This is a genomic window from Streptomyces cinerochromogenes, assembly GCF_014648635.1.
GTDB lineage: Bacteria > Actinomycetota > Actinomycetes > Streptomycetales > Streptomycetaceae > Streptomyces > Streptomyces cinerochromogenes.
The window spans coordinates 1-55,399 of the sequence record NZ_BMRM01000032.1; the positions used below are offsets into that span (position 1 = coordinate 1).

The 55,399-nt window shown below is 72.1% G+C and carries 57 protein-coding genes, 1 rRNA gene and 1 riboswitch (1 of these 59 cut by a window edge); of the genes, 36 read left to right on the forward strand and 22 right to left on the reverse strand.

The features are described 5' to 3' along the window. The 11 genes from rrf to IEZ20_RS37485 all read left to right on the forward strand — a co-directional run. A 5S ribosomal RNA gene (gene rrf / locus IEZ20_RS40925) occupies positions 1–68 on the forward strand; the annotation flags it as partial. 107 nt (positions 69–175) lie between these two features. Further along, positions 176–784: a cardiolipin synthase ClsA gene (clsA, locus tag IEZ20_RS37440; RefSeq protein ID WP_189307245.1), complete on the forward strand. Its 609-nt coding sequence runs from the start codon at positions 176–178 to the stop codon at positions 782–784. Positions 785–897: 113 nt separating this feature from the next. Further along, positions 898–3,393: a mannose-1-phosphate guanyltransferase gene (locus IEZ20_RS37445; RefSeq protein WP_189307247.1), complete on the forward strand. Its 2,496-nt coding sequence runs from the start codon at positions 898–900 to the stop codon at positions 3,391–3,393. A 129-nt stretch (positions 3,394–3,522) separates the two neighbouring features. Further along, positions 3,523–4,431: a DUF881 domain-containing protein gene (locus IEZ20_RS37450; RefSeq protein WP_229896459.1), complete on the forward strand. Its 909-nt coding sequence runs from the start codon at positions 3,523–3,525 to the stop codon at positions 4,429–4,431. Further along, positions 4,428–4,760 (forward strand): small basic family protein, encoded by a 333-nt coding sequence (locus IEZ20_RS37455; RefSeq protein WP_003988855.1) that lies wholly within the window; start codon positions 4,428–4,430, stop codon positions 4,758–4,760. Before IEZ20_RS37450 ends, IEZ20_RS37455 begins: the two co-directional genes overlap by 4 nt. A gap of 5 nt (positions 4,761–4,765) precedes the next feature. Further along, positions 4,766–5,695 (forward strand): DUF881 domain-containing protein, encoded by a 930-nt coding sequence (locus tag IEZ20_RS37460; protein WP_229896460.1) that lies wholly within the window; start codon positions 4,766–4,768, stop codon positions 5,693–5,695. Positions 5,696–5,885: 190 nt separating this feature from the next. Continuing rightward, the gene (locus tag IEZ20_RS37465; RefSeq protein ID WP_189307249.1) at positions 5,886–6,716 is read left to right on the forward strand and encodes an FHA domain-containing protein; all 831 of its coding nucleotides are present in this window, start codon (positions 5,886–5,888) and stop codon (positions 6,714–6,716) included. Between the two features lie 44 nt (positions 6,717–6,760). After that, on the forward strand, positions 6,761–7,498 hold the full coding sequence (gene ftsR / locus IEZ20_RS37470; protein ID WP_189307251.1) for a transcriptional regulator FtsR: 738 nt from the start codon (positions 6,761–6,763) through the stop codon (positions 7,496–7,498). An 86-nt stretch (positions 7,499–7,584) separates the two neighbouring features. Then, positions 7,585–8,058: a bifunctional nuclease family protein gene (locus IEZ20_RS37475; RefSeq protein ID WP_026253112.1), complete on the forward strand. Its 474-nt coding sequence runs from the start codon at positions 7,585–7,587 to the stop codon at positions 8,056–8,058. 259 nt (positions 8,059–8,317) lie between these two features. Next, positions 8,318–9,001 carry a MerR family transcriptional regulator gene (locus tag IEZ20_RS37480; protein WP_189307253.1) on the forward strand — a complete coding sequence of 228 codons (684 nt, stop codon included), beginning with the start codon at positions 8,318–8,320 and terminating at the stop codon, positions 8,999–9,001. 67 nt (positions 9,002–9,068) lie between these two features. After that, positions 9,069–10,484: a DNA polymerase IV gene (locus IEZ20_RS37485; RefSeq protein WP_189307255.1), complete on the forward strand. Its 1,416-nt coding sequence runs from the start codon at positions 9,069–9,071 to the stop codon at positions 10,482–10,484. Here IEZ20_RS37485 and IEZ20_RS37490 read toward each other — a convergent pair. Then, the gene (locus IEZ20_RS37490; protein ID WP_189307257.1) at positions 10,406–10,777 is read right to left on the reverse strand and encodes a PRC-barrel domain-containing protein; all 372 of its coding nucleotides are present in this window, start codon (positions 10,775–10,777) and stop codon (positions 10,406–10,408) included. The genes IEZ20_RS37485 and IEZ20_RS37490 overlap by 79 nt on opposite strands. 119 nt (positions 10,778–10,896) lie before the next feature. After that, positions 10,897–10,991: riboswitch (glycine riboswitch) on the forward strand. Positions 10,992–11,167: 176 nt separating this feature from the next. Here IEZ20_RS37490 and gcvP point away from each other — a divergent pair. Next, complete coding sequence (gene gcvP / locus IEZ20_RS37495; protein WP_189307259.1) at positions 11,168–14,053, forward strand: aminomethyl-transferring glycine dehydrogenase; 2,886 nt, start codon at positions 11,168–11,170, stop codon at positions 14,051–14,053. Between the two features lie 70 nt (positions 14,054–14,123). Here the strand turns inward: gcvP and IEZ20_RS37500 are convergent, their stop codons facing one another. The 10 genes from IEZ20_RS37500 to IEZ20_RS37545 all read right to left on the reverse strand — a co-directional run bounded on the left by IEZ20_RS37500 (position 14,124) and on the right by IEZ20_RS37545 (position 23,027). Beyond that, entirely contained in the window at positions 14,124–14,543 is a 420-nt protein-coding gene (locus IEZ20_RS37500; protein WP_189307261.1) for a TOBE domain-containing protein, read from the reverse strand. A gap of 28 nt (positions 14,544–14,571) precedes the next feature. Next, on the reverse strand, positions 14,572–15,693 hold the full coding sequence (locus IEZ20_RS37505; protein ID WP_189307263.1) for an ABC transporter ATP-binding protein: 1,122 nt from the start codon (positions 15,691–15,693) through the stop codon (positions 14,572–14,574). Then, positions 15,690–16,553 (reverse strand): molybdate ABC transporter permease subunit, encoded by an 864-nt coding sequence (modB, locus tag IEZ20_RS37510; RefSeq protein WP_189307265.1) that lies wholly within the window; start codon positions 16,551–16,553, stop codon positions 15,690–15,692. Before modB ends, IEZ20_RS37505 begins: the two co-directional genes overlap by 4 nt. Then, positions 16,550–17,368 (reverse strand): molybdate ABC transporter substrate-binding protein, encoded by an 819-nt coding sequence (gene modA / locus IEZ20_RS37515; RefSeq protein WP_189307267.1) that lies wholly within the window; start codon positions 17,366–17,368, stop codon positions 16,550–16,552. The genes modB and modA overlap by 4 nt, the downstream gene beginning before the upstream one ends. 332 nt (positions 17,369–17,700) lie before the next feature. Beyond that, positions 17,701–18,096, reverse strand: a complete 396-nt coding sequence (locus IEZ20_RS37520) for a TOBE domain-containing protein (RefSeq protein ID WP_189307268.1) — start codon at positions 18,094–18,096, stop codon at positions 17,701–17,703. A 55-nt stretch (positions 18,097–18,151) separates the two neighbouring features. Then, complete coding sequence (locus IEZ20_RS37525; protein ID WP_189307270.1) at positions 18,152–20,110, reverse strand: APC family permease; 1,959 nt, start codon at positions 20,108–20,110, stop codon at positions 18,152–18,154. Between the two features lie 250 nt (positions 20,111–20,360). Beyond that, on the reverse strand, positions 20,361–20,924 hold the full coding sequence (locus IEZ20_RS37530) for a hypothetical protein (RefSeq protein WP_189307272.1): 564 nt from the start codon (positions 20,922–20,924) through the stop codon (positions 20,361–20,363). Between the two features lie 110 nt (positions 20,925–21,034). Further along, positions 21,035–21,565, reverse strand: a complete 531-nt coding sequence (locus IEZ20_RS37535) for a universal stress protein (RefSeq protein ID WP_189307274.1) — start codon at positions 21,563–21,565, stop codon at positions 21,035–21,037. A 314-nt stretch (positions 21,566–21,879) separates the two neighbouring features. Further along, a complete protein-coding gene (locus IEZ20_RS37540) occupies positions 21,880–22,086 on the reverse strand; it encodes a DUF5999 family protein (protein WP_189307276.1) in 207 nt (68 codons plus the stop codon). 341 nt (positions 22,087–22,427) lie between these two features. Further along, on the reverse strand, positions 22,428–23,027 hold the full coding sequence (locus IEZ20_RS37545; protein WP_189307278.1) for a hypothetical protein: 600 nt from the start codon (positions 23,025–23,027) through the stop codon (positions 22,428–22,430). Positions 23,028–23,597: 570 nt separating this feature from the next. On the opposite strand from IEZ20_RS37545, the gene IEZ20_RS37550 reads away from it, so the two are divergent. Both IEZ20_RS37550 and IEZ20_RS37555 read left to right on the forward strand, forming a co-directional pair. Beyond that, a complete protein-coding gene (locus IEZ20_RS37550) occupies positions 23,598–25,115 on the forward strand; it encodes a glutamate-cysteine ligase family protein (RefSeq protein WP_189307280.1) in 1,518 nt (505 codons plus the stop codon). A gap of 400 nt (positions 25,116–25,515) precedes the next feature. Then, entirely contained in the window at positions 25,516–26,313 is a 798-nt protein-coding gene (locus tag IEZ20_RS37555) for a CPBP family intramembrane glutamic endopeptidase (RefSeq protein ID WP_189307386.1), read from the forward strand. Positions 26,314–26,321: 8 nt separating this feature from the next. On the opposite strand, the gene IEZ20_RS37560 is transcribed toward IEZ20_RS37555, so the two are convergent. Next, positions 26,322–27,134: a PhzF family phenazine biosynthesis protein gene (locus IEZ20_RS37560; RefSeq protein ID WP_189307282.1), complete on the reverse strand. Its 813-nt coding sequence runs from the start codon at positions 27,132–27,134 to the stop codon at positions 26,322–26,324. A 64-nt stretch (positions 27,135–27,198) separates the two neighbouring features. After that, positions 27,199–27,636, reverse strand: a complete 438-nt coding sequence (locus IEZ20_RS37565) for a hypothetical protein (protein WP_189307284.1) — start codon at positions 27,634–27,636, stop codon at positions 27,199–27,201. A gap of 91 nt (positions 27,637–27,727) precedes the next feature. Here IEZ20_RS37565 and IEZ20_RS37570 point away from each other — a divergent pair, with 91 nt between their 5' ends. Next, positions 27,728–28,093, forward strand: a complete 366-nt coding sequence (locus IEZ20_RS37570; protein WP_189307286.1) for a MerR family transcriptional regulator — start codon at positions 27,728–27,730, stop codon at positions 28,091–28,093. A gap of 165 nt (positions 28,094–28,258) precedes the next feature. After that, on the forward strand, positions 28,259–28,894 hold the full coding sequence (locus tag IEZ20_RS37575; protein ID WP_189307288.1) for a PadR family transcriptional regulator: 636 nt from the start codon (positions 28,259–28,261) through the stop codon (positions 28,892–28,894). A 92-nt stretch (positions 28,895–28,986) separates the two neighbouring features. Here the strand turns inward: IEZ20_RS37575 and IEZ20_RS37580 are convergent, their stop codons facing one another. Beyond that, the gene (locus IEZ20_RS37580; RefSeq protein ID WP_189307290.1) at positions 28,987–29,415 is read right to left on the reverse strand and encodes a type II toxin-antitoxin system Rv0910 family toxin; all 429 of its coding nucleotides are present in this window, start codon (positions 29,413–29,415) and stop codon (positions 28,987–28,989) included. A 334-nt stretch (positions 29,416–29,749) separates the two neighbouring features. On the opposite strand from IEZ20_RS37580, the gene IEZ20_RS37585 reads away from it, so the two are divergent. The 3 genes from IEZ20_RS37585 (at position 29,750) to IEZ20_RS37595 (ending at position 32,529) form a co-directional block, all read left to right on the forward strand. Continuing rightward, positions 29,750–30,241, forward strand: a complete 492-nt coding sequence (locus IEZ20_RS37585) for a Clp protease N-terminal domain-containing protein (protein WP_373304045.1) — start codon at positions 29,750–29,752, stop codon at positions 30,239–30,241. Positions 30,242–30,318: 77 nt separating this feature from the next. Continuing rightward, positions 30,319–31,323: an EamA family transporter gene (locus IEZ20_RS37590; RefSeq protein ID WP_189307294.1), complete on the forward strand. Its 1,005-nt coding sequence runs from the start codon at positions 30,319–30,321 to the stop codon at positions 31,321–31,323. A gap of 192 nt (positions 31,324–31,515) precedes the next feature. Then, a complete protein-coding gene (locus IEZ20_RS37595; RefSeq protein WP_189307296.1) occupies positions 31,516–32,529 on the forward strand; it encodes a DMT family transporter in 1,014 nt (337 codons plus the stop codon). Between the two features lie 18 nt (positions 32,530–32,547). Here IEZ20_RS37595 and IEZ20_RS37600 read toward each other — a convergent pair whose 3' ends face one another. Further along, complete coding sequence (locus IEZ20_RS37600) at positions 32,548–33,228, reverse strand: pyridoxamine 5'-phosphate oxidase family protein (protein WP_189307298.1); 681 nt, start codon at positions 33,226–33,228, stop codon at positions 32,548–32,550. Positions 33,229–33,290: 62 nt separating this feature from the next. Between IEZ20_RS37600 and IEZ20_RS37605 the strand changes: the two genes are divergently transcribed. Then, positions 33,291–34,622: an aminotransferase class I/II-fold pyridoxal phosphate-dependent enzyme gene (locus IEZ20_RS37605; protein ID WP_189307300.1), complete on the forward strand. Its 1,332-nt coding sequence runs from the start codon at positions 33,291–33,293 to the stop codon at positions 34,620–34,622. A gap of 153 nt (positions 34,623–34,775) precedes the next feature. Here the strand turns inward: IEZ20_RS37605 and IEZ20_RS37610 are convergent, their stop codons facing one another. Continuing rightward, positions 34,776–35,717 carry a DMT family transporter gene (locus tag IEZ20_RS37610; protein WP_189307302.1) on the reverse strand — a complete coding sequence of 314 codons (942 nt, stop codon included), beginning with the start codon at positions 35,715–35,717 and terminating at the stop codon, positions 34,776–34,778. Positions 35,718–35,791: 74 nt separating this feature from the next. Between IEZ20_RS37610 and IEZ20_RS37615 the strand changes: the two genes are divergently transcribed. Beyond that, the gene (locus IEZ20_RS37615) at positions 35,792–36,694 is read left to right on the forward strand and encodes a LysR family transcriptional regulator (RefSeq protein WP_189307305.1); all 903 of its coding nucleotides are present in this window, start codon (positions 35,792–35,794) and stop codon (positions 36,692–36,694) included. 6 nt (positions 36,695–36,700) lie between these two features. Here the strand turns inward: IEZ20_RS37615 and IEZ20_RS37620 are convergent, their stop codons facing one another. Further along, positions 36,701–37,171 (reverse strand): pyridoxamine 5'-phosphate oxidase family protein, encoded by a 471-nt coding sequence (locus IEZ20_RS37620; protein ID WP_189307307.1) that lies wholly within the window; start codon positions 37,169–37,171, stop codon positions 36,701–36,703. 98 nt (positions 37,172–37,269) lie between these two features. Between IEZ20_RS37620 and IEZ20_RS37625 the strand changes: the two genes are divergently transcribed. After that, a complete protein-coding gene (locus IEZ20_RS37625) occupies positions 37,270–37,935 on the forward strand; it encodes a cysteine hydrolase family protein (RefSeq protein WP_189307309.1) in 666 nt (221 codons plus the stop codon). On the opposite strand, the gene IEZ20_RS37630 is transcribed toward IEZ20_RS37625, so the two are convergent. Continuing rightward, complete coding sequence (locus IEZ20_RS37630; protein ID WP_189307311.1) at positions 37,922–38,407, reverse strand: Rieske (2Fe-2S) protein; 486 nt, start codon at positions 38,405–38,407, stop codon at positions 37,922–37,924. The two genes, IEZ20_RS37625 and IEZ20_RS37630, sit on opposite strands and share 14 nt — an antisense overlap. A 479-nt stretch (positions 38,408–38,886) precedes the next feature. On the opposite strand from IEZ20_RS37630, the gene IEZ20_RS37635 reads away from it, so the two are divergent. After that, positions 38,887–39,588 carry a LuxR C-terminal-related transcriptional regulator gene (locus IEZ20_RS37635; protein ID WP_189307313.1) on the forward strand — a complete coding sequence of 234 codons (702 nt, stop codon included), beginning with the start codon at positions 38,887–38,889 and terminating at the stop codon, positions 39,586–39,588. 84 nt (positions 39,589–39,672) lie between these two features. On the opposite strand, the gene IEZ20_RS37640 is transcribed toward IEZ20_RS37635, so the two are convergent. Continuing rightward, entirely contained in the window at positions 39,673–41,043 is a 1,371-nt protein-coding gene (locus IEZ20_RS37640) for a TrpB-like pyridoxal phosphate-dependent enzyme (RefSeq protein WP_189307316.1), read from the reverse strand. 139 nt (positions 41,044–41,182) lie between these two features. Further along, positions 41,183–42,133: a DMT family transporter gene (locus tag IEZ20_RS37645; RefSeq protein WP_189307317.1), complete on the reverse strand. Its 951-nt coding sequence runs from the start codon at positions 42,131–42,133 to the stop codon at positions 41,183–41,185. A 243-nt stretch (positions 42,134–42,376) separates the two neighbouring features. Between IEZ20_RS37645 and IEZ20_RS37650 the strand changes: the two genes are divergently transcribed. The 12 genes from IEZ20_RS37650 (at position 42,377) to IEZ20_RS37705 (ending at position 52,936) form a co-directional block, all read left to right on the forward strand. Further along, positions 42,377–43,543, forward strand: a complete 1,167-nt coding sequence (locus IEZ20_RS37650; protein WP_189307319.1) for an aminotransferase class I/II-fold pyridoxal phosphate-dependent enzyme — start codon at positions 42,377–42,379, stop codon at positions 43,541–43,543. Further along, the gene (locus IEZ20_RS37655; RefSeq protein WP_189307321.1) at positions 43,533–44,114 is read left to right on the forward strand and encodes a DUF6190 family protein; all 582 of its coding nucleotides are present in this window, start codon (positions 43,533–43,535) and stop codon (positions 44,112–44,114) included. The genes IEZ20_RS37650 and IEZ20_RS37655 overlap by 11 nt, the downstream gene beginning before the upstream one ends. Next, positions 44,111–45,049, forward strand: a complete 939-nt coding sequence (locus IEZ20_RS37660; protein WP_189307323.1) for a dihydrodipicolinate synthase family protein — start codon at positions 44,111–44,113, stop codon at positions 45,047–45,049. The genes IEZ20_RS37655 and IEZ20_RS37660 overlap by 4 nt, the downstream gene beginning before the upstream one ends. Further along, on the forward strand, positions 45,046–45,909 hold the full coding sequence (locus IEZ20_RS37665) for an iron-containing redox enzyme family protein (RefSeq protein WP_229896462.1): 864 nt from the start codon (positions 45,046–45,048) through the stop codon (positions 45,907–45,909). The genes IEZ20_RS37660 and IEZ20_RS37665 overlap by 4 nt, the downstream gene beginning before the upstream one ends. Then, positions 45,906–46,184 (forward strand): Rieske 2Fe-2S domain-containing protein, encoded by a 279-nt coding sequence (locus IEZ20_RS37670; protein WP_229896463.1) that lies wholly within the window; start codon positions 45,906–45,908, stop codon positions 46,182–46,184. The genes IEZ20_RS37665 and IEZ20_RS37670 overlap by 4 nt, the downstream gene beginning before the upstream one ends. A 697-nt stretch (positions 46,185–46,881) precedes the next feature. Continuing rightward, complete coding sequence (locus IEZ20_RS37675; RefSeq protein WP_189307325.1) at positions 46,882–47,658, forward strand: HipA family kinase; 777 nt, start codon at positions 46,882–46,884, stop codon at positions 47,656–47,658. Then, positions 47,655–48,104, forward strand: coding sequence for a DUF3037 domain-containing protein (locus IEZ20_RS37680; protein WP_189307327.1), 450 nt, complete (start codon positions 47,655–47,657; stop codon positions 48,102–48,104). Before IEZ20_RS37675 ends, IEZ20_RS37680 begins: the two co-directional genes overlap by 4 nt. A 159-nt stretch (positions 48,105–48,263) precedes the next feature. Beyond that, positions 48,264–49,025 carry a 3-oxoacyl-ACP reductase FabG gene (gene fabG, locus IEZ20_RS37685; RefSeq protein WP_189307329.1) on the forward strand — a complete coding sequence of 254 codons (762 nt, stop codon included), beginning with the start codon at positions 48,264–48,266 and terminating at the stop codon, positions 49,023–49,025. 22 nt (positions 49,026–49,047) lie between these two features. Further along, positions 49,048–49,809, forward strand: coding sequence for an SDR family oxidoreductase (locus IEZ20_RS37690; protein ID WP_189307330.1), 762 nt, complete (start codon positions 49,048–49,050; stop codon positions 49,807–49,809). 194 nt (positions 49,810–50,003) lie between these two features. Continuing rightward, positions 50,004–51,581, forward strand: coding sequence for an ABC transporter substrate-binding protein (locus tag IEZ20_RS37695; protein WP_189307332.1), 1,578 nt, complete (start codon positions 50,004–50,006; stop codon positions 51,579–51,581). A gap of 98 nt (positions 51,582–51,679) precedes the next feature. Then, positions 51,680–52,363, forward strand: coding sequence for a uracil-DNA glycosylase (ung, locus tag IEZ20_RS37700; RefSeq protein WP_189307335.1), 684 nt, complete (start codon positions 51,680–51,682; stop codon positions 52,361–52,363). A gap of 99 nt (positions 52,364–52,462) precedes the next feature. Continuing rightward, positions 52,463–52,936: a hypothetical protein gene (locus tag IEZ20_RS37705; RefSeq protein ID WP_189307337.1), complete on the forward strand. Its 474-nt coding sequence runs from the start codon at positions 52,463–52,465 to the stop codon at positions 52,934–52,936. Positions 52,937–52,969: 33 nt separating this feature from the next. On the opposite strand, the gene IEZ20_RS37710 is transcribed toward IEZ20_RS37705, so the two are convergent. Beyond that, on the reverse strand, positions 52,970–53,425 hold the full coding sequence (locus IEZ20_RS37710; RefSeq protein ID WP_229896464.1) for a hypothetical protein: 456 nt from the start codon (positions 53,423–53,425) through the stop codon (positions 52,970–52,972). 114 nt (positions 53,426–53,539) lie between these two features. Beyond that, positions 53,540–54,172: a TetR/AcrR family transcriptional regulator gene (locus IEZ20_RS37715; protein ID WP_189307341.1), complete on the reverse strand. Its 633-nt coding sequence runs from the start codon at positions 54,170–54,172 to the stop codon at positions 53,540–53,542. 75 nt (positions 54,173–54,247) lie between these two features. On the opposite strand from IEZ20_RS37715, the gene IEZ20_RS37720 reads away from it, so the two are divergent. Next, a protein-coding gene (locus IEZ20_RS37720; RefSeq protein ID WP_189307343.1) for an FAD-dependent monooxygenase crosses the window boundary here: on the forward strand, positions 54,248–55,399 show its 5' portion. 24 nt of this gene lie beyond the right edge of the window; 1,152 of the gene's 1,176 nt are visible here — the first part of the coding sequence; it begins with the start codon at positions 54,248–54,250; its stop codon lies off the right edge, out of view.

Below are 55,399 nucleotides of genomic sequence, written 5' to 3' on the forward strand. Positions count from 1 at the left end.
AAGCTAAGCCTCACAGCGCCGATGGTACTGCAGGGGGGACCCTGTGGGAGAGTAGGACACCGCCGAACTCCTTTTGAAGCTCCGGCTCTTGGGCACTGCCCAGGGGCCGGAGCTTTTTTGCGTTGAGGTAAGGTCAGGGGGCATCGTTGGCTCATTTCGCACAGGAGGCCCCCGGGTGGAGGTCCAGGAGACCCGCGTCCAGACAGACCGGGTCCTCACCATCCCCAACATCCTCAGCATGGCGCGGCTCGTCGGCGTACCCCTCTTCCTGTGGTTGATCCTCAGGCCGGAGTTCGGCGGCCCCAAGAGCGATGGCTGGGCCCTCCTGGTGCTCGCGTTCAGCGGGGTCAGCGACTATCTGGACGGCAAGCTCGCCCGGCGCTGGAACCAGATCAGCAGCCTCGGCCGGCTGCTCGACCCCGCGGCCGACCGGCTCTACGTCCTGTCCACGCTGCTCGGGCTGACCTGGCGGGAAATCCTCCCGCTCTGGCTCACCGCCCTCCTGCTGGCCCGGGAGCTGGTTCTCCTGGTCATGGTGGGCATCCTCCGCCGGCACGGCTATCCGCCGCCGCAGGTGAACTTCCTCGGGAAGGCCGCCACGTTCAACCTCATGTACGCCTTCCCGCTCCTGCTCCTCAGCGACGGAAACGGATGGTTCGCGTCACTCGCCGCAGTTTTCGGGTGGGCGTTCGCAGGATGGGGTACAACCCTCTATTGGTGGGCAGGAGTGCTGTACGTAGTACAAGTCCGCCGTCTGGTGCGTGCGGACGCCGTGGCCGATTGAGCCCGTCTCTTGTCTGGACAAAGTCGTCCGATGGCCGCCCGCCGTGAAATGCGGGACACTTTGGACGGGTGAAGTCGGCTAGACAGTCATCTCTTTAGGAGGACGCTTCCGACATGAAGGCCGTCGTGATGGCCGGCGGCGAAGGCACGCGCCTTCGCCCAATGACCTCCAGCATGCCCAAGCCGCTCCTGCCCGTGGCGAATCGCCCGATCATGGAGCATGTGCTGCGACTGCTCAAAAAGCACGGGCTCAACGAGACCGTGGTCACCGTGCAGTTCCTGGCGTCCCTCGTAAAGAACTACTTCGGTGACGGCGAAGAGCTCGGCATGGAGCTCACGTACGCCAACGAGGAGAAGCCACTCGGTACCGCCGGAAGCGTCAAGAACGCCGAGGAGGCGTTGAAGGACGATGCCTTCCTCGTCATCTCCGGTGATGCCCTGACCGACTTCGACCTCACCGATCTGATCAATTTCCACAAGGAGAAGGGTGCGCTGGTCACGGTCTGCCTGACCCGCGTGCCCAATCCGCTGGAGTTCGGCATCACCATCGTGGACGAGGAAGGCAAGGTCGAGCGCTTCCTGGAGAAGCCGACCTGGGGGCAGGTCTTCTCCGACACGGTGAACACGGGCATCTACGTCATGGAGCCCGAGGTCTTCAACTACGTCGAAGCCGATGTGCCCGTCGACTGGTCCGGCGATGTCTTCCCGCAGCTGATGAAGGAAGGCAAGCCGATCTACGGCTATGTCGCCGAGGGCTACTGGGAGGACGTCGGTACCCACGAGAGCTACGTGAAGGCCCAGGCGGACGTCCTCGAGGGCAAGGTCAACGTCGACATCGACGGCTTCGAGATCTCTCCGGGCGTCTGGGTGGCCGAAGGGGCCGAGGTGCACCCCGACGCCGTGCTGCGCGGGCCGCTGTACATCGGCGACTACGCGAAGGTCGAGGCCGGCGCGGAGATCCGGGAGCACACCGTCGTCGGCTCCAACGTCGTCGTCAAGAGCGGTGCCTTCCTGCACAAGGCCGTCGTGCACGACAACGTGTACATCGGGCAGCACAGCAACCTGCGCGGCTGCGTCGTCGGCAAGAACACCGACATCATGCGTGCCGCCCGGATCGAGGACGGCGCGGTCATCGGTGACGAGTGCCTGATCGGTGAGGAATCGATCGTTCAGGGCAACGTCCGCGTGTACCCGTTCAAGACCATCGAGGCCGGAGCCTTCGTCAACACCTCGGTGATCTGGGAGTCCCGGGGACAGGCGCACCTGTTCGGCGCCCGGGGTGTCTCGGGCATCCTGAACGTGGAGATCACGCCGGAGCTGGCCGTACGGCTCGCCGGCGCCTACGCGACGACCCTGAAGAAGGGCTCCACGGTCACCACGGCCCGCGACCACTCCCGGGGTGCCCGGGCGCTCAAGCGGGCGGTGATCTCCGCGCTCCAGGCCAGCGCCATCGACGTACGCGACCTGGAGAACGTGCCGCTGCCCGTGGCCCGGCAGCAGACCGCGCGGGGCAGCGCCGGCGGCATCATGATCCGGACCTCGCCGGGTGTCCCGGACTCGGTCGACATCATGTTCTTCGACGGACAGGGCGCGGACCTCTCGCAGGGCAGCCAGCGCAAGCTGGACCGGGTGTTCGCGCGCCAGGAGTACCGGCGGGCGTTCCCCGGGGAGATCGGTGACCTGTACTTCCCGGCCAGCGTCTTCGACTCGTACACCGGATCGCTGCTGCGGAACGTCGACACGACCGGGATAGCCGAGTCGGGTCTCAAGGTGGTCGTGGACGCCTCGAACGGCAGTGCCGGGCTCGTGCTGCCCAGCCTGCTCGGCAAGCTCGGTGTGGACTCGCTGACCATCAACCCCGGTCTGGACGAGTCCCGGCCCACGGAGACGGCCGAGATGCGGCGGAAGGGGCTGGTGCGGCTCGGGGAGATCGTGGCGTCCTCGGGTGCCGCGTTCGGCGTGCGGTTCGACCCGGTCGGCGAGCGGCTGTCGCTCGTCGACGAGAAGGGCCGGATCATCGAGGACGACCGTGCGCTGCTGGTCATGCTGGACCTGGTGGCCGCCGAGCGGCGCAGCGGGCGGGTGGCGCTGCCGGTCACCACGACCCGGATCGCCGAGCAGGTGGCCGCCTACCACGGTACCCAGGTCGAGTGGACCACCACCTCGCCCGACGACCTCACGCGCGTGGGGCGCGAGGAAGGCACCATCTTCGGCGGCGACGGCAAGGGCGGGTTCATCGTGCCCGAGTTCAGCGGCGTCTACGACGGCACGGCCGCCTTCGTACGCCTCATCGGGCTGGTGGCGCGGACGCAGCTCACGCTGAGCCAGATCGACGCCCGGATCCCGCGGGCGCACGTCCTCAAGCGCGACCTGGCGACGCCGTGGGCCGTCAAGGGACTGGTGATGCGGCGGGTGGTCGAGGCCGCAGGGGACCGCTTTGTCGACACGACCGACGGTGTGCGGGTCGTGGAGACCGACGGGCGCTGGGTGATGGTGCTGCCCGACCCGGCCGAGGCGGTCACGCATCTGTGGGCCGAGGGGCCCGACGACGCCTCCGCACAGGCGCTGCTGGACGAGTGGTCGGCGGTCGTGGACAGCGCCGGCCGGTAGCTCCGGCGGCCTGGACGGCCGAAGTCGCTGCACGCACGCGTGCCGGACAAGTGTCCCCCAAGGGGGCCTGTCCGGCACGCCGGTGGGGCCGTTCGGAGGTACTGCTCGCGACATGCGACGATGTGCGGCATGCCGCAGCAACCCCCCGTTCGGAGCAGCCCTCCGCGGGCCCAGCGCCCGGACGCCTCCATGTCGTTGATCACCAACGTCATGGACCACAGCCTGGACGACGGGTACGCCGAGGCCGCAGCCCGCAGGAAGTCCCAGGGCGAGGGCGGCCTGCCGAAGACGCTCCGGGCCAAGCTGGGCCTGGCGGGCGGTCTCGTGCTCGCTGCGCTGGTGGTGACCCTGGGCGCGGCACAGGCGCGGGTGGCGGCACCCGTCGTGGCCAAGGAGCGCCAGGAGCTGATCGACCGTGTCGACAAGGAGACCGCGGACGCGGACCAGCTGGAGAAGACGGTCGACACGCTGCGCGACGATGTCAGCGCGCGTCAGCGGGCGGCCCTGAGGTCGAGCGGCGGCGGCTCCGAGGCGGACCTGGTCGGCCTGCTCTCGGGTGCCACCGCGGTGCACGGCCCCGGGGTCAGGCTCGTCGTGGACGACGCCAAGGAGGCGAGCGGTGGCGGGGACGGCTCCAACCCTCGCGAGACCTCGGGTTTCTCCGACACCGGCCGGGTGCGCGACCGCGACATGCAGCGCGTGGTCAACGGACTGTGGGCCTCCGGGGCCGAGGCGATCTCCGTCAACGGGCAGCGGCTGACCGCCCTGTCCGCGATCAGGGCCGCGGGTGACGCGATACTGGTCGACAACAGGCCGCTGGTGCCGCCGTACACGGTGCTGGCGGTGGGGGACGGGCAGAGGTTGAGCACCAGGTTCCAGGACAGCGCCGACGGCCTGTACCTGCACGCCCTGGAGGAGAACTACGGCATCCGCGCCACCATCTCCACGGAGGGGGACGTCCGGCTGCCCGCCGCCCCCAGTGTGATCGTACGTACAGCACAGCCGAAGTCCGAGAAAACCGAGAAGGGCACATCGTGATCGCCGTACTGGGCCTCGTCGTGGGAGTCGTGGCCGGCCTGTTGGTCCGGCCCGAGGTTCCGGCGGTCGTCGAGCCTTATCTGCCGATCGCCGTCGTCGCGGCACTGGACGCCGTCTTCGGCGGCCTGCGGGCCATGCTGGACGGCATCTTCGACGACAAGGTCTTCGTCGTGTCGTTCCTGTCGAACGTGGTCGTCGCCGCCCTCATCGTGTTCCTCGGGGACAAACTGGGCGTGGGCGCGCAGCTGTCCACGGGCGTCGTCGTGGTCCTCGGCATCCGTATCTTCTCCAACGCCGCGGCGATCCGGCGGCACGTGTTCCGGGCGTGACACCGATGAGCGAACAGAACGACCGTAACGACGGCAATGACCGCGACGACCGCAATGGCCGCGACGACCGCAATGGCCGCGACGACCGCAATGGCCGTGATGGCCGTGATGCGCAGCAGGAGAACCGGCTGCGCAGGGAGCTGCCGGCCGAGGTGCCCGCACCCGCGCCCGCGGCCGGGCAGCAGTCGGCCGAAGCGCGGGCGCAGCAGGCGCTGACGGGCCGGCAGCGGCTCGTCAAGGGGCTGTGGCCGCCGCGTTTCACCCGTGCCCAACTCATCGTCGCGCTGCTCCTGTTCGGCCTCGGCTTCGGCCTTGCCGTACAGGTGGCGTCCAACAGCGACACCGACAGCGCGCTGCGTGGCGCGCGTCAGGAAGATCTTGTACGCATCCTCGATGAACTGGATGCGCGTACTCAGCGTCTTGAGGACGAGAAGCAGGGACTCGAAAAGCAGCGTCAGGAGCTGCAGACCAGCTCCGACCAGGCCGCCGAGGCGCGCCGGCAGACCGCCGAGAAGAAGAGGCAACTCGGCATCCTGGCGGGCACCGTGGCGGCGCAGGGTCCCGGCATCACCATGACGATCGAGGACACGAAGGGGACGGTCCAGGCGGACATGCTGCTCGACGCGATCCAGGAGTTGCGCGCGGCCGGCGCGGAGGCGATCCAGGTCAACGGGGTCCGGGTGGTCGCCGGCACCTACTTCACCGACTCCGGCAGGAGCGTGAGCGTCGACGGGAACAAGATCAACGCTCCCTATCGTTTCAAGGTCATCGGCAAGCCGCAGGACCTCGAGCCGGCGCTGAACATCCCTGGAGGCGTGGTGCAGACTCTGGAGAAGGAGCAGGCCACGGTGACCGTCGAGCAGTCGGGCAAGATCGTCGTGGACGCCTTGCGGCAGGCGAAGCGGCCTGACTACGCTCGGTTGTCCTCCCAGTGAACGGGTGGTGCATGCGGGTCGTCCGGCAGGGGCATGAGGTTGCGGGGGGTCGGCGCACCGAAGAGGTGGTGCGTGGTGGAAACTGTCTGGTGGATACGGACGTTGTGAGAATGTCCGGCTCGGCCGGTGTAGGCAATCAGGGTTCGTCCTGCCCCACGGGCGGGTCTGTTTCGGTCAAGGGGAATCGCCCGTGAAGTTGTTTGCGAAGTTGTTCGGCAAGAGCGCGCGAGAGGGCAGCGACAACGCGACCGCCCGTCATCGCGCACAGCCTGACGCGGAGGGCCAGCGCCCGCTGTTCCGGGACCAGGTCGCTGGTCCGGGCGGTGACATTTCCCGTGGTCAGGGCGCGGCGTCTGTTGACCCTGCCCAGTCCGGCGGCATAGGTTTCGGGCAACCGTCAACCTCAGGTACGGGTGGAGGGTTTGCCTCCGACCCGTACGCGTCCAACGCCCCGGCGGGGCAGCCGCGGCAGGAGGATCCGTCGATGTCGGTCCTGGTGTGTACGAGGTGCGGTAACCGGAATGCGGAGAACGCCCGGTTCTGCTCCCACTGTGGGGCGCCGCTGCGACCCGGGGTGGCGCCCGAGCGGGCCTCCGAGACGACGTCCACCATCTCGATCTCCGGCCTGGAGGCGTACGACTCCGAGGCCACCGGTCAGACGCCGCTGCCGATGCTCTCCCCGGAGGCGCAGGCCGCGGTGGACGCGCTGCCGGTGGGATCGGCGCTGCTGGTGGTGCGCCGCGGCCCGAACTCGGGCAGCCGCTTCCTGCTGGACAGCGACCTCACCACGGCCGGCCGTCACCCGCAGAGCGACATCTTCCTGGACGACGTGACGGTCTCCCGGCGGCACGTGGAGTTCCGGCGCTCCCCGGACGGCTCCTTCACGGTGGCCGACGTGGGCAGCCTGAACGGCACGTACGTCAACCGGGAGCGCATCGACCAGGTCGCTCTGTCGAACGGTGACGAAGTGCAGATCGGCAAGTACCGGCTGGTGTTCTACGCGAGCCGGCAGGGCATCTGACCCACCCCCGGACTGACGTCCGGGGGAACCCCCAGGGAAGGTCCATGCTGCAAACACCGAGCGGCGGTGCCGGAAGCGGTACCGCCGCCAGGGACAGTGGGCTGATGAGCATCGGCACGGTGCTGAACGTGCTGCGCGACGAGTTCCCCGAAGTCACCATCTCCAAGATCCGCTTCCTGGAGTCGGAGGGGCTCATCGAGCCGCAGCGGACCCCGTCGGGGTACCGCAAGTTCAGCGCCGGCGACGTCGAGCGCCTCGCTCACGTCCTGCGGATGCAGCGGGACCACTACCTGCCGCTCAAGGTGATCCGGGAGCACCTGGACGCCATGGAGCGCGGTGAGGCCGTAGCGCTGCCCGTGGTCGGGCGCCAGCGCACGGGGGACGACATGCCGCTGTCCGTGGAGGGGCCCACGGTGGCCCGGGTCGGCCGGGCCGAGCTGCTGGTCGCGGCGGACATCGACGAGGGGGACCTGAAGGAGTGGGAGTCCTACGGGCTCATCGCTCCCCTGGAGGACGGGGCGTACGACGCCGAGGCCGTCACCGTGGCCTCGCTCATCGCCGAGCTGGGCCGGTTCGGGATCGAACCGCGCCACCTCCGGGTGATGAAGGCCGCCGCCGACCGTGAGGCGGGGCTGGTCGACCAGGTGGTGGCCCCGCTCAAACGCCACCGGAACCCGCAGACCAGGGCGCACGCCGAGGCCCGTACGAAGGAGCTGGCGGCCCTCACGGTGAAGCTGCACGCGGCTCTGGTGCAGACCGCTCTGGGCGTGCGGCTGCCCTGAGCGCGGAGGGCCCCGGAGCGGCCGGATCGGGCACCTGTTCCCGGCCCGACTACCCAAACGTCCCGGGCACGGCCTAGGGTTGCTGTGTGAACGAGCTCGATGTCGTAGGTGTCCGGGTCGAAATGCCCTCCAACCAGCCGATCGTGCTCCTGCGCGAAGTGGGGGGCGACCGTTACCTCCCCATCTGGATCGGACCGGGGGAGGCGACGGCGATCGCCTTCGCCCAGCAGGGCATGGCCCCCGCGCGACCGCTGACCCACGACCTGTTCAAGGACGTGCTGGAGGCCGTCGGCCAGGAGCTGACCGAAGTGCGCATCACCGATCTGCGGGAAGGCGTCTTCTACGCGGAGCTGGTGTTCGCCAGTGGGGTCGAGGTCAGCGCCCGCCCCTCCGATGCCATAGCGCTGGCCCTGCGCACCGGAACGCCGATCTACGGCAGCGACACGGTGCTGGACGACGCGGGCATCGCCATTCCGGACGAGCAGGAGGACGAGGTGGAGAAGTTCCGCGAGTTCCTCGACCAGATCTCGCCCGAGGACTTCGGCACCAGCAGTCAGTGAGACCGGGGCCCGCCCGTCGGTCCCGGGGTTCCACCGGGGCGGACGGCGGCCTCGCGCGGCTCGCGACCGGCAATTGCCGCCGGCCGGTGAGAGCGTCCTCCGGCCCCCCGTCAGCGCATTCGGCTAGCCTTTCCCCGCGGTGGGACACGGGAAACCACTCCTAGGGTGATTATCACTCGGCGTGCCGAGTGTGGCGATCGTTGACGCACCCCTGGTGACTGCCTACCGTCGAGAAGGCAGGTCAAGGACGGAGGTCGGCGTGAGAACCAGCGGCGACGGTACGGCTGGGGGTGCCCCCGGACGCAGTTTCGGGGAGAGCGGTCCGTACCCGCCCCCGAGCCCGCGGCTGCGCTCAGGCGGGGGTCACCCCCATCCCGGCAGCGCGGTCGATCACGCTCCGCAGCTGCCGACGGCGGTGCCGAACGGCGGAGGGGTGGCGGCCATGACGTCCGAACAGATCGGTTACCGCGGGCCCACGGCCTGCGCGGCGGCCGGCATCACTTATCGGCAGCTCGACTACTGGGCCCGCACCGGCCTGGTCGAGCCCAGTGTGCGGCCCGCCTACGGATCGGGCACCCAGCGGCTGTACAGCTTCCGGGACGTCGTCGTCCTGAAGATCGTGAAGCGGTTCCTGGACACCGGGGTGTCGCTGCAGAACATCCGCACGGCCGTCCAGCACCTCAGGGAACGCGGTTTCCGCGACCTGGAGCGGATGACCCTGATGAGCGACGGTGCCACCGTGTACGAGTGCACCTCGCCGGACGAGGTCCACGCCCTGCTGCAGGGCGGGCAGGGCATCTTCGGGATCGCCGTCGGCGTGGTGTGGCGGGACGTGGAAAGCGCGCTCTCGCAGCTGCACGGCGAGCGCATCGACACCGGCGAGACCCTCGTCGGGCAGAACCCCGCGGACGAACTGGCGCGGCGCCGCAACCGGGCGGTCTGACCGCGGCGCCCCGGTCGGGCACTCCGGCGCCACCGCATTGTCAGTGCCGTGGTGCAGCATCGGAGATGTGAGAAACGCGCCCACGATCCTTCATCTCGACATGGATGCCTTCTTCGCCTCGGTGGAGCAGGCGTCCAAGCCGAGTCTGCGCGGGAAGGCGGTCGTGGTGGGCGGGCTGGGACCGCGCGGTGTGGTGGCCACCGCGTCGTACGAGGCGCGGGTGTTCGGGGTCCACTCGGCGATGCCGATGGCGCAGGCCCGCCGGCTGGCGCCGAACGCCGCTTATCTGGTGCCGCGCTTCAGCCTGTACCGGGCGATCAGCGAGCAGGTGATGGCGCTGCTGCGGGAGCTGTCACCGCTGGTGGAGCCGCTGAGCCTGGACGAGGCGTTCGTGGACCTGGAGGCCGGGGGAGCGGCCTGGGACGAGGAATCGGCCCGGCGGGCCGGTCGGAAGCTGCGCGCGGACATCCGGGCGGTCACGGGTCTCACCGGCTCCGTGGGGCTCGCCGCCTCGAAGATGCTGGCGAAGATCGCCTCCGAGCAGGCCAAGCCGGACGGCCTGGTGCTGATCGAGCCCGGCACCGAGCGGGCGCTGCTGGCGCCGATGCCGGTGCGGACCCTGCCGGGGGTCGGGCCGGCCACCGGTGACCATCTGCGCAGGGCAGGGATCACCACGGTGGAGGAGCTGGCGGAGGCCGGGGAGGACGAGCTGGTCCGGCTGCTCGGCAAGGCGCACGGGCACGCGCTGTACGCCATGGCCCTGGCCCGGGACGAGCGGCCCGTGGTGGCCGAGCGGGAGACCAAGTCGGTGTCGGTGGAGGACACCTACGACGTGGACATCCACGACCGGCTGCGGGTCGGTCTGGAGGTGCAGCGGCTGGCCGACCGGTGCGTGGGGCGGCTGCGCGGGGCCGGGCTGTCCGGGCGGACCATCGTGCTGAAGGTACGGCGGTACGACTTCTCCACGCTGACCCGCTCCGAGACGCTCAGAGGACCCACGGACGACCCCGCGGTGATCCGTGAGGCGGCGGCGCGGCTGCTGGACTCCGTGGACACCACGGGCGGGGTGCGGCTGCTCGGAGTGGGGGTGTCCGGGCTCGCCGACTACACGCAGGAGGACCTGTTCGCGCAGGCCCTGCCCGCGCGGGCTGCCGAGGCGCCGGAGGAGACCGTCACCGAGGCCGTGGTGGAGCGGGTGGAGCCCGTCGAACGGCAGTGGCGGGCCGGGCAGGACGTGCGGCACGCGGAGTACGGGCACGGGTGGGTGCAGGGGAGCGGGCTGGGGCGGGTGACCGTGCGGTTCGAGACGCCCCGGTCCGAGCCCGGCCGGGTACGGACGTTCTTCGTGGACGATCCCGCGCTGGAGGGTGCCGATCCGTTGCCCTTGGTTGCGGACCTGGCGGCTCAGGGCTCCTCCGAGCCCGCCAGTTTGCCGAAGTCGCGGTCCGGGACCGTGGGGGGTGAGGCCACGTCCAGGCCGTAGTGGTGGTAGAGCTGGAGTTCCTGTTCGGGGGAGAGATGGCGGCCGACTCCGAAGTCGGGGGCATCCTTGATCAGGGCGCGCTCGAAGGGGACGTGCAGGGTGCCCTCGACCAGTTCGCTGGGCTCCAGCGGCACGAAGGCGTCCCGGGAGAACAGGCCGGTGCGTATGGCCGCCCACTCGGGCACGCCGGTGGCGTCGTCCAGGTACACCTCGTCAATGGTGCCGATCTTGGTGCCATTGCGGTCGAACGCCTTGCGGCCGATCAGGTTGCGCGGATCGATGTCGGTCTGCACGGTCCCTCTCCCTCCACGTGGTCGCAACTCATCCGTAAGCACTACAAAAGAGCACATTCGCGGAGGCGGCCACTCGAAGCCTCCGCCGTTGACCTCGCTGGTACGCTGACAGCGGCTGCTGACCCCGTGCGGGAGAGTCCTCCGACCTCGTCGGAGGCGCCGAAGGAGCAACTCCTCCCCGGAATCTCTCAGGCTCACGTACCGCACGGACGAGGTCACTCTGGAAAGCAGGGCGGATGTCGACGGCTTCCGCCCTCACCGACGGTGAAAGCCGGCGTCCCTGGGGCGCCCGGTGAAGCTCTCAGGTTGAGATGACAGAGGGGGAGGCCGTTGGGGTATCCGTACCGGGGTGCCCCTCGAAGGTCGCGCCAGACCCAGGAGGCCTCCGCAATGACCGCCCATCGCACTCCGCTCTCCGAGCTCGAAGCGGGCATCCCGTTCGAGCAGCGCCACATCGGCCCCGACCAGGAGGCGCGGGCCAAGATGCTCGCGCAGGTCGGGTACGGCTCGCTCGACGAGCTGACCGCCGCCGCGGTCCCGGATGTGATCAAGAACGCCGATGCCCTGGACCTCCCGGGCGCCCGCACCGAGGCCGAGGTGCTCGCCGAGCTGCGTTCGCTCGCCGACCGGAACCAGGTCCTCGGTTCCATGATCGGCCTGGGCTACCACGGCACCTTCACGCCGCCGGTCATCCTGCGCAACGTCATGGAGAACCCCGCCTGGTACACGGCCTACACGCCCTACCAGCCGGAGATCTCCCAGGGCCGTCTGGAGGCCCTGCTGAACTTCCAGACGATGGTCGCCGAGCTCACCGGCCTGCCCACGTCCGGCGCCTCCCTCCTGGACGAGGGCACCGCGGCCGCCGAGGCGATGGCGCTGTCCCGGCGCATGGGCAAGAACAAGAAGGGCCTGTTCCTGGTCGACGCGGACGCGCTGCCGCAGACCATCGCCGTGATCGAGACCCGTGCCGAGCCGACCGGCGTCGAGGTCGTCGTCGCCGACCTCAGCGAGGGCATCCCGGCGGAGATCGCCGAGCGCGAGATCAACGGCGTGCTGATCCAGTACCCGGGCGCCTCCGGTGCCGTGCGCGACATCAAGCCGGTCATCGACCGGGCGCACGAGCTGGGCGCCCTCGTCACCGTCGCCGCCGACCTGCTCGCGCTGACCCTGCTGACCTCGCCGGGGGAGCTGGGCGCGGACATCGCCGTCGGCACCACCCAGCGCTTCGGCGTGCCGATGGGCTTCGGCGGCCCGCACGCCGGCTACATGGCCGTGCACGAGAAGTTCGCCCGCAGCCTCCCCGGCCGCCTCGTCGGTGTCTCCGTCGACGCCGACGGCAACAAGGCGTACCGGCTCGCGCTGCAGACCCGTGAGCAGCACATCCGCCGCGAGAAGGCCACCAGCAACATCTGCACCGCGCAGGTGCTGCTCGCCGTGATGGCCGGCATGTACGCCGTGTACCACGGCCCGGAGGGCCTGAGGACCATCGCGCGGCGCACGCACCGCTACGCCACGATCCTCGCCGGGGGCCTGAAGGCCGGGGGCGTGGAGATCGTCCACGGCGCCTACTTCGACACCGTCACCGCGCGCGTGCCCGGCAAGGCCGCCGAGGTCGTCGCCGCCGCCCGGGAGAACGGCGTCAACCTGCGCCTCGTCGACGCCGACCACGTCTCGGCCGCCTGCGACGAGACCACCGACCGGGCCCAGCTGGAGGCCGTCTTCGCCGCCTTCGGCGTCGCGGGCGACATCGAGGCGCTGGACGCCACCGCCGAGGACACCCTGCCCGAGGCGCTGCTGCGCACCGACGACTACCTCACCCACCCGGTCTTCCACCAGCACCGCTCCGAGACCGCGATGCTGCGCTACCTGCGCAAGCTGGCCGACCGCGACTACGCGCTCGACCGCGGCATGATCCCGCTGGGCTCCTGCACCATGAAGCTCAACGCGACCACCGAGATGGAGCCGGTCACCTGGCCCGAGTTCGGGCAGCTGCACCCCTTCGCGCCCGCCGAGCAGGCCGAGGGCTACCTCACCCTCATCCACGAGCTGGAGGACCGTCTCGCCGAGGTCACCGGCTACGACAAGGTCTCGCTCCAGCCGAACGCCGGTTCGCAGGGCGAGCTGGCCGGTCTGCTCGCCGTACGCGGCTACCACCGGGCCAACGGCGACGAGCAGCGCACCGTCTGCCTCATCCCGTCCTCCGCGCACGGCACCAACGCGGCCAGCGCCGTGATGGCCGGCATGAAGGTCGTCGTCGTCAAGACCGCCGAGGACGGCGAGATCGACGTCGCGGACCTGCGGGCGAAGATCGAGCAGTACCGCGACGAGCTGGCGGTGCTGATGATCACCTACCCGTCGACGCACGGTGTGTTCGAGGAGCACGTCGCCGACATCTGCGCCCAGGTCCACGAGGCGGGCGGCCAGGTGTACGTGGACGGCGCCAACCTCAACGCCCTGGTCGGAGTGGCCAAGCCGGGCCACTTCGGCGGCGACGTCTCCCACCTGAACCTGCACAAGACCTTCTGCATCCCGCACGGTGGCGGCGGTCCGGGCGTCGGCCCGGTCGCGGTCCGCTCGCACCTGGCGCCGTACCTGCCCAACCACCCCCTCCAGCCGGAGGCCGGCCCGGAGACGGGCGTGGGCCCGATCTCGGCGGCCCCCTGGGGCAGCGCGGGCATCCTGCCGATCTCGTGGGCGTACGTCCGTCTGATGGGCGGCGAGGGCCTGAAGCGGGCCACGCAGGTGGCCGTGCTCTCCGCGAACTACATCGCCAAGCGCCTGGAGCCGCACTACCCGGTCCTCTACACCGGCCCCGGCGGCCTCGTCGCGCACGAGTGCATCATCGACCTGCGCCCGCTGACCAAGGCGACCGGCGTGAGCGTGGACGACGTGGCCAAGCGCCTGATCGACTACGGCTTCCACGCGCCGACCATGTCCTTCCCGGTGGCCGGCACGCTGATGATCGAGCCGACCGAGTCGGAGGACCTCACCGAGCTGGACCGTTTCTGCGAGGCGATGATCGCCATCCGCGCGGAGATCGAGAAGGTCGGCTCCGGCGAGTGGTCCGCCGAGGACAACCCGCTGCGCAACGCCCCGCACACCGCCGCCGCGCTCGGTGGTGAGTGGACGCACGCCTACAGCCGTGAGGAGGCCGTCTTCCCGGCCGGGGTCTCGGCCGCCGACAAGTACTGGCCGCCGGTGCGCCGCATCGACCAGGCCTTCGGCGACCGCAACCTGGTGTGCTCCTGCCCGCCTCTGGACGCGTACGAGGACTGAGCGAGCCGTGGCCGAAGGGCCCCGTCCGGACGATGTCCGGGCGGGGCCCTTCGCCGTCGGACGTCGGGCATCAGGCCGTGGCCAGGGCCACCTCCGTCGACTTGATCAGGGCGATCACCGGGGTGCCCTCGGCGAGGTCCAGGTCGGCGGCGGACTCCTGGGTGATGGCCGAGGTCAGCCGGCCGCCCTCGATGCCGATCCGCACGGTGGCCATGGCACCGCCGGTGGCCACGTGGGTGACGGTGCCGGGCAGCTGGTTGCGGATGGAGACACGGTGGACCGGGGCGGTGGCCAGGGACACCTCGGTGGACTTCACCAGGGCGCGGACCGTGGTGCCCTCGGACAGGGCGAGGTCCCGCGCGGCCTCCAGGGTGATGACCGCGGTGAGGTCCTGGCCGCCGGTGAGGCGGAGCTTGACGGTGGCCATGACCTCGCCGAAGTGCACCTCGGTGACGGTGCCGGGGAGCTGGTTGCGGATGCTCAGGGTCATGGGCACCCACCGTAGAGCGCCGGTCCGCTCAGGCCGGGTATGCGTGGGTCTGCGTCGCCTTGACCGTCGCCCAGACCGGTGCACCCGGGTGCAGGTCCAGCTCGGCGGCGGCGACGGTCGTCAGATCCGCCGCGAGCGGCAGCTCGCCGGTGAGGTCGGCGCGGATCTGGTCGCCGTGCGTCTCCAGCCCGGCGACCTCGCAGCGCCACAGGTTGCGCGCGCTGGCGCCGGAGGGCCGGTCCCGGAACAGGGTGACGGCGGACGGCGGGAACGCCACGAAGACCGGTCCGGACAGCACCTCCGTGGTCGTGATCGCGGGCCCGGCGTCGAGTCGTACCGTGTGGCCGGCTGCCTGTCCCCGGTAGAGGTTGAGGCCGACGAGCTGGGCGATGTAGTCCGTGCGGGGGTGGCGGGCGATGTCGGCGGGGGTGCCCTCCTGGACGACCCGGCCGTCCTCGATGACCACCAGCCGGTCCGCGAGCACCATGGCGTCCAGCGGGTCGTGGGTGACCAGGACGGAGACCGCCTCGAACGCGGCCAGGTGGCGGCGGAGCTGGGCGCGGACCTCCAGGCGGGTACGGGCGTCCAGGGCCGCCAGCGGCTCGTCGAGGAGCAGCAGCCGGGGGCCGGTGGCCAGGGCGCGGGCGAGGGCCACGCGCTGGGCCTGGCCGCCGGAGAGGCTGCGGGGCCTGGCGCCGGCGTGGTCGGCCAGACCCATCCGGTCCAGCCAGGCCGCCGCCCGGGAGCGGGCCTCCGCCCTGCCCGCGCCGCGGCAGCGGGGGCCGAAGGCGACGTTGTCCAGGGCGGACAGGTGGGGGAAGAGGAGGTAGTCCTGGAAGACGACGCCGACCGGGCGGGACTCCGGGGGAGTGTCCGTCAGGGGGGTGCCGTCCAGGTGCAGGTGGCCGGCCGTGAGCGGGGTGAGGCCGGCGAGGGCGCGGAGGGCGGTGGTCTTGCCGGCGCCGTTGGGGCCGAGGAGGGCGAGGACGTCGCCCGGGCCCGCGGTCAGGGTGACGTCCAGGTGGAAGGCGCCCCTGTCGACGATCAGGTGGGCGTCGAGGCCGGGGGGCTCGGACTGGGGCTGGGGCTGGGGCCGGCGCTGGGGATGCCGGTCGGTGTCGTTCGGGGACGTCGGGTGGGGAGTCGTCATGATGTCGTCGTCATCCAGCGGTCCCGGAGCCCTGCCAGGACCGCGATCGACACGGCCAGCAGGACCAGGCTGAGGGCGATGGCGGCCTCGGGGTCGTTCTGGAGGGCGAGGTAGACCGCGAGGGGCATGGTCTGGGTGCGGCCGGGGAAGTTGCCCGCGAACGTGATCGTCGCGCCGAACTCGCCGAGTGCCCGGGCCCAGGCCAGGACCGCGCCGGCCGCGATGCCGGGCGCGATGAGGGGCAGGGTGACCCGGCGGAACGCGGTGAAGCGGGAGGCACCGAGTGTGGTGGCCGCCTCCTCGTAGCGCGGGTCGGCGGCGCGCAGGGTGCCCTCGACGCTGATGACCAGGAAGGGCATCGCGACGAACGCCTCCGCGATCACCACCCCGGTGGTGGTGAACGGCAGGGTGATCCCGAACCAGGAGTCGAGCCATCTGCCGATGACGCCGTTGCGGCCGAGGGCGAGGAGCAGGGCCACACCGCCGACGACCGGCGGGAGCACCAGCGGCAGGGTGACCAGGGCCCGTACGAGGCCGCGGCCGGGGAACTCCGTACGGGCCAGCAGCCAGGCCAGCGGTACGCCGAGGACGAGGCTGACGGCGGTCGCCGCGGTCGCGGTGACCAGGGACAGCCGCAGCGCCTGCCACACCTCGGCGCTGGTCAGCTGGTCGGGAAGGCTGCGCCAGGGCGCGCGGACCAGTAGTGCGAGCAGCGGCAGCAGCAGGAACGCCAGGGCGAGCAGGCCCGGCAGCAGCAGCGGCAACGGCACCCCGCGCCGGCCCCCCGTGCCGGCGCGGCGGCGCCGCGGCCGGTCCGTGCGGGGACCGGTCGCGGCGCCGGGCTTGTCGAGCGGGGTCACGGCTTGAGGAACCCGGCCTGGCTCAGCACCTTCTGGCCCTTGGCGGAGCGCACGAGGGCGATGAACGCCTTGGCGGTCTCGGCGTTCGGCGCGTCCTTCAGCAGCGCGATCGGGTAGTCGTTGACCGCGTCGGCGGACTCGGGGAACTCCACGCCCTCCACCTTGCCACCGGCGGCCTTCACATCGGTCTTGTAGACGACCGCGGCGTCCGCCTCCTTCAGCTGCACCTTGTTCAGCGCCGCCTTGACGTCCTGCTCGTAGGAGACCGGGGTCAGCTTCAGCTCGGCCGCGTCCAGGGCCTTCTGCGCGGCGGCGCCGCAGGGCACGCTCTTGTCGCACAGGACGACCTTCAGGCCGGACTTGGTGAGGTCCTTCAGGGAGGCCACCTCGTCGGGGTTGCCCGGCAGGGTGGCGATCTCCAGCTGGTTGCGCACGAAGGTGGCCGGGGCGCCGGTCGCGTCGCCCTTGTCCGTCACGATCTTCATCGTCTTGGGGCTGGCGGCGGCGAAGACGTCCGCGGGGGCACCGCCGGTGATGCTGGCGGCGAGGGTGTCGCTGCCGCCGAAGTTGAAGCTGACCTCGGTGCCGGGGTGCTCGTGCTCGAACTCCTTGCCCAGGGTCGTGAAGCTCTCTTTCAGGGAGGCCGCCGCGAACACGGTGACCGTGCCGGAGAGCTTGGGGGAGGCGGACGCGTCCGACGAGCCGGACTTCTTCGCGTCCGACGAGGAGGAGCAGGCGCTGAGGGCCATCAGGGCGGCGGCTCCCGCACCGGCCAGCTTCAGCATCCGCCGGGTCCGGCGCACGGAACGGGTCATCACGGATCTACTCCTCGGGTTCTGTCGGACAACTGTCGCGCCCCTGGTACGGCCGGGCATCGGCCGTGCCGCGATGATACTGCCGCATCTGCCAGGTGTAAGTCCCTTGTCATATCGCATGAGCCGGGAACTCGTGGCGTGTGGCTCGCATGTGCGTTTGTACGGTGCTCACGGTCTACGACATGCCGAACGCCGCTCTGCCGGTGAGGCGAGCGGCGAGTGGCGAGCAGTGAGTCGTGCGCGGTGAGTGGTGCGCGGTGAGTCGTGCGCGGTCAGTGGTGGCCGTGCGTGACCGCCGTGCGTGATGGCGGTGAGCGGTGAGCGCGGTCGGGTCAGGTGCGGTCGACGTGCACGTTCGTGGACTTCACGCGGGCGGTGGCCTCCATGCCGACCTCCAGTCCCAGCTCCTCCACGGCCTCGCGGGTCAGCAGCGACACGAGCCGGTGCGGGCCCGCCTGGATCTCCACCTGGGCGGCGACGTCGCCGAGCTTGATCGCGGTGACGATGCCGGGGAAGGCGTTGCGGACCGAGGTGTGCGAGGCGTCCTCCTCGGCACCGCCCCCCTTGGCCAGTTCGACGGAGAACGCGGCGAGATCCCTGCCGTCGATGAGCCGCCGCCCGGACTCGTCGCGGTGGGTGGCCACCCGGCCGGCGTCGGCCCAGCGGCGGGCGGTGTCCGGGCTGACGCCGAGCAGCCGCGCGGCCTGGCCGATGGTGTAGGACTGCATGCCGGTCACGATAGGGCCACGTACCGGGAACCGAGGACCTGGGGGCCGGTGCGCCTCAGCCCGTGTGGACCCGCGGCCGGCGGTTGCGGTCCGGTTCGGCCTCGCGCAGCACCTCGCGGGTGACCGGGGCGACCTCGCCCTGGCCGAAGAGGAAGAAGCGGAGGAAGTTGGCGAACGGGTTGCCCTCGGTCCACTCGAAGTAGATGTGCGGGATGCAGCCCGTGACGTCACGGACGTGCAGCAGCAGCGCGGCGAGGGCGTTCGGGATGGAGGCGGACTCCAGCGTCAGCACCCGGTAGCGCCCGTGCAGCACCTCGCCGCGCACCGTCAGGCCCGCCTCGAACTCGGACGGGTCGGTGACCGTGACCTCGGCGAAGACGAAGTCCTCCTGCTCCGGCATGTCGTTGTCGGCGCGGATCTGCTCGATCTTGTCGCGGTACTCGGCCTTGTCGCGGTGGCCCGGTTCATTGGCGATGAAGCGCATCTTCCGGCTGGCCATGTCCCGGATGAAACGTTCCGCCATCGGGTCGAGCGACACACTGGTCACGCGCAGCTCGAAGGCGCGGGCCAGCCGGGACAGCAGTGAGACGAGGATGATGCCCGCGATGAAGCAGGCACCGATCTTCACGCCGTCCGGACGCTCGATGACGTTCACGACGGTGGTGTAGAGGAAGACCGCCGAGATCACCGCGAAGGCGATCGTCCAGCCGCGCTGCCCCGCCTTGCGCGCGGCGATGGTCACCGCGATCGCGGCGGAGCTGATCAGCACCAGCACGCCGGTGGCGTAGGCGCCGCCCTGCTTGTCGACGTTGGCGTCGAAGATCCAGGTCACCAGGAAGGCGACCAGGGTGAAGACGATGACCATCGGGCGGACGGCGCGCGCCCAGTGCGGGGCCATGCCGTAGCGGGGCAGGTAGCGCGGCATCAGGTTGAGCAGGCCGGCCATGGCGGAGGCGCCCGCGAACCACAGGATGGCGATGGTCGAGACGTCGTACACCGTGCCGAAGGCGCTGCCGAGGTACTCGTGGGCGAGGTAGGCGAGCGCGCGGCCGTTGGCGTCGCCGCCCGTCCTGAACTCCTTCTCCGGGATCAGCAGCGTCGTGATGAAGCTGGTCGTGATCAGGAAGCCGCTCATGATCAGCGCGGCGGTGGTCAGGAGCTTCTTGGTGTCGCGTATACGACCCCTGGGGTGTTCCTCGGTGTCCTCCGGGTCGCCCTGGACGTGCGGCATGACGGCGACACCGGTCTCGAAGCCGGAGAGGCCGAGGGCGAGCTTCGGGAAGACGATGAGCGCCACGCCGATCATCACGAAGACGTTCCCGTGCTCGGCGGTCAGTGCGCTGCTCCAGTCGGTGATCACGTGCCCGGCGGTGACGACGTGCCACAGGCCGGTGATCACGACGACGACGTTGAGGGCGAGGTACACCCCGACCAGGGCGACCGCGACTCCGACGGCCTCCAGGAAGCCCTTGAGGAACACCGCGCCGAGCAGTGCCACGAGGAACAGTGTGATCAGCATCTGCTTGCCCTGCAGGGCCTCGGTCAGATGCGGGTTCTCCACCAGGTGGGTCGAGGCGTCGGCGGCGGACAGCGTGATGGTGATCAGGAAGTCCGTCGCCGCGAAGCCCAGCAGGGTGAGCACGAAGAGCTTGCCCTGCCAGAACGACAGCAGGCGCTCCAGCATCGCGATCGAGCCCTCGCCGTGCGGGCTCTCGTCGGCCACCCGGCGGTAGACCGGCAGGGCGCCGGCCAGGGTGACGACGACCAGCACGATCGTCGCGATGGGCGAGAGCAGGCCGGCCGCCAGGGCCGCGATGCCGGGCTGGTAGCCGAGGGTGGAGAAGTAGTCGACGCCGGTCAGGCACATCACCCGCCACCAGCGCTGGCCCCGGTGCGGGGGTTCCGGCTCGGCGTGCGGTCCGGTGTGGCCACCGGCCTTGCCCATGTCGGACAGTCCCTCCAGCATCCAGGCGCGCAGGCGGCTGGTACTGGGAGGGCGCTCGGTCGTGACCATCGGCGTGCTCCAGAGATGCGGCTCAGGTGTTTTCGGCCATCACGCGGACGGCGGCACCAGCGTAAGCAGAGCGTGACGCTCGGGCCCATGGATCAGGGCTGGGGAGGCGTCAAGCTTGCGTTAAGAATGGCGCAGGAGTGACGTCGCCGCAGAGGGAAGGGGAGGCCGGGAGCGCTGGGCCGGGGTCCGGCCGGTGCGCGGCCGGGCGGGTGGGGCCGGGCGGGGCCGATCGCGCGGCGGCCACCGAGCGTCACTCCAGACCGGACGCCCGGAACACGGCGAGGGCGGTCTCGCGGTCCACGCGGCGGGCCAGACGGTGCAGGGCGGCCGTGCCGGAGCGCAGGGTGCCGGCCGCCTCGGAGACGTGGGCGCCCTCGGCGAGGCGGTACCACAGCTCCGGGTTGCGGAGCAGGACCTCCGGGTCGATCTCGACCCGGTTGCCGAGGGTGTCGCGCAGCACCAGGCGATGGGTGACGCCGTCCAGCGGGCGTACCGAGGCCAGCAGGTCGGTACGGACCCGGCGGGGGCGCAGCGCCGGCAGACGGCGGGTGGCCAGCCAGCCGGGCCCGGCCGACACACGGACCGGGAACAGGACGAGGAGCAGCAGCACCGCCAGCAGGAGCCACACGGCCCCGCGCCACCAGGTCAGCCCGCCGGCCGTCCAGTCGACGCACAGCAGCAGGCCCAGCAGGGCGCCGGCGCAGCGGACCGACCGGCGTACGTCGTCGGCCCAGTCGCGGTCGTACACCACGGTCCCGGCGCCGGACGGGTACGAGCCGGCCGTCTGGGGGCGGGTGTCGTCGCGGTGCTCCATAAGAGAAACGGTAGTCCGCCGACGGTCGTGCGTGTCCTGCCTTGACGGCGCCCTGACGGGCGGGCGGTGATTCCTGACGGGACGGTAACGCCCTCGCCGCGGCGCCCGTGTCACAGCCCCCGCGTGTCGATCCGCAGGTGCCAGGTGTTGCGGCGGTGGACGGACAGCAGATCGGACTCCAGCGGGGACGGCGGGACCGCCAGGACCGGGCAGTGGGCGTGGCCCACGCAGTGGCGGGAGACCCGGCCGGAGAAGGCTCGCTGCAGACCGCGCCGGCCGGTGCCCACGACCAGGACGTCGTCGTCCCGGTTCGCTGTGGCCACCAGGGCCCGGCCCGGGGTGCCGCGGACGACGAGGGCGTGCATCGGCACGCCGGGGCCCTCCGCGCCGAAGATCTCGTCGAGCACCGAGGCCAGCCGCTGCTTGGCCAGTCGCTGCCACTCCTGGACCAGCAGACCGGGGGCGGGGCCGCGCCGGGCGGCGGGGTCACCGCCCGGGGGTTCCCAGGCCAGCACCGGCCACAGTTCGGCTCCCAGCCGGCGGGCCAACGCGGTGGCCCGGCGCAGGGCCGTGACGCTGTTGAGGGAGCCGCTGACGCCGACCACCACGCGCGCGACCGCCGAGGCGTCGTTACCGGACATGACTCCACCGTTCCGGCCGGGCACCGGCGGGGTGCGGCTCCGCAGGCGTGCCCGACTGCAAGGTCCTCGCTCCTTCCTTCCATCCCACTCCCGTACCGGCGATCCGACCAGCCGGACGGCCCGCGCGCCCTCGCCGGCTCGGCACCCGCCAGGGGGACCGTCACGGTCCCGCCTCGCAAGCCTGCCCGCGTGCCTGGCGCTGCGGGAAGCACTGCGCCAGCGGCCCGTCACCGTGCGCGGTCAGGTCCGGACACGCGTCGGGGCCGGTGCGCACCGGGTGCGTGCGACCGGCCCCTCGGGTCACTGTGCCGTGCTCAGGCGGCGGTCATCACCTGACCCGCACCCAGCGGGCGGTGCGGGGCGATGACGCGGCCGTCCGGCAGCAGCTCACCGGTGTCCTCGAAGAGCAGGACGCCGTTGCACAGCAGGCTCCACCCCTGCTCCGGGTGGTGCGCCACGAGGCGGGCGGACTCCCGGTCGGCGGATTCGGCTGTCGGGCACGGCGGCTGGTGCTGGCACATGGGCGGGATCTTTCGCTCTGATGTGATCATGTCCGTCCCCCGTGAATGAAGAGTCGGTCGGAACCCAGTGTTGTCCTCTGGGCGTGATTCCGCAGGTATTTCACGGCACCGCTTCTCACAGGTTCATGACGCGTCACCCGCCCGGACGGTTCAGCCCAACTGCACTGTCACTTCGGGTGGTTCTCGGTGGCCGGATGGGACTAGTCCGGATGGTCCCGGCCGTGAAGGCGTGAGGCGCGGAGAGGTGTACGGGCGTACAGGGGGACAGGCGGAGAGCCGCAGAGGTGCAGAGCACACGCGTACCCCGCTTCCCTTCCGGGCAGCGGGGTACGCGTGCGGGGTCAGGCGGGCGAGCCGAGGACCGGCGAGCCGAGCAGTGGGAGAGGAGTCGCGCGATGGGTCAGCACCGGGAGCAACTCGGCGACCCGGAACGGACGGTGTGCCGGGATGCCGGGCGGTGCCGGCGCCAGCGGAACGAGCAGATCGGTGGCGGCCGGATGGCCCTCGGTGCCGTCGCCGGAGCAGTCCCCGTGCAGCCAGAGCGTGAGCATGTACAGACCGGGTACGGACAACAGGCGTGCCTGGTACGGCTGTTGCAGCGTCTCCGCCTGCTGCAGGGCGCGCTCGGTGGAGGTGACGTAGGGGCCCTCGAAGAAGTGCGAGAAGGCCCAGCCGTCGGGGGTGAGCATGGTCTCGGCCGCGGCCACCGCCCGGTCGCCGCACCGGATCAGGAAACGCCAGCCGGTCAGCCTCGTCGCGGACAGGCCTTGCGCGGTGATCCGGTCCAGGACGTGGACCGGCAGCGGCAGTTCGGGTGTCGCGGGACCCTGCGCGGCACGCAGGGAGGGAGTACGGGCCTCACGGACCGCGGTCGGGGAACCGAGGGCGGTGAGGACGGAGCGCAGGGCAGGCGCGGGGGCAGGGGGCACGTGCAGGGGCATGTGGGTCGCCTCTCATTCGACAGGCGCGGCGGCGCGAGGAGGGTGGGGCGGACGGCGCTGTCTGCTCACGGAAGGCCGGAGAGGTGGGGGCCCGGTTTGGTGTGAAAGAGAGTGCGGCTCGGTCTGTCGCCCGTCAACCGTGACGACAGGAACACCGCGGAAACCAGCACCGAGGGCGCCAACCTTGTGCCTTGTGGACGAAGTTTATACGACGTGTGTTCGGCCGGTGTTTCGGCTATCGGATTCCGGTCGGCCGGGCAAGGCTGAATTACGCCGTCGATGTGCGGAAATAATCCCGTTTTCCGGAGCGGGCCCTCGCCGCTGACCTCGGCATACGCGCCGGTAACGGTCGGCCGAATGTCATCGGCGTTTTTCACGAGGCGAACGGGGCACCCGGTGGTACGCCCTGCGGCATGCCTCGTGAATGTGCCGCCGGGAACATTCAGAAAGAGTAGCGGGCGAGGAGCCCGCGCGGGACGTTATCGATCGCTTCCGCTGGGCATCATCCTCCCTGACCCGGGAGCCCGGCGGCCGGATCGTCGGCCCGCCCGTCCGAGGAGGGACAGTTCGATGGGGGAGAAGGTCGTGGCAGGGCAGTTCGACCTGTCCGATCGCCAGCGATACCGCGAAAAGCTCCAGAAGTGTCTGACGGGGCTGGAGCGGCTGCTGCGCGAGAAGCGATTCGATCGCCCCAAGAACCTCATGGGAGTCGAGATCGAACTGAATCTCGCGGGCTCCGACGGCATGCCGAGAATGTTGAACGGACAGGTACTTGAGCGCATCGCGAGTCGCGATTTCCAAACAGAACTCGCCATGTTCAACCTGGAAGTCAACATAGCCCCCCACCGATTGGGTGGCCGGGTATTCGACCGGCTCGCGGAGGAACTGCGCACCTCGCTCGCCTACGCCGACCGGAAGGCGTCGGAGGTGGACGCGGGCATCGTGATGATCGGCATCCTGCCCACCCTCGACCGGGACGACCTGGTCTCCTCCAACCTCTCCGCGGTCGACCGCTACACCCTCCTCAACGACCAGATCGTCGCCGCGCGCGGGGAGGACTTCCGGCTCGACATCGACGGCGTGGAGCACCTCGTGTGCACCTCGAAGTCGATCGTGCCCGAGGCCGCGTGCACCTCCGTGCAGCTGCACCTCCAGGTCACCCCGGGGCGCTTCGCCGACGTGTGGAACGCGGCCCAGGCGGCCAGCGCCGCGCAGATCGCCGTGGGCGCCAACTCGCCGTTCCTCTTCGGGCACGAGCTGTGGCGCGAGTCCAGGCCCCCGCTGTTCCTGCAGTCCACCGACACCCGGCCGCCCGAGCTCCAGGCGCAGGGCGTGCGGCCGCGCACCTGGTTCGGCGAGCGGTGGATCTCCTCCGCGTACGACCTGTTCGAGGAGAACCTGCGCTACTTCCCGGCCCTGCTGCCGCTGTGCGACGACGAGGAGCCGCTGGAGGTCGTCGAGGCCGGCGGGGTGCCCAAGCTCGCCGAACTCGTCCTGCACAACGGCACGATCTACCGCTGGAACCGGCCGGTGTACGGCATCGCGGACGGCGTCCCGCACCTGCGCGTGGAGAACCGGGTGCTGCCCGCCGGGCCGACCATCACCGACGTGATCGCCAACTCGGCCTTCTACTACGGCCTCGTCCGCGCCCTCGCCGAGGAGTCCCGGCCGGTGTGGACACGGCTGCCGTTCGAGGCGGCGGAGGCGAACTTCGACGCGGCGTGCCGGTACGGCATCGACGCCCGCTTCGTCTGGCCACGGCGGGGACGCTACGGCGGCACGGGCGAGGTCGACGCGGTGACGCTGGTCCGCGACGAGTTGCTGCCGCTCGCGGCGGCCGGGCTGGACGCGTGGGGGGTGGAGGCCGCCGACCGCGACCTCTACCTGGGCGTGATCGAGGAACGCTGCCGGCGCCGGGTCAACGGGGCGTCCTGGCAGGCGGCCACGTTCCACCGGGCGCTGGAGCAGGGACTGTCGCGGGAGGCGGCCCTGGCGGCGACGACGCGGCGGTACGCCGAGCTGATGCACGGAGGGGAGCCGGTGCACACGTGGCCGGTGGGCTTGCCGGAGCCGGTACCGCTGGGGTGACGGGGTGCCGGGGCCGCTGGGGTGAGGGTGGAGCCGGGGCCGCTGGGGTGCCGGGAGCCCGACCGCTGGGCTGAGGAGGTCCCGGCGGGGGCTGACCGCTGAGCTGAGAGGGTCCCGGTGGGGGCTGACCGTTGAGCTGAGGGGGCCCGGCGGGGGCCGACCGCCGTACCGACCGCCGGTCCGTGCCGCGGGGGCCGAGCGCCGTTGCGGCGGAAAGAGGGTGCGGCGGAGAAGAGGGTGCGGCGGCATCGACGGGCGCAGGCCGAGGTGCCGGTGTGGTCGAGCGCCGTCAGGATCAGATGCCGGGCTTTCGGGGGCATCGCGCGTTCCCCGCGGTTCCTTCTGGGATCCTTGCCACGCGAAGGTGGGTCATGGGCCCGTGAGGTCGCTGGAGGCAGGGGTGCAGGTGGAGGCTGGGTCGGTGGCTGAGTCCGCGGCGGGGGAGCGTGCGCGGCGGGTCCTGCGGGACGAGACGCTGCTCGTGCTGGGGCTCTCGCTCGGGGCGAGCGGGGTGTCCGCGCTGATCAGCTTCATCGGCTCGGTCACCAAGCCGGGCGGCCTCAAGGACCAGGCGGCCACCCTCAACGCCTCGGCCGCGCCCGGCCGCCCCTGGCTGGACCTGGCCTGGCAGCTCTTCGGCATCGCCACCGCGCTGGTCCCCGTGGCACTCGTCGCCCACCTGCTGCTGCGCGAGGGCACGAGCCTGCGCGCCCTCGGCTTCGACCGTACCCGGCCCTGGCCCGACCTCGGCCGCGGCGCCGGCGTCGCGGCCGTGATCGGCAGCACCGGCATCGCCTTCTACCTCGCCGCCCGCGGCCTCGGCTTCAACCTCACCGTCGTCCCCGAGGCACTCCCGGACGTGTGGTGGAAGTACCCGGTGCTGATCCTCTCCGCGCTGCAGAACGCGATCCTCGAAGAGGTGATCGTCGTCGGCTATCTGCTGCGCAGGCTCGGCCAGTTGGGCTGGAGCCCGGGGACCGCGCTGGTCGCCAGCGCGGTCCTGCGCGGTTCGTACCACCTCTACCAGGGCATCGGCGGCTTCCTCGGCAACATGGTCATGGGCGTGGTCTTCGTCCTGCTCTACCGCCGCTGGGGCCGCGTCGGTCCGCTGGTCGTCGCGCACTCCCTGCTCGACATCGGTGCCTTCGTCGGCTACGCCCTCCTCGCCGGCAGGGTGGGCTGGCTGCCGACCGCCTGAGCAGGCCGTCAGGCGCGCAGCTCGCCCTCGATGACCGTCACCGCGCGGCCGGTGAGCAGCGTGCGTTCGCCCCGCAGGCCGGTGCGGACCAGCCCGGTACGGCGGGAGGCCTGGAGCCCGGTGAGGTCGTCGCGGCCGAGCCGGGCCGCCCAGTGCGGTGCGAGCGCGGTGTGGGCGCTGCCGGTCACCGGGTCCTCGTCGATGCCGACGTTCGGGAAGAAGCAGCGGGAGACGAAGTCGTAGCCGCGGGACGGGTCGTCGGCGCGGGCGGTGGCGATGACGCCCCGGGAGGAGTAGGCGCCCAGGGCACGGTGGTCGGGGGAGAGCCCGAGGACGGTCTTCTCGTCGGCCAGTTCCACCAGCAGGTCGCCGACGTTCGGGCCGGTGTCGAAGACGGCGACCGGCTCCGCGCCCAGCGCCTCGGCGACCCCGGCCGGCACCTCGACCGGGGTGAGCGGGGCGGTCGGGAAGTCGAGGGTGACCGAGCCGTCCGGCGCGGGCGTGGCGATCAGCACTCCGCTGCGGGTGGCGAACCGTACCGGGCCCTCGTGCGCGCCGGTCGTGTGCAGGACGTGGGCCGTCGCGAGGGTGGCGTGCCCGCACATCGCGACCTCGGCGACGGGTGTGAACCAGCGCAGCGCCCAGTCCGCCTCGCCGCCCTCGGGCAGCGGGTGCGCGAAGGCCGTCTCGGCGTGGTTGACCTCCATCGCGACGTTCTGGAGCCAGTCGTCGTCCGGGAAGACGTCGTCCAGGAGCAGGACTCCGGCCGGGTTGCCGGCGAAGGGGCGGTCGGTGAAGGCGTCCACGATTCGCATGCGCATGGCGCCGACGCTAGTGGCTCCGGGAGCCCCCGGACCAAGGCCAATTCCCGAGTGGCGGACTGGTTCACGAGCGCCGCACCCCGTTCCGGCCGGCCGCGGTCGCGTGCGCGCGCAGCCACGGGGCGAGCTGGACGACGCCGAACGACACCTCCACGACCAGGAAGGGCCACAGCACCCGCGGCCCGCCGTGGGCCAGCGCGTACGCCTGCCACAGCGAGAACAGCACGCGTGCGGCCCCGTCGAGGAGGCCGTGCAGGGGCAGGGGCCGTACGACGCGCAGGACGGACCAGACCACCACCACCGAGCCCATCAGGTTGGCGTACAGCATCTGCATCGGGGTGAGCGCGGGCATCGCGCCGAGGCCGGCGGTCTCGCCCCCGGCCGACAGGAGCCGGTGGACCAGCGCGTAGGTCCAGGGCGTCGCGAAACCGGCGGTGACGATCAGGTCGTACCAGCCGCTGGCGCGGACGACGCGCAGGTAGGCGGGGGCGGCAGGGTGCATCGGGCCTCCTCGGACGGGCTCGTTCGGGCGCCGCCCACGCTAGACAGCGGAGTACGCTCCAAGGTCAAGTCGACCGAGCGGCGGGGGAGTCATGCGGATCGGAGAACTGGCCGCGCGCACCGGGGTGTCCAAGGACACGCTGCGCTTCTACGAGAAGATCGGCCTGATCGAGGGTGACCGGCTGCCCAACGGCTACCGTGACTTCCCGCCGGAGACGGTGACCTGGCTGGAGTACGTGCGCACCGCGCAGGCGCTCGGGTTCACCCTGGCCGAGATCGCCCGGCACGGCGCGGAACTGCGGGACGCGCCGGACAGCGCCGAGGCCCTGTCCGCCCTGTTCGAGGACAAGATCCGGATCGTCGACGCGCGCATGGCCGCGTTGGCGGCGCTCCGCGCCGACCTCACCGCCCGCGTCGGCACCGGCTGCCCGCTGCGGGCGGCCGAGCGGACCGGCTGAACCGGCCGAACGCCTCCCCACCCGGCCACTCCTCCCGCCCGGCCGCCACTCCTCCCCGCCCGGACAAGGGGCTTGTCATGCCATCGATACCGATATATCGTTGAGGCATCGCGAACGATACGCGATACGAACATGACAGATCGGCGATGGAATGGAGTGATCGCGATGCGTACCCACGGATTCGAGCGTGGACATCGGCACGAGGGCCCCGGCCGGCGGGGCATGGGCGGCTTCGGCGGCTTCGAGGGGCGGCGGGCCGCCTTCGGTCCCTTCGGGCCGGGCGGCCCGGGATTCGGCCCCGGCGGGCCCGGATTCGGTCCGGGGTCCTGGGGGCCGCGCGGGCGAGGAGGTCCGCGAGGGCGGGCGCGGCGCGGCGATGTGCGCGCCTCGATCCTGGTCCTGCTCAAGGACCGGCCCATGCACGGCTACGAGATGATCCAGGAGATCGCCGAACGCAGCGGCGGCGCCTGGAAGCCCAGCCCCGGCTCGGTCTACCCCACGCTCCAACTGCTGGAGGACGAGGGGCTGATCGCCAGTGAGAGCGAGGGCGGCAAGAAGCTGTTCTCACTGACCGAGAGCGGACGGGCCGCCGTCGAGGAGGTGGCGGACGCCCCCTGGGAGGAGGCCTCGCGCGGAGTCGACTGGGAGGCCCTCGGTGAGATCCGCCAGGCCGGTTTCGGCCTGATGGAGGCCTTCGGGCAGGTCTGGAAGACGGGCAGCAAGGAACAGCGCGAGAAGGCGCTGGCCGTCATCAACGACGCCCGCAAGAAGCTGTACCTCATCCTCGCCGACGAGCACTGAGGTACGACGGCCCGGGCGCCCCGCGTGTCGACGCGCGGGGCGCCTTCGCGTGTCCGGGCCCGGGCCGAGCCCCGGTCCGGCCCCGGCCGGGATCAGGCCACCAGTCCGTCGAGCTTGCGCAGCGACTCGTGCAGGGCGGCCGTCGCCGAGTCCTTGAGCCTGCCCGCCATCAGCGACACCGCCGCGCCGGTGAATTCGCCGTCGATCCGGACCCTCGTCGCGTCCCCGTCCGGAGTCAGGGTGTAGCGGGTGGCGACGGTCACCGCCATCGGGCCCTTGCCGCGGATGGCGAACACCCGGGCCGGCTCCAGTTCCTCGATGGTCCAGTCGACCTCCGCCGGGAAACCCATCAGCTTCATGTTCTCCTGGAACGTCCCGCCCACGGCCAGCGTCTGCGGACCGCCCCCGGGGAAGCTGGTGTGGGTCGCGTTCCACGCCCCGTACGACGGCCAGTCGGTGAGCCGGGCCCACACCTTCTCGGCCGGCGCCTGGATGCGTGCCTCCGCGCTGACTTCGGCCATGCGACCACCCCTTCGGATCGGGCCTATCGGGCTACGGTGTCGCGGAACGTAGCGGCAGGGGCGCGAACATTCAATACTGATGAACCGTCAGAAGTGCTCCGAGGGAGTGCCGACCCTGGGCGGGACGGGTCAGATCTCCTCCGTAAGGATGAGATCCGAGGCGGCGATGTCCACTCGGCGTGGGACGCGAAAATGGTTCCCCTCGTGGATGCCTCGTCCCGTTGAGGCTGATGAGCTAGGGGATGTGCACCCCAGTACAGCCCCTCGGACCGCCCCGGACGGAGCAGTTCCGCATCCGGACGACGCTGCCGGGCTCGACGCCGAGCTGGCAGCGGTGGTCGCCGGTGCCCGCCGCCGGGCCGTGCGGGACGGGGACCGGCACACCGACACCGCCCATCTCCTCCACGCCCTGCTGGAACACGACCCCGAGGTCCGGGCCGCCGTCGGCGGACCGCAACGGCTCGCCCGCCTCCTCGGCTACCTCGTGCAGCGCAGCATCGGCTACGGCCTGCGGTGGCAGGCCGGGGTGGAGGACTCCGGCGCGCTCCCCCTCGTACCCGCCCCGGCCGCTCCCGCCGACCCATCGGGCGGGGTTGCCGACGGTTGGTCTCCCGCCGCGGCAGCCGCGCTCGCGGACGCGGCTGCCCGCGCCCGGCGCCGGGGCGCACCCCGGGTCGGCGGTACCGACCTGCTCGCCGCGCTCGTCGCGGACCCGCGGTCCCGGGCCGTCGAGGTACTGGAACGGGCCGGCATCCCGGCCCGCGAGCTGTCGGCGCGGATCGAGGCGGGAGCCGGCGGGTACGCCGACGACGGCGCGGCCCGCTGACCGCCTGGGCATCCGGCGGTCCACCAGCTGAGACAGGTGTCACCGGGGATGACGCTCCTGTCGGTGCCTGTCATCATGTGCCGGTGCATACGTCTGTGAGCAGTCACCACAGCCCCGGCAAGGGAGCCGGGCTCGGTCTCGCGATCGTGTCGGCGCTGGCCTTCGGCGGTTCCGGAGTGGCCGCCAAGCCGTTGATCGAGGCGGGGCTCGAACCGCTGCACGTGGTGTGGTTGCGGGTGGCGGGCGCCGCCCTGGTGATGCTGCCGACAGCCGTACGGCACCGGGTCCTGCCCCGCCGCCGGCCCGCGCTGCTCGCCGGGTTCGGACTGCTCGCCGTCGCCGGTGTCCAGGCCTGCTACTTCGCCGCGCTGTCCCGCATACCGGTCGGCGTGGCCCTGCTCGTCGAGTACCTGGCCCCCGCCCTGGTGCTGGGCTGGGTGCGGTTCGTGCAGCGGCGGCCCGTCACCCGTGCCGCCGCGTTCGGCGTGGTCCTCGCGGCAGGCGGCCTCGCCTGTGTGGTCGAGGTCTGGTCCGGGCTGAGCTTCGACGCGCTGGGCCTGGTCTTCGCCCTCGGCGCCGCCTGCTGCCAGGTCGGCTACTTCGTCCTGTCCGACCAGGGCAGCGACGCGGGCGACGCGGCGCCGGACCCGCTCGGTGTCATCGCGTACGGCCTGCTCGTCGGCGCCGCCGTGCTGACGGTCGTGGCCCGGCCCTGGAGCATGGACTGGTCGGTGCTCGCCGGCTCCGCGGACATGGGCGGCACCGCCGTACCGGCCGCCGCCCTGCTCGCCTGGATCGTGCTGGTCGCCACCGTGATCGCGTACGTCACGGGCGTCCTGTCCGTGCGCCGGCTGTCGCCGCAGGTCGCCGGTGTCGTCGCCTGCCTGGAGGCGGTCATCGCGACCGTGCTGGCCTGGGTGCTGCTCGGCGAGCACCTGAGCGCGCCGCAGGTCGCCGGTGGCGCGGTCGTCCTGGCCGGCGCGTTCATCGCCCAGTCCTCCACCCCGGCCAAGGGCTCCCCGGAACCGGTCGCCTCAGGCGGCGCGGAAAGGGAGTTGTCCGCCCGGGGCACCGCCGCCTAGAGTCCGGGCCATGCCGCACAACGCACTCGTCCTTCCGCCCCCGGCCGCCTGAGGCGGGCCTCCGGTCATCGCCCGGCGCACACACGCGCCGGGCTGGACGGTGCTGCCCGCAGAAGAAGTCCGTGCGCCCCGCCGAGGCGGGGACGCAACCGAACTTCGCACGTACGCGTGCGCTTCTGCGGAGAGATTCCCTTGCCGACGTCGCATTCGTCGCACCCCGCGTCCGGCCTGCCCGTCGGGCGTGGCCTGCTGTATCTGATCGTCACCGGTGCCGCCTGGGGCACCGCGGGCGCCGCCGCCTCGCTGGTCTACCGGGCCAGTGACCTGGGCGCCTTCGCCCTCTCCTTCTGGCGCTGCGCGCTGGGCCTGGCCCTCCTCTCGGCCGGCCGGCTGCTGCGCCCGCGCGCCCGCCGTACGGCCGCAGCCAGAACCGCAGCCACAGCCACGGCTGCGACCACGTCGACGGCCGCGGCCACGGCCGGGTCCACGCGCCGCTGGATCACGCGGGCCCTGGCCACCGGGCTCGGTCTCGCCGTGTTCCAGACCGCGTACTTCGCGGCCGTGGCGTCGACCGGGCTGGCCGTGGCCACCGTCGTGACCCTCGGCGCGGGCCCCGTGCTCATCGCGCTCGGGGCCCGGGTGCTGCTCGGCGAGCGGCTCGGCGCGGGCGGTGTCACGGCGGTCGCCGGTGCGCTCGCCGGGCTGGCCGTGCTCACCCTCGGCGGCTCGGCCGCGACCGTCCGTCCGGCGGGTGTGCTGTCGGCCCTGGCCTCGGCGGCGGGCTACGCCGTCATGACCCTGCTCACCCGCTGGTGGGGCAGGGACGGCGGCACGGACGCCGGGGGCGCCACGGTGGGGGCCTTCACGGTGACCAGCCTGTGCCTGCTGCCGTTCGCGGTGCACGAGGGGCTGCTCCCGCACACGGCCCACCCGGTCCGGCTGCTGTGGCTGCTGCTCTACATCGCCGCCGTGCCCACGGCCCTCGCCTACGCCCTCTACTTCGCCGGAGCCGCCGTCGTCCGGTCCGCGACCGTCTCCGTGATCATGCTGCTGGAGCCGGTGACCGCGGCCGTGCTCGCCGTCGTCCTGCTCGGCGAACGGCTCACGCCGGCCACGGTGGCCGGCACCGCGCTGCTGCTCGGAGCCGTCGCGGGCCTCGCCGTGAGCGAGGCCCGCGACGGCCGGCGGGACGCGGTCCCGGTGTGAGGGGGGGGAGCCGCGCCGTTACCGCGCCGCCAGGTAGTCCGGCAGCTCGATGCCGGGCGTCAGGTCGGCGTTGGGGACCGGGGCGTCGTAGCCCTTGCGGAGCGGGACGACCCCGGCCCAGTGCGGCAGCGAGAGGTCGTCCGGCTCGTCGTTGGCGCCGCCGGTGCGGACCTTCGCCGAGACCTCCTCCAGGTCCAGGCGGATGACGGCGGTGGCGGCCAGCTCCTTCTTGTTCGCGGGCCGGGAGTCGGCGGCCCGGCCCGGGACGACGTGGTCGACCAGCGCGTCCAGGGCGAGGCGCCGCTCCTCGGGGTCGGTGACCTCGTGCGCGATGCCGTGCACCACGACCGAGCGGTAGTTGATCGAGTGGTGGAAGGCGGAGCGGGCCAGCACCAGACCGTCGACGTGGGTCACCGTCAGGCACACCGGCAGACCGGGGTCGGTCTGGCCGGTCATCCGCAGCGGGCGCGAACCGGTGGACCCGTGGACGTACAGCCGCTCGCCGACCCGGCCGTACAGCGTCGGCAGCACCACCGGGGCGCCGTCCCGGACGAAGCCGAGGTGGCAGACGTACCCCTCGTCCAGGATGGCGTGCACCAGCTCCCTGTCGTACGACGCCCGGTCGGCGGAGCGCGTGGGCACGGTCCGGTCGGTCGGCTGGTAGGCGGTGGCCCGGGTGTCCTCGGTCGTGCCCTGCATGGTGATCCCCTCGACGGCGGCGGACTGTGCACCGATCTTTGTACTAGTGCATAATGTTCTTTGTGCTAGGAGAATATCGGATCACCGGGCGGGGCGCAGCCGAGATCGCCGCCAGCGTCGAGCAGGCGGTCGGCGCGGGGCAGCTGCAGCCTGGGCAACCACTGCCGCCCATGCGGGAGTTGGCGGACCGGCTGGGGGTGAACCCGAACACGGTCGCGGCCGCCTACCGCACGCTGCGTGAGCGCGGGGTGATCGAGACGGCCGGGCGCCGGGGGAGTCGTGTCCGCCCCAGGCCGGCCACCACCGGCCGGGAGCAGCTGCGGGTGGAGGTGCCGCCCGGTGGCCGTGACCTCTCCACGGGCAACCCGGACCCGGCCCTGCTGCCCCGCCTGGCCCCGGCCCTCGCCGCGGCGGCCGAGCGGAGCGACGGCCGTCCCGTCCTCTACGGCGACGACCCCGTGGACGCCGGCCTCGCCCGCGTCGCCCGCGCCGAACTGGACGCCGACGGCGTCCCCGCGGGCCCGCTGACCGTGACCTCCGGCTCCCTGGACGCCATCGAACGCCTCCTCGCCGCGCACCTCCGCCCCGGCGACACCGTCGCCGTCGAGGATCCCGGCTGGGGCAGCCTCCTCGACCTCGTTCCCGCCCTCGGTCTGCACACGGCCCCGGTCGGCGTGGACGACGACGGACCGCGCGCGGACGATCTGCGCCGCGCCCTGGAGTCCGGGGCCCGCGCCGTGATCGTGACCGACCGGGCCCAGAACCCGACCGGCGCCTCGGTGACCGCCACGCGCGCGCGTGCCCTGCGCGCCGTGCTGCGCGACCACCCGGAGACCCTGCTCATCGAGGACGACCACGGCCACGGCATCGTCGACCTGCCCCTGCACCCCCTCGCGGGCACCACCCGGCACTGGGCCTTCGCCCGCTCCGCCGCCAAGGCCTACGGCCCCGACCTGCGACTCGCCGTCCTCACCGGGGACCCCGTCACCGTCGACCGGGTCCGGGGCCGCCAGCGCCTCGGCCCCGGCTGGGTGAGCCTGCTGCTGCAACGGACCGTGGCCCACCTGTGGACGCGCGGCGCGGTGGACCGGGCGGCGGTGGCGGAGTCGTACCGAACCCGCAGGGAGGGGCTGGTCGACGCGCTGGCGGAGCGGGGTGTCGTCGCCCACGGCCGCAGCGGCATGAACGTCTGGGTGCCGGTCCCCGACGAGACGGCCGCGGTGGCCCGGCTCGTCCAGGCGGGCTGGGCGGTGGCCCCGGGAGCCCGCTTCCGTCTGGCCTCCCCCCAGGGCGTCCGCGTCACGGTCTCACCGCTCACCGAGGAGGACATCGCCCCGCTGGCCGACGCGGTGGCTGCGGCCGTACGCCCGTCTCCGGCCCGCGCGTACGGCTGAGCGCGTGTGCGTACGGCCGGACACCTCGCGCTGCCGTGCCGTCGAGGCCCGGCCGGCCTGACCCGCCCGGGCCTCTCTTCCGGATCATGCCTCGGGCGGGGTGGACGATGGCCGACGTGGCGCGCGTGACGGAGGTGCCGGTCGAGCAGACCGTCACGCGCTCCTGCCGCGCACCTGGGTGAGTGCCGCTCCCGCGAGGACGATCACCGCTCCCACCGGCGTGGTCCACCGCAGCGACTCCCCGAGGATCGCCACCCCCGCGGCCGTGGCGATGACGGGAATGAAGTAGGTGACCATCTGGGCGGTGGTGGGGCCGACTTCCGCGACGAGTCCGTACTGGATCAGCACCGCCAGTCCGGTCCCCAGCGCTCCCAGCGCCGCGACGGCCAGCAGCGGCACCGGGGAGAAGTGGTCCGGGGCGCTGGTGAACAGCGGGGTCACCACGGCCAGCTGGACGGTGGCCAGCAGCAACTGGCCCCCGGTCATCGACAGGTGGGAGTTCCCGGTGCCGGCCAGGGTGCGCCGGACGTAGATCCACCCCACCGGGTAGCTCAGCGAGGCCAGGAGCGCCATCGCCGTGCCCGTGGCGTCCAGGCCGTGGAAGCCCTGCCAGGCGCCGAGCACGGTGAGGACGCCCAGGAAGCCCAGGCCGAGGCCGGCGACGCGCACCCGGGTGGGGCGGTCCTCCGACAGGGCGACCAGGGAGAGGGCCATGCCCCACAGGGGGGAGGTCGCGTTGCAGATGCCGGCCAGGGTGGACGGGATCGTCAGCTCGGAGTAGGCGAACAGGGAGAACGGCAGGGCGTTCAGCAGGAACGCGGCGACGGCCATGTGCCCCCACAGCCGGGCCCCGCGCGGCAGCCGCTCCCGCTTCACCGCCATCGCCGCACCCAGCACCGCCGTACCGAACAGCAGCCGTCCGAGGGTGACCTGGAAGGGCGCGTACCCCTCGGTCCCCACCTTGATCAAGAGGAAGCTGAAGCCCCAGATCAGGGACAGGGCGCCGAAACGGAGCCGCCAGCCGAGGCGGGGGCGGGGGCCGGTGGTGGCGGGGGAGGAGGACCGGGTGCGGGACGCAGGGGTGACCGTGCTCATGGCCTCCACGATGCGGGACCGAACCTCGTAGCACAATCGAGATTTCTCGCCGGGTACCTCTTAGAATCGCTTACATGTTGAATCTGGAGCGCCTGCGCACCCTCGACGCCCTGGCCCGGCACGGCTCCGTCAGCGCCGCCGCCGAAGCGCTGCACGTCACCACGTCCGCGGTCTCGCAGCAGCTGGGCAAGCTGGAGCGGGAGGTCGGCCAGCAGCTCCTCGCCAAGAACGGCCGGGGTGTCCGGCTCACGGACGCCGGCCGGCTGCTGTCGGAGCACGCGGCACGCATCCTGTCGCAGGTCGAGCTGGCCGAGTCGGACCTGGAGGCGCACCGCGGCCAGGTCGTCGGCGAGCTGCGGCTGTCGGCCTTCCCCACCGCAGCCCGCGGCCTCTTCCCCGCCGCGCTCGGCGCGCTGCGCAGCGCACACCCCGGCCTGCGGGTGCGCTCCAGCGAGCTGGAGCCGGAGAACGGCATCGCCGGGGTCGTCCGCGGCGATCTCGACCTCGCCGTGGTCCTGGACTGGTACAACAAGCCGATGCCCGTCCCCGACGGCCTGGTCAAGGCGCCCCTGCTGGACGACCCGGCCGAGGTCGCCATGCCCGTCGGGCACCGGCTCGCGGACCGGGACGAGGTCGACCTCACCGAGTTCGCCGAGGACGAGTGGATCACCTGGGGCGAGGGCGAGTTCTGCCACGAGTGGCTGATGTTCACCCTCAGGTCCAAGGGTGTCGAGCCGATCGTCGGCCACCGCGCGGGCGAGACCCACACCCAGCTGGGGCTCGTGGCCGCCGGGCTGGGGGTGTGCATCGCGCCGCTGCTGGGCCGGCACCCGGTGCCCGACGGCGTGGTGCTGGTACCGCTCAGGCAGCACGTGCGCCGTCATGTGTACGTGGTGTGGCGGGCGGACGCCGACCGGCGGCCCTCGATCCGCGCGGCCGTGGACGCCCTGCGCACGGCCGCGCGGAAGCTCGGCTGACCGCGCTCACGCCCCGCCCAGCTTCCGGAAGTCCCAGGAGACGATCTTCTCCGGGGTCAGCCGGGCCCACGCGTGCCGGCCGTCGTGCGGCATCTCGTCCAGACCGAAGTTCTTGCGCGCGAACAGCGTCTCCGCCGTGTCCAGTTCGGCGCACAGCTCGCCCGTGCGCGGCACCTCGCCCACGAACTCCACCCGGCCGGACAGCTCGACCCCGCGCAACTGGTCGTACTCCTCACCGGAGTCGACCACGACGGCCACCCGCGGATCCCGGCTCAGCTGGGCCCAGCGCCGGCTGCGCACCACCGAGTACAGCCACAGCGAGGTGCCGTCCCAGGCGAACCACAGCGCGCTCACGTGCGGCGTTCCGTCGGCCGAGACGGTCGCGACCCGGCAGGTGCGCTGACTGGTGAGGAACGCGTCCAGCTCGCCGGGTGTCATCATGATCCTCCGGCCCCGGCGCTGCTGAGTGACGGTCATGCTGCCCCCTCTTCTCCCACGTCGTGTCAGAAAACTATGGTGATCCTCTGACATCACGTCAGAAAAGAGAAGCCGTCGTCTTCAAGGGGGCGCGTGCCATGCCGTCGTACGAGCGACTCGACGACCTCCTCGATCCCGGGAGCACCGTCCTGCTCACCGTCGAGTGCCAGCAGGGGGTCGTCGGCCCGGACAGCGCCCTGCCCGAACTCGCCCGCGAGGCACGTTCGTCGGGTGCCCTGCGCAACGTGGCCCGGCTGGTCGCCGCCGCCCACGAGACCGGGGTGCAGGTGATCCACGCGGTCGCCGAGCGCCGTCCCGACGGCCGGGGCGCCAGTCGTAACGCCCGCCTGTTCCGGGCCGCCGAACGGCTCCCCGTGCAGCAGCTCAGCGGCAGCACGGCGGTCCGGGTGGCACCCCCGATCGAGGTCGCCGAGGAGGACTTCGTCGTACGGCGGCTGCACGGGCTGTCCCCGGTCCACGGCACCGACGTCGACGCCCTGCTGCGCAACCTCGGCTGCCGCACGCTGGTCGTCACCGGGGTCTCGGCCAACGTGGCCGTCCCCAACGCGGTGTTCGACGCCGTCAACCTCGGCTACACCGCCGTCGTCCCGTCCGACGCCGTCGCGGGGGTGCCCGCCGAGTACACCCGGGCGATGCTCCGCAACACCCTCGCGCTGGTCGCCACGGTCGCGACCACCGACGAGGTGATCGGCTGCCTCGCACGGGTGCACGCGCGGCGCCGAGCGGGGCTCAGGCCAGCTTGATCTCGTCGCCGGAGACGGTGATCTTCGCCGCCGCCAGCGCCTGTGTGGCCGGTCCCTTCTTCACGCTGCCGTCCGTCACGGAGAACTCGCTGTGGTGGCAGGGGCAGACGATCACGCCGTTCGCCACGCTGCCCACCGCACAGCCCTGGTGGGTGCACTTGGACGAGAACGCCTTGTAGGTGCCCGCCGTCGGCTGCGTGACCACGACACCGTGGTCCTTGAAGATCCTGCCGCCGCCCTCGGGGATGTCCGCGGTCTTCGCGAGGGCGGCGCCGCCGCCCGCCGCAGTGCCGCTGCTGTCCTGAGCGGAACCGCCGGAACCGGCGGAGTCTGACCCGGTGGCGGCACCGGCGGACGAGTCGTCGTCCGAGCCGCAGGCGGTCAGCGCGGCGGCGAGCCCCGCCGCTCCGGCCGCCGCCATGACGGTACGGCGGGCCGGTCCCGCTGCGGGGTGGAGGGATGGGCTGGTCATGTGAGGTTCCCTTCCGCGGAGCTTGTCGTGGTCCGTCATGGGGTACGGCCCGGGGGCGACGGCCGTTCAGACGGGCACCCAGATCCTTCCCGCCCGGCGCGGCTCCGCCGGGACCGGTCGACACGACCGGATTTCCGCCAGCTTTCGGCCGTGTTTCGGACAATCGACGCGCGAGCCCGGCATTCCGGGCAACTCCGCAGGAGTTCGGAATGTCTGGTACAGGGAGGTGCGCCGCGCGGCCGCGCACGGACCCGGGAGCATGATCCGCTCCCCACGGTTGCCGGCCCCGCATTTCTCGCGCGGTGGTTACGAGCCGACCCGCCGCACACGGAGTTTGCGGGACCGTTTACCGTCTCACCGGTGGGATTCGGCGGCTCGTCGTCTATCCTTCGACCTCGGGGTTCCGACACCAATGCGCTTTCGACCGCGTTCGTGCAAGTGAAGATCCACTTCTGCGGAAAAGACGGGGGAATCGGCACGTGGAGAACTTAAAGTCGCAACAACCTTCGGAGACCACTGTTATTCGCGTCCTCATTCTGGACGCGTCGCCGATCACGCGCAGCGGCCTGGGGGCGGTACTGCGCTGCAAGTCCGGAATCGACGTCGTGGCCGAGGCGTGCGACCACCACGAGGCGGTGACGCTGATGGCCGAGACCAAGCCGCACGTCGTCGTCCACACCGTCGAGAGCCCCAACGGCTCCTCGGCGACGCTGCGGCAGGCCAAGGACTGGCAGGGCAAGGTGCTGGCACTGGTCAGCGACTCCCTGTGCGACTCCGCGACGATCGGCCTCATCGGAAAGGACGCCGACGGAACGCTGCTGCGCAGCGCGCAGGTCGACGACCTGGTGGCCGCGCTGCACATGCTCGTCGCCGGCTACTCCCTCTTCCCGGCACCGGTCGCCGCGGCCGGACCGGCAGAGCGCCGGCTCCCGTCGGCGACCCTCTCCCCGTCCGCGCTGCCGAGGCCGGCCTCCACCTCCACGCCCTGCCAGCTGACGCCCCGGGAACACGACGTGCTGCGCCTGCTCGGCCGGGGCCGCACCAACGCCGAGATCTCCGTGCAACTCACGCTCAGCGAAAGCACCGTGAAGTCCCACGTGCAGAACCTGCTGGCGAAACTGGGGCTGCGCAACCGCGTCGAGGCGGCGCTGTACGCCGTCGAGGCCGGCCTGGTCGACTGAGCCGGGCCGCGCCGCGCCATCGGGCCGCGCACCCCTGAGCGGGTGCGCGGCCCGAGTACGGCGCGACGGCACCGTCGCCCGGTCTCAGACCGGGATCTTCGCCGAGGGCAGCTCACCGAGGGCCCGCTCGATCTCCGCCTGGTCCGGCTCGTGGTCGGTCAACGTGTGGGCCAGGTAGGAGTCGTAGGCCGCCATGTCGAAGTTGCCGTGCCCGGAGACGTGGACGAGGATCGCCCGCGCTTCGCCCGCCTCCCGTGCGGCCAGCGCCTCGTCGATCGCCCCGCGCACGCCGTGGGCGGACTCCGGAGCCATCACGAAGCCCTCATTGCGGGCGAAGAGCACGGCCGCGCTGAAGATGTCGGTCTGCGAGACCGAGCGCGCCTGCACGTGGCCGTGCTGCACCAGCGTCCCCATGGTCGGGGAACTGCCGTGGTGGCGCAGGCCGCCGGCGTGGATGGGGGCGGGCATGAAGTTGTGCCCGAGGGTGAACATCGGCAGCACCGGGCCGAGCGAGGCGGTGTCCGGATAGTCGTAGGCGTAGGTGCCCCGGGTGAGGCTGGGGCAGGCGTCCGGCTCGACCGCGACGAAGCGGGTGCCGGAGCGCTTGCCGGACAGGGTGTCGTACAGGAACGGATAGGACAGGCCGGCGTAGCCGGAGCCGCCGCCGACGCAGCCCACCACCACGTCGGGGTAGTCGTCGGCGATCTCCAGCTGCTTCTTGGCCTCCAGGCCGATCACCGACTGGTGGATCAGTACGTTGTTGGAGATCGAGCCGAGCGCGAAGCGGGTGTCCTCGCGGCTGAGCGCGTCCTGCACGGCCTCGCTGATGGCGATGCCGATCGAACCCGGGGAGTCGGGGGTCTCCGCCAGCACCGCGCGCCCGGCCTCCGTGAGCGGACTGGGCGACGGGTGCACCTCGGCACCCCAGGTCTCCATCAGGATGCGCCGGTAGGGCTTCTGCTGGAAGGAGGAGCGGACCATGTAGACGGTGACGTCCAGACCGAACAGCGAGCCCGCGAAGGACAGCGCCGAGCCCCACTGCCCGGCCCCGGTCTCGCTGGTCAGCCGGCGTACACCGTCCTCGGCCGCGTAGAACGCCTGGGCGATGGCGGTGTTGGGCTTGTGGGACCCCGCGGGTGAGACGCCCTCGTACTTGAAGTAGATCCGGGCCGGGGTGTCCAGCGCGCGCTCCAGCCGCGTCGCCCGGTGCAGCGGGGAGGGCCGCCAGATCTGGTACAGCTCGCGCACCCGGTCCGGGATCTCGATCCAGCGCTCCTCGGAGAACTCCTGCTCGATGACGCCCTGGGGCAGCAGGCCTGAGAGGTCCTCAGGACGCAGCGGCTCCAGCGTCTGCGGGTGCAGCGCGGGCGGCGGGCTCGCCGGCAGGTCGGGAACGATGTTGTACCAGTGGTCCGGAAGGTCTGCGGCGCTCAGGACGACATGCGTGGTGGTCATGGATTTCGCATCCTCACGGGAGAGGGAAGGAGATGCGGCGCGGTGGCGCCGAGATGCCGGATGCGGCCCTGCGGGGGACCTGGCCCCCTCATGCTAGAAATGCGGCTCCTGGCCCGCTACCAGGCGAAATGACGAAAGTTCACCCGTCGTCATCCGCCGTCGGTACCGGCACTTTCGGATCTGCCGCACCGGATTCCGGTCCTTCGGACGCGGGCCCGCCGGGCGTGGGTCCGGCGTCACGGGCCGGCGCGGACAAGCCCGCGCTGAGTCCCGTACCGACCAGGATGCTGCCGGTGACCTGGGCCGCGCCGAGCGTGCCGCTGCCGACGATCGGCGCGGTGAACGCCGCCGCGACCGGGATGAGCCCGGCGAACAGGCTGGTCGCCTCCGGGCCGAGGGTGCGCAGGCCGAGGTAGTAGAAGATGAACGCCGCGGCGGTCACCGCCACCGCCAGGTAGCACAGGGCACCCAGTTCGCGTGCGTGCGGCCAGCGCAGCTCCCCGGCGGGCAGTTCGACCGCCGCGGTCAGGACACCCATCTCGACCGTGGCCAGCACACAGACGTAGGTCGCCACCGGGATCGCCCCCAGCCGGGGCAGCAGCGGCACCGCCAGCAAGGTGAAGGAGACCTCGCCCAGCAGCGCCAGCAGGGAGAACCCGAAGCCGCCCGCGCTGCCGCGCCCGAAACCGACGAGCAGCGCGGCACCGGCGACCACCAGCGCGGCCGAGGCGATCAGACGCCCTGATACCCGGCGCCGGCTCAGCAGGGGGCCGGCGATCGCCACCAGCAGCGGGGTGGCACCGACGATCACGCCGAGTACGGCGGGCTCGGCGGAGCGCAGCGCGGCCAGACAGGCCAGATTGAAGCCGACCAGGCCGGTCCCGGCCAGCAGCGCCAGCAGCGCCCACTCGGTTCCGGTCGGCCGCGGCCAGGGCGCGCGCCCGACGACGGACAGCAGCGACAGGCTCAGCGCACCCAGGGCGAACCGCAGGGTCTGGCCGCTCAGAAACGGGTAGTGCGTCAGCAGGCTCGTGGCCACGAAGGAGGTGCCCGCCAGCGCGGTGCCGAGCGCCGCGTAAAGCGCGCCCACGGTCCGAGAAGGCGCCGTTCCCGCCGCCGGTTGCCCGGCCCCGCCCGATTCACTTGAGGTCATGCGGGCAGGTTATTGGCGGAACACGCTATTCCACCAGCGTACTTTCGGATAGCCCGCCGTTTGACTCCGCCAATGGTTCCTCATCATTTCTGGCGTGGCCCCGGCCGCTCGCGCTCCCTACCATTCCTGGCGTCATCAGCGTCATCAGCATGCGAATGCCGTCCTGTGCGAGGAGCGGATATGTCAGCCCAGGATTTGATCGACCTCACCCAGCACGAGATCAAGGCACTGCGCACCCGGTACAACCTGGCGGACGCACACACGCATCAGCGGCAGTCCGGCAGCCAGGACAAGATCGTCGCGCGACTTCCCGCGCTGTGGTACGAGTCGGAGGAACGGCAGCAGGCGCATTTCGAGCGGCAGTTCACCGAGGCTTTCTTCCGCCTGCACGGCCAGACGACCGCGCCCGGCCTGGGCCGCACCCTGCTGTCGTACTCGGCCAGCGTGTCCACCATGGTCGCGGCGATGTACCTGCGCCGGCACGACCACACCGTCTCCCTGGTCGAACCCTGCTTCGACAACCTGGTGGACCTCCTCAAGTACCTGGGGACGCCGCCCGCCGCCCTGCCCGAGGAAGCGCTGGCGGACCCGGACACCGTGTACACGGAGCTGACCCGCCTGGTCCGGACGGACGCGCTGTACCTGGTCGACCCCAACAACCCCACCGGATTCACGCTGTTCACCGACGGCGGCCGGGGCTTCGAGGAGGTCCTGCGGTTCTGCCGCGACCAGCGCAAGCTGCTCATACTGGACTTCTGCTTCGCCTCCTTCGCCCTGCACAACGGCCTGGCCCAGCGCCCCGACGTGTACCGCATGCTGGAGGAGTCCGGCGCCAGCTACCTCGCCATCGAGGACACGGGGAAGACGTGGCCGGTCCAGGACGCCAAGTGCGCCCTGCTGACGGCGAGCGCGGACATCTACGAAGAGGTATACAACCTGCACACCTCCGTGCTGCTCAACGTCTCCCCCTTCGTGCTGAACTTCCTCACCCAGTACGTCGAGGACTCCGTCGCGGACTCCTTCGCCTCGGTGCGCGAGGTGATCGACACCAACCGGGCCACGCTGCGGCGCGAACTGCCCGGTTCGGTCCTGGAACTGCTGGACGCGCGGGTGGACACCAGCGTCGCCTGGCTGCGCATCCTGCCCTCCGGGCTCACCGCGCAGGACATCCACGCGCGGCTGCTCCAGTCCGAGGTCTACGTGCTGCCGGGGAACTACTTCTACTGGGACAACCCGGGCCGGGGCGAGCGGTTCGTGAGGATCGCGCTGGCGCGCCCGCCGGAGCAGTTCGCCGCCGCCGTACGGGTCATCCGCGAGACGCTGGGCTCCGCCTCCCATGAGCGGTGAGGCGGGCGCCCCGCTCCCGGGGGCCGTCCCGGGCCTGGGGACGCTCATCGACGCCTCGGTGTTCATGGGCATGCACAGCACCGACGACAGGGTCAGGACCGCCTGCAAGAACCTCTTCGTCCGGCACCTGGCGGCGCGCCGGCCGCTGGCCATGACGCTGGAGCAGGTGGGGCTGTGCGACGACCTGATCTGGCGGCGGCCACGCGACGAGCAGGACGCCTACTACCCCTTCATGGACAACCTGCACAGCGAACTGCGGATCGCCCGCTTCGGCCTGCGGCAGGACGACGTGCGCACCGCGCTGGAGGCCCCCGCGCTCAAGGGCCTGCCGATCGCCGACGCACTGGTGCTGGCTCCGGCCGTGCACCGCGGCGGCCGGCTGTACAGCGCGTCGCCGCGTCTGCACGCACGTCCCGGCCCCGGAGAACTGCTGAGCGCGCCCCCGGACGGTCCGGAGGAGGCGTTCCCCCCTCGGCTGGAGGAGCTGTACCGCCGGTCGCTGGCGCTGCGCGTCGACCCGGCCGCGCTGGACCGCATTTCCTGCCCCGACGACGATGTGGACTCACCATGACGAACGCTGAGACCCCGCGGAGGTCCCCGGCGCGGCCAAGCTCCGGCGTCGCCCTGGAAACCGGCGCGGCCCGGCCCGCCTCCGGCCCGGACTCCACCCGCCCGCACACCGGGGGCGCGCCCCTCTCCGGCGTGGTCGTGCCGCTGGTCACCCCGCTCGACCGGCAGGGCCGGGTCCGCGCGGACGACGTGGCACGGCTGGTCGACTCGGTCCGCGCCGGGGTGACCGCCCTGATGCCGACCCTCAGCTCGGGCGAGGGCTGGCTGCTGACCGAGGCGCAGTGGCGCGACATGGTGGCGGCCACCGTGCACTGTGCCGACGGCCTGCCGGTCATCGCCGGCGTCCAACTGCCCGACACCGCCGCCGTGGTGGCCCGGACCCGGCTCGCCGCCGAGCTGGGCGCCGACGCGGTGGCGGTCACCACGCCCTTCGGCGCGGGTGTCGGCCAGGAAGACATCGTCACCCACTACGAGCGGGTCCTCGGCGCGGGGTCGCCGGTGCTCGTGTACAACGAGGAGGCCCTGTCCGGCAACCGCATCGAGGCCGGGACGCTCGCACGCGTCTGCCGGCTCCCGGGTGTGATCGGGGTGAAGGAGTCCAGCGGCGACCCGGCGTTCACCCGGCAGCTGGTGGCGGCCGGCCTGGGCGTGCCCGTCTTCGAGGGCTGGGAGAACCTGCTGCTCCAGGTCCCCGGCGTCGCGGGGTTCATCGGCCCCCTGGCCAACCTGGAGCCGGCGCTGTGCGCGGCGCTGCTGCGGCACCCGACGCCGGAGCTCCAGGCCGAGGTCGACACGGCGTGCGAGACCTACGGCATCCTGCGCGACGACTGGTACCTCCATGTCAAGCGCGCCCTGGTCGCGCGGGGCGTCATCGGCACGGACACCACGGCCCAGGACGTGCGCGCGGCCGCCGCGGCGGCGGAGGCGGCGCCGTGATCACGAGGGCGGGCGGGACCCCGGCGCTGCCGCGGTCGGCCACCGTGCAGCAACGGCTCTACTGGCACAACCGCACCGTCCCCGACGCCGCCGGGTATGCCGAACTGCTCGCGCTGGAGGCGGCCTGGCCGCGCGCCGAGGCGGACGCGCTGGCGGCCGCGGCGCCCGCCTTCGGCTCGCTGGACGACCTCCTCGACGCGCTGGAACAGCGCCTGCGCCGCGAGGAGAACGATCCCTCGCCCAGCGAGCGGTACCTGGCCGAGCAGGCGACGGCGGCCGAGTTCGCCTACGTCGCGGGGCAGTTCGCCGTGGACGGCCTGGTGGAGTCGCAGTCGCACCTGGGCGTGCTGCCGCGGCTGACGCCCCGGGCCCGCATGGCGGTGATGCGCGTGCTCATCGACGAGTTCGGGTGCGGCAACGAGGCGCAGGAGCACGCCCGGCTGTACGAGAAGCTGATGGTGGAGCTGGGACTGTCCACCGACCCCTTCCACCACGCCGCCAGGGCCTGCGAGGAGACGCTCGCCTATGTCAACCTCTTCCACTGGCTGGCCTCCCGGGCGCCCACCCCCGACTACTTCCTCGGCGCCTACGCCTACTTCGAGTCCAGCGTGCTCTACGGCTTCCGCTGCTACGCCGCGGCCTGCGCCCGGTTGGGCATCGCCAACGGCCAGTACTACGACGAGCACCTGCACATCGACGCGTTCCACAGCCGCGAGATGCTGGCCGCGCTGCGCGCCTGGGACCGGGAGCACGGCGCGGACCTGGACAGGGTCTGGGCCGGTGTCGAACTGACCAGTGCGACCATCGCCCGTGCCACCGAGGCGGCGGTAAGCCGGGCCCGCGCGGAGGCAGGCCGGTGAGCGGCCCGGAGCGGACGGCAGGGCGGCCCCGGGTCCGCCAACTGGACGCCGACACGGTGGCCGTGGAGTGGCAGGGCCCCGACGGTCAGGACGGCGTGCTCGTCGAGGCGCGCTGTCCGCACCGGGGCGGCCTGCTGCGGCACGCCCACGTGAACGCCGCGGCGACCCGTCTGGTGTGCCCGCTGCACCACTCGGCCTTCGACCTGACCGACGACGGCACGCAGACCTCCGGCCCGGCGTGCCGCGCACTGCGCGTCCGCCCTCTGCCGCAGTGATCCGGGAGGCGCGCCCCGGCACGTTCGGATGACCGGGGCACGCCTCCACGAGGCCGAGGGGGCGGCCGGGACCGGGATCGTCGGCTGGGCGGCTGGACGGCTGGGCGGCTGGGCGGCTGGGATCGGCGGTCGGCGGTCGGCGGTCGGCGGTCGGCGGTCGGCGGTCGGCGGTCGGCGGTCGAGCGGTCGGGCGAACGGGCGAACAGGCGAACGGGCGGCCCGGGACCGTCGGCCGCACCTGCGTCGCCCGGGGTGCCGCCTCCTCGCAGCGGGCTCCCCTCCGCGCAGTCGCGCCGGCGGTCCGGGTCCCCGCGCAGTCGCTCCGGCGGCCCGGGCTCCCCTCCGCGCAGGCTCCGGCGGTCCGGGTCTGCTCCGCGCAGGCTCCGGCGGTCCGGGTCTGCTCCGCGCAGTCGCGCCGGCGGTCCGGGCTCCCTTCCGTGCAGGCTCCGGCGGTCCGGGCCCGCCGCTGCTGCCGCGCCACCTCCTGGCGCGCCGTGCCCCCCCCGGTACTCCTCGCCAGTGATCACCCTCGGTTACTATGCTCACTTCATGCCCGCGGCCGGAACCAAGGGGCGGACGGCCAGGGACGGCCTGCTCCCGGACTCTCCCGGGGCCGCCCACGGGCGAGTCCTGCTGCTGCGCCCCGTCGAGATCGATCTTGCATGTGCAAGGCTGAAGAGATGGACGGCCCGGAAAAATGCTGAAAGAGGTCACCGCGACCCGCTACATCACGCCCCTGCGTGAGGGCGGCTCGCTGCCGGGGCTCGTCGAGGCCGACGACTTCGGGACCTACGTCATGAAGTTCACCGGCGCCGGACAGGGCCGCAAGACCCTGGTCGCCGAGGTGGTGTGCGGCGAACTCGCCCGGCGCCTCGGATTCCGCATGCCCCGGCTGGTCACCGTGCAGCTGGACCCCGTCCTCGGGCTCGGCGAGCCCGAACAGCAGGTGCAGGACCTGCTCCGGGGCAGCGGCGGCGTCAACCTCGGCATGGACTTCCTGTCCGGCGCCCTCGGCTACGACCCGCTCGCCTTCCCGGTGAGCCCCGGGGAGGCGGGCCGGATCGTCTGGTTCGACGCGCTCATCAACAACGTCGACCGCTCCTGGCGCAACCCCAACCTGCTGGTGCACCAGGGCGAGCTGTGGCTCATCGACCACGGCGCCACCATGATCTGGCACCACAACTGGCCCGCCGCCGAAGCCTCGGCGGCCCGCCCCTACGACGCCTCCGACCACGCCCTCGCCCGCTTCGCCCCGGACGTCGCCGCCGCCGCGGCCGAGCTGGCCCCCCGGGTCACCGAGGACCTGCTCGCCGAGGTCACCGCCGAGATCCCGGAGGCCTGGCTCGCCGACGAGCCCGGCTTCGACACCCCGGACGAGCTGCGCCGGGCCTACGCGCGGCCGCTGCTCGCGCGGGCGGCCGTCATCGCGGAGCGGATCACCGGCCTCGGCGCCGGACAGGAGGAGGGCAAGTGAGCGAGCGCCACATCCACATGGCCGGCCATGTGACCGAGCGGCACATCACCCGGGCGGGCCAGGGCGGTGACCGGGACGTGTTCGAGTACGCGCTGCTGCGGGTCGTGCCCCGGGTGGAGCGCGGGGAGTGCATCAACGCGGGCGTGGTCGTCTACTGCCGCGCCCGGGGCTACGTCGGCGCCCGCACCCATCTGGACGAGGCCCGGCTGCTGGCGCTGGACCCGGCCGCCGACGTGGCGGGGGTGCGCGCAGCGCTCGGTGCGATCGAGCGCCACTGCGCGGGCGGCGAGCAGGCCGGACAGGCGGCCGGCGACGACGCGGGGCGCCGCTACCGCTGGCTGATCGCGCCGCGCTCCACCGTGGTCCAGCCCGGTCCGGTGCACACCGGTCTGACCGCCGACCCGGCCGCCGAGACGGAGCGGTTGCTGGACCTCCTGGTGAGGTAATGGATCACACCGGCCGGATGTGCCGTTGACACCGCGTGCCAGGGCTTCTAGCGTCACGGGTGCTGAAGGTACTAAGCGGTCGCTCACCGCACCAGGGGCCCTCCCGGAGGGCCCGACAGGTCTCTCAAGACGTTCTCTCAAGGGCGAGGAGAAGCAGCAATGTCCACCACCCAACAGCGGGTCGCGATCGTCACCGGCGCGGCACGCGGCATCGGCGCCGCCACCGCCGTACGACTGGCCGCCGAGGGCCACGCGGTCGCCGTGATCGACCTGGACGAGGCCGCCTGCAAGGACACCGTCGAGAAGATCACCGCGGCCGGCGGCAAGGCCGTCGCGGTCGGGGCGGACGTCTCCGACGAGGCGCAGGTCGAGGCGGCCGTCGCCCGGATCGCGGAGGAGCTCGGCGCTCCGACGATCCTGGTCAACAACGCGGGTGTGCTGCGCGACAACCTGCTGTTCAAGATGAGCGTCTCCGACTGGGACACCGTCCTGAACGTGCACCTGCGCGGCTCGTTCCTGATGACCAAGGCCGTCCAGAAGCACATGGTGGACGCCGGTTGGGGCCGGATCGTCAACCTCTCCTCCTCCTCGGCGCTCGGCAACCGCGGCCAGGCCAACTACTCGGCCGCCAAGGCGGGCCTGCAGGGCTTCACCAAGACCCTCGCCATCGAGCTGGGCAAGTTCGGCATCACCGCCAACGCCGTCGCCCCCGGCTTCATCGCCACCGAGATGACCAAGGCCACCGCCGACCGCGTCGGCATGGGCTTCGAGGACTTCAAGAAGGCCGCCGCCACCCAGATCCCCGTGCAGCGCGTCGGCGAGCCCGAGGACATCGCCAACGCCATCGCCTTCTTCACCGGCGAGGCGGCCGGCTTCGTCTCCGGCCAGGTGCTGTACGTCGCCGGCGGACCGCTCGACTAAGGGATCCAGGGGAAACACGGACATGACTGAACTCCCGGAGCTGTCCGGCAAGGTCGCCATCGTCACCGGCGCCAGCCGAGGCATCGGCTACGGCGTCGCCGAGGCGCTCGTCGCGCGCGGCGACCGCGTCTGCATCACCGGCCGCGGCGAGGACGCCCTGAAGGAGGCCGCCGAGCAGCTCGGCGCCGAACGGGTCATCGCCGTCGCCGGCAAGGCGCACGACCTGAACCACCAGACCGAGGTCGTCGAGCGCACCATGGCGGCCTTCGGCCGGGTCGACTTCCTGGTCAACAACGCGGGCACCAACCCCGTGTTCGGCCCGATCGCGGACCTCGACCTGGACGTCGCCCGCAAGGTCTTCGAGACGAACGTGATCTCCGCGCTCGGCTTCGCCCAGAAGACCTGGCACGCCTGGCAGAAGGACAACGGCGGCGCGATCGTCAACATCGCCTCGGTCGCCGGCCTCGCGCCCTCGCCCTTCATCGGCGCCTACGGCGTCAGCAAGGCCGCGATGATCAACCTGACCCAGCAGCTGGCGCACGAGTTCGCGCCCGGGGTCCGGGTCAACGCGATCGCCCCGGCCGTGGTCAAGACGAAGTTCGCGCAGGCCCTGTACGAGGGCCGGGAGGAGGAGGCGGCCGCCGCCTACCCGCTCGGCCGGCTCGGTGTGCCCTCCGACATCGGCGGGGCCGCCGCGTTCCTCACCTCCGAGCAGTCCGACTGGGTCACCGGCCAGACGCTCGTCGTGGACGGCGGCATCTTCCTCAACGCCGGCGTCGGCTGAGACGGGACATCTCTTCCGGGCGTCGATTTTCGGACGGATCGACGCCCGGGAGGGGGTAGCGGAACCGCTCAGCGGAATGACAACGTCGTCACCGCTCAGTCGATCAAGAAGGTCCGTTTCCGGGCAGGTTCAGGGGCCCGAACGCTGCGGTATGGTCTGCCGACCCTTGGTGCGGCAGATCGAGGAGCGTGCGCGTGTTCAACCGGAACCGATTCCTGCGGAAAGTCGCGGCGATCGCGTCCCTGTCCCTGGTGGCCGGATGCAGTCTGTTGTCGGACGGCGATCCCGACAGCCAGGGCCCGATCGTCGTGGGCACCACCAGCGCCCCCAGCACGCTGGACCCGGCCGGTGCCTGGGACGGCTCCTGGGAGCTGTACCGGAACATCTTCCAGACGCTCCTCGCCTACCCCAACGGCGCCACCACCCCCCAGCCCGACGCGGCCGAGAGCTGCTCCTTCACCGACTCCAGCAGCCGCACCTACCGCTGCGAGCTGCGGGCCGGCCTGAAGTTCTCCGACGGTGACCCGCTGACCGCCGAGGCCGTCCGGCACTCGATCGAGCGCATCCGCACCATCGACGCCCCCGGGGGCCCCGCCGGGCTGCTCGGCAGCCTGGACAAGGTCGAGACCTCCGGCGACCGCGAGATCACCTTCCACCTCAACCAGCCCGACGCCACCTTCCCGTTCGTGCTGGCCACCCCGGCGATGTCGATCGTCGACCCGGACGACTACCCCGCCACCTCCCTGCGCAAGGACACCTCGGTGCACGGCTCCGGGCCGTACGAGCTGAAGTCCTACGAGGAGGGCTCCGAGGCCGTCCTGGTCCGCAACGACGCCTACAAGGGCTTCGCCGAGCGGCAGAACGACGCGGTGACCATCCGCTACTTCAAGGACTCCGCCGGCATGGTCAAGGCCCTGCGGGACAAGCAGATCGACGTCACCTACCGAGGCCTCGCCGCCGACGACATCCTCGCCCTGCAGGAGCACGACAACGAGGACCTGCAACTGGTCGACGGCACCGGCACCGACATCAGCTACCTGGTGTTCAACCCCAAGGACCCCTGGGCCAAGCAGCCCGCCGTGCGCAAGGCCATCGCCCAGATCGTGGACCGGGGCGCGATCGCGCACAAGATATACAAGGACACCGTCGACCCGCTGTACTCGATGGTCCCTAAGGGCCTGACCGGCCACGCCACGCCCTTCTTCGACGACTACGGCGAGCCGAGCGTCACCAAGGCCCGCACGATCCTCTCCGACGCCGGCATCACCCGGCCCGTCCCGCTCACCTTCTGGTACACCACCGACCGCTACGGCTCCGAGACCGCCCTGATGTTCCGGGAGCTGAAGCGGCAGCTGGACGCCTCGGGCCTGTTCGCCATCACCCTCAAGAGCCGCCCCTGGAAGAGCTACGTGGTCGGCTACCAGAAGGGCGAGTACCCGGTGTTCGGGCGCGGCTGGTTCCCGGACTTCCCCGACGCGGACAACTTCATCGCCCCGTTCGTCGGCGAGCACAACGCCCTCGGCACGCCCTACCCGGCCAAGGAGATCACCGGCCGGCTGCTGCCCCACGCGCGCTCCGAGAGCGACCGCGCCCGGACCGTCAAGGACGTGGAGGAGGCCCAGCAGATCATGGTGGACGACGCCCGGCTGATCCCGCTGTGGCAGGGCCGGCAGTTCGTGGCGGCCAGCGTGGACATCTCCGGCGGCGAGCAGGCCCTCGACCCCTCGACGATCATGATGATGTGGACACTGCACCGCAAGACCAGCTGGTGAAACGCCCTCCCGGCAACGGTTGTCAGTGGTCGCCTGTAGGTTCTGGATCCTGGAAGTGACCGCACGCCGTAGTTGATAGACATCGTGAGGACGTTGACGTGACCGACATCGCCATGCTGCCCGAGTCCTGGCGCGGGGTTCTGGGTGACGAGCTGCAGCAGCCCTACTTCAAGGAGCTGACCGAGTTCGTCGAGGAGGAGCGGGCGAAGGGCCCCGTCTATCCGCCGCGCGAGGAGGTCTTCGCCGCGCTGGACGCGACGCCGTACGAGCAGGTGAAGGTCCTCATCCTCGGCCAGGACCCGTACCACGGCGAGGGCCAGGGCCACGGCCTGTGCTTCTCGGTCCGCCCCGGCGTCAGGACCCCGCCCTCCCTGCGGAACATCTACAAGGAGATGCAGGAGGAGCTGGGCCTGCCCGTCCCGGACAACGGCTATCTGATGCCGTGGGCCCAGCAGGGTGTGCTGCTGCTCAACGCGGTCCTCACGGTCCGGGCCGGCGAGGCCAACTCGCACAAGGGCATGGGCTGGGAGAAGTTCACGGACGCGGTGATCCGCGCCGTGGTCTCCCGCCCCGACCCGGCGGTCTTCGTCCTGTGGGGCAACTACGCGCAGAAGAAGCTGCCGCTGATCGACGAGACCCGGCACGCGGTGGTCAAGGGCGCCCACCCCTCCCCGCTCTCCGCGAAGAAGTTCTTCGGCTCCCGCCCGTTCACCCAGATCAACGAGGCGATCGCCGCCCAGGGCCACGAGCCCATCGACTGGCGGATCCCGAACCTGGGCTGAGGTTCGCCCCGGGGGAGCCACGGCGCCGCCTGTCCGGGAATCCGCCGCACGCCGGTTAGCGTCGGGACCGACCCATTGCCGACGGTCCGGAGGGCACCCGTGGTGGAGCGACAGGAGCAGGTGGCGCCGGACGCCGTGCTGACGCGGATCGGGCAGGTCGTCATGCTGCACCACGGGGGCGACCGCGAGGAGGCCCGCAGCCGCTTCCTGGCCCTCTGGGCGGAGATCGGCGAGGAGGGCGACCCGCTGCACCGCTGCACCCTGGCCCACTACCTGGCCGACACCCAGGACGACCCGGCGGACGAACTCGCCTGGGACCTGCGGGCGCTGTCGGCGGCGGAGGAGCTGGCCGACGGCCGTGCGGGCGGCGACCCGGCGAGCGTGCGGGGATTCTTCCCCTCCCTGCACCTCAGCCTGGCCGCGGACTACGTGAAACTGGGCCGCGCCGAGGCCGCCCGCAGCCATCTGCTCCGGGCCCGTACGGCCGCGGGCACCCTCGCCGACGACGGCTACGGCGCGGGCGTGCGGGCCGCGATCAGCCGGCTGGCGGTGCGCTTGGGGGAGGACGGGTAGGCGTGGTTCCCCGCGCCGCTTACGGGGCGCCGGTCAGTGGTCGTACGCCTGTTCGCAGATCTTCGCCTCCGGGCTGTCCTTCTGCCAGCCGCCGTACCTCTTGCCCAGGGCGCAGACGTCCGGGGCCGGTCCCAGGCGTGGGGTGGGCGAGGCGGTGTGCGGTGGTCCGGTGCGGGCCGGGCGCGGGGGTTCGGGCGGGGTCGGGGGCCGGTGCGTCGACCCGGGCGTGGCCTGGGCGCGGTGCCGGACGGGGGGCCCGGGACGCGCCGGGTGCCGGGACGGGCCGGCCATCTCCAGCGCCTCGCGGACCGGTGCCTGGACCACCCGGGGTTCCGCGCTGCCGTCCGGGCGGGACGCGGCCGGCTGGGAGGGCGCGGTGTCCGGCGGTGCCGCCGGTGCCGTCGCCGGGTTCCGTACCGTCACACAGCCGGAGAGGGCCGAGACGGCCACGGTGACCAGAAGCGCTGCGGTCGTCGTCGTTCGATACACCCGCGCCACTCTGGTGGCTCGGCCCCGGCTCGGCACCGGGTAGCCGAGTCGGATGCGCCCGTACGGGTGATTGCATTCCCCGTGCGGAGGGTGCCGCGGTGCCGGGGCTGACGTTCAGGCCCCGGCGGCGCCGTCGGTCCGCGGCCCCAGCAGGCCCCCGAGGAGTTCCCGCAGCCCGGTGCGGATCTCCTCCAGGTCCGGTGTCCGGCTGCTGAACGAACCGGCCGCACAGGAGAACATCAGCCCGTCCGCCCAGGCGACCAGGGACAGCACATGGCGGTCCGGGTCGGCCGATCCCGCCGCGGTGAGCATCGCCGCCAGCTGCTCCCTGAAGACGGCGCCCGTCCGGTCGTAGAAGGCGCGCAACTCGGGGCGGCGGGTGGCCTCCAGGGCCAGTTCGTACCGGGCGATCAGCAGTTCGCGGTGGCGGGTCAGCGAGCGGTGCACCGCGAGTGCCAGTCCGTCCGCCAGCGCCTCGGTCCCGCCGCTCGGGTCCGGCATCTCCTCCAGCGCCAGTACGCGGGCCTCCCGTTCCGCGTGCCGGCGTACCGCGAGTTCCAGCAGGGCCTGCCGGGTGCGCGCCACGTTCGACGTCGAGCCCAGGGGAAGCCCGGCCGCCTCGTCCACCGCCCGGTGGGTCAGTCCGCGCATGCCGCGCTCGGCGAGCAGGGCGAGGGAGGTGTCGGCGACGAGATCGGCGCGGGAGGTGCTGGGGCTGCTGGGGCTGCTGGGGCGGGCTGCGGACATGAGGTGACCCTACCCCGCTCACTACGGCTGTAGTAGAGTCGCCGCGTACTACAGGTGTAGTCACGAGGAGGGGTCATGGCACAGCCGGCACGCGCCATCGTCATCGGCGGCGGAATCGGGGGGCTGGCCGCCGCGGCCGCCCTGCACCTCAGGGGCTGGTCCGTGACCGTGCTGGAGCGCGCACCCGCCCTCGCCCCGGTCGGCACCGCCATCTCGCTCGCCCCGAACGCCCTGCGCGCCCTGGACGTCCTCGGCATCGGCGAGGAGATCCGCGACCTGGCCGCGTGGCAGGGCGACGGGGGACTGCGCACCCCCGGCGGGCGCTGGCTCTCCCGCTCCAGTGCCGAGGCCGCCGCCGCCCGCTTCGGCGGCCCCCTGGTCCTGCTGCCCCGGGCCACCCTCGTCGGCCGGCTCGCCGCCCTGCTCCCGCCCGGGGCCGTCCGCACCGCGACGACCGCCGCCCTCGCCGACGCCGGCGACCGGACCCGGCCCGCCCGCGTGACCGTCGGCGAGGAGGAACTGGAAGCCGACCTGGTCGTCGGCGCGGACGGCATCCGCTCGCGGGTCCGCGCCGCCCTGTTCCCCGGGCATCCCGGGCCCGTGTACGCGGGGTTCACCACCTGGCGGCTGCTGATCCCGGTGCCCGGCGCGGAGTTCGCCTCGCACGAGACCTGGGGCCGCGGCCGCCTCTGGGGCACCCACCCCCTCAGGGACGGCCGGGTCTACGCCTACGCGGCGGCCACGGCCCGGGCGGGGGAGCGGGCACCGGACGACGAGAGGGCCGAACTCCTGCGCCGCTACGGCGACTGGCACCACCCGATCCCCGCCGTGCTCGCCGCCGCCCGCCCCGCGGACGTGCTCCGGCACGACGTCCACCACCTCGCCCGGCCCCTGCCGGCCCACCACTCGGGCCGGACCGTCCTCCTCGGCGACGCCGCGCACGCCATGCCCCCGACCCTCGGCCAGGGCGGCAACCAGGCCGTCGAGGACGCCGTCGTCCTCGCCCACCACGGCCCGGACCTCGCCGCCTACACCGCCGCCCGCCTCCCCCGGACGACCGCGATCGCCCGCCGGGCCGTCCGGGTCGCCCGCCTCACCATGACCGGCAACCGGGCCGCCGTGGCCGTACGCGACGCGGCGCTCGCGGCCCTGTCGCAGGCCGGACCGGCGCTCTTCCTGCGGAGCTTCGACGGCATCGCCGACTGGCGGCCCCCGTATGCTTCCGGC

Excerpts from the sequence above, each read along its gene's own strand:
- fabG (WP_189307329.1), top strand. The coding sequence starts at position 48,264 with ATGTCCACCACCCAACAGCGGGTCGCGATCGTCACCGGCGCGGCACGC.
- IEZ20_RS37650 (WP_189307319.1), top strand. The coding sequence starts at position 42,377 with ATGTCAGCCCAGGATTTGATCGACCTCACCCAGCACGAGATCAAGGCA.
- IEZ20_RS37615 (WP_189307305.1), top strand. The coding sequence starts at position 35,792 with ATGTTGAATCTGGAGCGCCTGCGCACCCTCGACGCCCTGGCCCGGCAC.
- IEZ20_RS37580 (WP_189307290.1), bottom strand. The coding sequence starts at position 29,415 with ATGGCCGAAGTCAGCGCGGAGGCACGCATCCAGGCGCCGGCCGAGAAG.
- modA (WP_189307267.1), bottom strand. The coding sequence starts at position 17,368 with ATGACCCGTTCCGTGCGCCGGACCCGGCGGATGCTGAAGCTGGCCGGT.
- IEZ20_RS37535 (WP_189307274.1), bottom strand. The coding sequence starts at position 21,565 with ATGTCCGGTAACGACGCCTCGGCGGTCGCGCGCGTGGTGGTCGGCGTC.
- IEZ20_RS37610 (WP_189307302.1), bottom strand. The coding sequence starts at position 35,717 with ATGAGCACGGTCACCCCTGCGTCCCGCACCCGGTCCTCCTCCCCCGCC.
- IEZ20_RS37600 (WP_189307298.1), bottom strand. The coding sequence starts at position 33,228 with ATGCAGGGCACGACCGAGGACACCCGGGCCACCGCCTACCAGCCGACC.
- IEZ20_RS37550 (WP_189307280.1), top strand. The coding sequence starts at position 23,598 with ATGGGGGAGAAGGTCGTGGCAGGGCAGTTCGACCTGTCCGATCGCCAG.
- IEZ20_RS37545 (WP_189307278.1), bottom strand. The coding sequence starts at position 23,027 with ATGCCCCTGCACGTGCCCCCTGCCCCCGCGCCTGCCCTGCGCTCCGTC.
- IEZ20_RS37570 (WP_189307286.1), top strand. The coding sequence starts at position 27,728 with ATGCGGATCGGAGAACTGGCCGCGCGCACCGGGGTGTCCAAGGACACG.
- IEZ20_RS37655 (WP_189307321.1), top strand. The coding sequence starts at position 43,533 with ATGAGCGGTGAGGCGGGCGCCCCGCTCCCGGGGGCCGTCCCGGGCCTG.
- IEZ20_RS37660 (WP_189307323.1), top strand. The coding sequence starts at position 44,111 with ATGACGAACGCTGAGACCCCGCGGAGGTCCCCGGCGCGGCCAAGCTCC.
- IEZ20_RS37445 (WP_189307247.1), top strand. The coding sequence starts at position 898 with ATGAAGGCCGTCGTGATGGCCGGCGGCGAAGGCACGCGCCTTCGCCCA.
- IEZ20_RS37530 (WP_189307272.1), bottom strand. The coding sequence starts at position 20,924 with ATGGAGCACCGCGACGACACCCGCCCCCAGACGGCCGGCTCGTACCCG.
- gcvP (WP_189307259.1), top strand. The coding sequence starts at position 11,168 with ATGACCGCCCATCGCACTCCGCTCTCCGAGCTCGAAGCGGGCATCCCG.
- IEZ20_RS37460 (WP_229896460.1), top strand. The coding sequence starts at position 4,766 with ATGAGCGAACAGAACGACCGTAACGACGGCAATGACCGCGACGACCGC.
- IEZ20_RS37715 (WP_189307341.1), bottom strand. The coding sequence starts at position 54,172 with ATGTCCGCAGCCCGCCCCAGCAGCCCCAGCAGCCCCAGCACCTCCCGC.
- IEZ20_RS37630 (WP_189307311.1), bottom strand. The coding sequence starts at position 38,407 with ATGACCAGCCCATCCCTCCACCCCGCAGCGGGACCGGCCCGCCGTACC.
- IEZ20_RS37505 (WP_189307263.1), bottom strand. The coding sequence starts at position 15,693 with ATGACGACTCCCCACCCGACGTCCCCGAACGACACCGACCGGCATCCC.
- IEZ20_RS37500 (WP_189307261.1), bottom strand. The coding sequence starts at position 14,543 with ATGACCCTGAGCATCCGCAACCAGCTCCCCGGCACCGTCACCGAGGTG.
- IEZ20_RS37620 (WP_189307307.1), bottom strand. The coding sequence starts at position 37,171 with ATGACCGTCACTCAGCAGCGCCGGGGCCGGAGGATCATGATGACACCC.
- IEZ20_RS37675 (WP_189307325.1), top strand. The coding sequence starts at position 46,882 with ATGCTGAAAGAGGTCACCGCGACCCGCTACATCACGCCCCTGCGTGAG.
- IEZ20_RS37640 (WP_189307316.1), bottom strand. The coding sequence starts at position 41,043 with ATGACCACCACGCATGTCGTCCTGAGCGCCGCAGACCTTCCGGACCAC.
- IEZ20_RS37560 (WP_189307282.1), bottom strand. The coding sequence starts at position 27,134 with ATGCGCATGCGAATCGTGGACGCCTTCACCGACCGCCCCTTCGCCGGC.
- IEZ20_RS37520 (WP_189307268.1), bottom strand. The coding sequence starts at position 18,096 with ATGCAGTCCTACACCATCGGCCAGGCCGCGCGGCTGCTCGGCGTCAGC.
- IEZ20_RS37565 (WP_189307284.1), bottom strand. The coding sequence starts at position 27,636 with ATGCACCCTGCCGCCCCCGCCTACCTGCGCGTCGTCCGCGCCAGCGGC.
- ftsR (WP_189307251.1), top strand. The coding sequence starts at position 6,761 with ATGCTGCAAACACCGAGCGGCGGTGCCGGAAGCGGTACCGCCGCCAGG.
- IEZ20_RS37525 (WP_189307270.1), bottom strand. The coding sequence starts at position 20,110 with ATGGTCACGACCGAGCGCCCTCCCAGTACCAGCCGCCTGCGCGCCTGG.
- IEZ20_RS37540 (WP_189307276.1), bottom strand. The coding sequence starts at position 22,086 with ATGTGCCAGCACCAGCCGCCGTGCCCGACAGCCGAATCCGCCGACCGG.
- IEZ20_RS37625 (WP_189307309.1), top strand. The coding sequence starts at position 37,270 with ATGCCGTCGTACGAGCGACTCGACGACCTCCTCGATCCCGGGAGCACC.
- IEZ20_RS37450 (WP_229896459.1), top strand. The coding sequence starts at position 3,523 with ATGCCGCAGCAACCCCCCGTTCGGAGCAGCCCTCCGCGGGCCCAGCGC.
- IEZ20_RS37575 (WP_189307288.1), top strand. The coding sequence starts at position 28,259 with ATGCGTACCCACGGATTCGAGCGTGGACATCGGCACGAGGGCCCCGGC.
- IEZ20_RS37690 (WP_189307330.1), top strand. The coding sequence starts at position 49,048 with ATGACTGAACTCCCGGAGCTGTCCGGCAAGGTCGCCATCGTCACCGGC.